General features: G+C 63.2%; 33 protein-coding genes and 2 pseudogenes. 20 read left to right on the top strand and 15 right to left on the bottom strand.

Features of this window, described 5'->3' with window-relative positions; translation table 11 throughout:
* From JOZ76_RS31005 to JOZ76_RS31015, 3 genes are all read left to right on the top strand, one after another.
* Positions 1 to 182 (top strand): dTDP-4-dehydrorhamnose 3,5-epimerase family protein (locus JOZ76_RS31005; protein WP_291705205.1); only part of this gene is annotated, 182 nt, incomplete at its 5' end.
* 59 nt (positions 183 to 241) lie between these two features.
* Complete coding sequence (locus JOZ76_RS31010) at positions 242 to 1,612, top strand: NAD(P)H-dependent oxidoreductase (protein WP_291705206.1); 1,371 nt, start codon at positions 242 to 244, stop codon at positions 1,610 to 1,612.
* A gap of 486 nt (positions 1,613 to 2,098) precedes the next feature.
* On the top strand, positions 2,099 to 2,293 hold the full coding sequence (locus JOZ76_RS31015) for a hypothetical protein (protein ID WP_291705207.1): 195 nt from the start codon (positions 2,099 to 2,101) through the stop codon (positions 2,291 to 2,293).
* 162 nt (positions 2,294 to 2,455) lie between these two features.
* Here the strand turns inward: JOZ76_RS31015 and JOZ76_RS31020 are convergent, their stop codons facing one another.
* Entirely contained in the window at positions 2,456 to 3,148 is a 693-nt protein-coding gene (locus tag JOZ76_RS31020; RefSeq protein WP_291705208.1) for a GntR family transcriptional regulator, read from the bottom strand.
* A 278-nt stretch (positions 3,149 to 3,426) separates the two neighbouring features.
* Between JOZ76_RS31020 and JOZ76_RS31025 the strand changes: the two genes are divergently transcribed.
* The 6 genes from JOZ76_RS31025 to JOZ76_RS31050 all read left to right on the top strand — a co-directional run bounded on the left by JOZ76_RS31025 (position 3,427) and on the right by JOZ76_RS31050 (position 8,890).
* Positions 3,427 to 4,629: an ABC transporter substrate-binding protein gene (locus tag JOZ76_RS31025; RefSeq protein WP_291705209.1), complete on the top strand. Its 1,203-nt coding sequence runs from the start codon at positions 3,427 to 3,429 to the stop codon at positions 4,627 to 4,629.
* A 162-nt stretch (positions 4,630 to 4,791) separates the two neighbouring features.
* On the top strand, positions 4,792 to 5,658 hold the full coding sequence (locus JOZ76_RS31030) for a branched-chain amino acid ABC transporter permease (protein ID WP_291705210.1): 867 nt from the start codon (positions 4,792 to 4,794) through the stop codon (positions 5,656 to 5,658).
* Positions 5,659 to 5,662: 4 nt separating this feature from the next.
* Positions 5,663 to 6,643: a branched-chain amino acid ABC transporter permease gene (locus tag JOZ76_RS31035; RefSeq protein ID WP_291705211.1), complete on the top strand. Its 981-nt coding sequence runs from the start codon at positions 5,663 to 5,665 to the stop codon at positions 6,641 to 6,643.
* A complete protein-coding gene (locus tag JOZ76_RS31040) occupies positions 6,640 to 7,419 on the top strand; it encodes an ABC transporter ATP-binding protein (protein ID WP_291705212.1) in 780 nt (259 codons plus the stop codon). Before JOZ76_RS31035 ends, JOZ76_RS31040 begins: the two co-directional genes overlap by 4 nt.
* Positions 7,420 to 7,421: 2 nt before the next feature.
* A complete protein-coding gene (locus JOZ76_RS31045) occupies positions 7,422 to 8,144 on the top strand; it encodes an ABC transporter ATP-binding protein (RefSeq protein ID WP_291705213.1) in 723 nt (240 codons plus the stop codon).
* Between the two features lie 14 nt (positions 8,145 to 8,158).
* A complete protein-coding gene (locus JOZ76_RS31050) occupies positions 8,159 to 8,890 on the top strand; it encodes an aspartate/glutamate racemase family protein (RefSeq protein WP_291705214.1) in 732 nt (243 codons plus the stop codon).
* Positions 8,891 to 8,944: 54 nt separating this feature from the next.
* On the opposite strand, the gene JOZ76_RS31055 is transcribed toward JOZ76_RS31050, so the two are convergent.
* On the bottom strand, positions 8,945 to 10,624 hold the full coding sequence (locus JOZ76_RS31055; RefSeq protein WP_291705215.1) for an acyl-CoA dehydrogenase family protein: 1,680 nt from the start codon (positions 10,622 to 10,624) through the stop codon (positions 8,945 to 8,947).
* A 96-nt stretch (positions 10,625 to 10,720) separates the two neighbouring features.
* Complete coding sequence (locus tag JOZ76_RS31060; RefSeq protein WP_291705216.1) at positions 10,721 to 11,797, bottom strand: tartrate dehydrogenase; 1,077 nt, start codon at positions 11,795 to 11,797, stop codon at positions 10,721 to 10,723.
* A 272-nt stretch (positions 11,798 to 12,069) separates the two neighbouring features.
* Between JOZ76_RS31060 and JOZ76_RS31065 the strand changes: the two genes are divergently transcribed.
* The 7 genes and pseudogenes from JOZ76_RS31065 to JOZ76_RS31095 form a co-directional block, all read left to right on the top strand.
* The gene (locus JOZ76_RS31065) at positions 12,070 to 13,410 is read left to right on the top strand and encodes an MFS transporter (protein WP_291705217.1); all 1,341 of its coding nucleotides are present in this window, start codon (positions 12,070 to 12,072) and stop codon (positions 13,408 to 13,410) included.
* 12 nt (positions 13,411 to 13,422) lie between these two features.
* Positions 13,423 to 14,946 (top strand): carboxylesterase family protein, encoded by a 1,524-nt coding sequence (locus JOZ76_RS31070; RefSeq protein WP_291705218.1) that lies wholly within the window; start codon positions 13,423 to 13,425, stop codon positions 14,944 to 14,946.
* A 421-nt stretch (positions 14,947 to 15,367) separates the two neighbouring features.
* Positions 15,368 to 18,058: a pyruvate dehydrogenase (acetyl-transferring), homodimeric type gene (gene aceE, locus JOZ76_RS31075; RefSeq protein WP_291705219.1), complete on the top strand. Its 2,691-nt coding sequence runs from the start codon at positions 15,368 to 15,370 to the stop codon at positions 18,056 to 18,058.
* 24 nt (positions 18,059 to 18,082) lie between these two features.
* Positions 18,083 to 19,636: a dihydrolipoyllysine-residue acetyltransferase gene (locus JOZ76_RS31080; RefSeq protein ID WP_291705220.1), complete on the top strand. Its 1,554-nt coding sequence runs from the start codon at positions 18,083 to 18,085 to the stop codon at positions 19,634 to 19,636.
* 17 nt (positions 19,637 to 19,653) lie between these two features.
* Positions 19,654 to 21,399 (top strand): dihydrolipoyl dehydrogenase, encoded by a 1,746-nt coding sequence (gene lpdA / locus JOZ76_RS31085; RefSeq protein WP_291705221.1) that lies wholly within the window; start codon positions 19,654 to 19,656, stop codon positions 21,397 to 21,399.
* A gap of 46 nt (positions 21,400 to 21,445) precedes the next feature.
* Entirely contained in the window at positions 21,446 to 22,765 is a 1,320-nt protein-coding gene (locus JOZ76_RS31090) for a dicarboxylate/amino acid:cation symporter (protein ID WP_291705222.1), read from the top strand.
* Between the two features lie 187 nt (positions 22,766 to 22,952).
* Positions 22,953 to 23,153 (top strand): annotated as a pseudogene (locus JOZ76_RS31095) (sigma 54-interacting transcriptional regulator); the annotation flags it as partial.
* A gap of 68 nt (positions 23,154 to 23,221) precedes the next feature.
* On the opposite strand, the gene JOZ76_RS31100 reads toward JOZ76_RS31095, so the two are convergent.
* The 3 genes from JOZ76_RS31100 to JOZ76_RS31110 form a co-directional block, all read right to left on the bottom strand.
* Positions 23,222 to 24,385, bottom strand: a complete 1,164-nt coding sequence (locus tag JOZ76_RS31100) for a mandelate racemase/muconate lactonizing enzyme family protein (RefSeq protein ID WP_291705223.1) — start codon at positions 24,383 to 24,385, stop codon at positions 23,222 to 23,224.
* Positions 24,386 to 24,626: 241 nt separating this feature from the next.
* The gene (locus JOZ76_RS31105) at positions 24,627 to 25,013 is read right to left on the bottom strand and encodes an MmcQ/YjbR family DNA-binding protein (RefSeq protein ID WP_291705224.1); all 387 of its coding nucleotides are present in this window, start codon (positions 25,011 to 25,013) and stop codon (positions 24,627 to 24,629) included.
* A 383-nt stretch (positions 25,014 to 25,396) separates the two neighbouring features.
* Entirely contained in the window at positions 25,397 to 26,668 is a 1,272-nt protein-coding gene (locus tag JOZ76_RS31110) for a hypothetical protein (protein ID WP_291705225.1), read from the bottom strand.
* 124 nt (positions 26,669 to 26,792) lie between these two features.
* Here JOZ76_RS31110 and pdxR point away from each other — a divergent pair, with 124 nt between their 5' ends.
* From pdxR to JOZ76_RS31130, 4 genes and pseudogenes are all read left to right on the top strand, one after another.
* Complete coding sequence (gene pdxR / locus JOZ76_RS31115; protein ID WP_291705226.1) at positions 26,793 to 28,256, top strand: MocR-like pyridoxine biosynthesis transcription factor PdxR; 1,464 nt, start codon at positions 26,793 to 26,795, stop codon at positions 28,254 to 28,256.
* Between the two features lie 98 nt (positions 28,257 to 28,354).
* Positions 28,355 to 29,355: pseudogene (locus tag JOZ76_RS31120) on the top strand (4-hydroxyproline epimerase).
* Positions 29,356 to 29,500: 145 nt separating this feature from the next.
* Positions 29,501 to 30,859 carry an MFS transporter gene (locus JOZ76_RS31125; RefSeq protein WP_291705227.1) on the top strand — a complete coding sequence of 453 codons (1,359 nt, stop codon included), beginning with the start codon at positions 29,501 to 29,503 and terminating at the stop codon, positions 30,857 to 30,859.
* A gap of 54 nt (positions 30,860 to 30,913) precedes the next feature.
* Positions 30,914 to 32,161: a metal-dependent hydrolase family protein gene (locus tag JOZ76_RS31130; RefSeq protein ID WP_291705228.1), complete on the top strand. Its 1,248-nt coding sequence runs from the start codon at positions 30,914 to 30,916 to the stop codon at positions 32,159 to 32,161.
* A 307-nt stretch (positions 32,162 to 32,468) separates the two neighbouring features.
* Here the strand turns inward: JOZ76_RS31130 and JOZ76_RS31135 are convergent, their stop codons facing one another.
* The 9 genes from JOZ76_RS31135 to JOZ76_RS31175 all read right to left on the bottom strand — a co-directional run.
* The gene (locus tag JOZ76_RS31135) at positions 32,469 to 32,654 is read right to left on the bottom strand and encodes a hypothetical protein (RefSeq protein WP_291705229.1); all 186 of its coding nucleotides are present in this window, start codon (positions 32,652 to 32,654) and stop codon (positions 32,469 to 32,471) included.
* Positions 32,655 to 32,866: 212 nt separating this feature from the next.
* Positions 32,867 to 33,946, bottom strand: a complete 1,080-nt coding sequence (locus JOZ76_RS31140; protein ID WP_291705230.1) for a maleylacetate reductase — start codon at positions 33,944 to 33,946, stop codon at positions 32,867 to 32,869.
* A gap of 233 nt (positions 33,947 to 34,179) precedes the next feature.
* A complete protein-coding gene (locus JOZ76_RS31145) occupies positions 34,180 to 34,665 on the bottom strand; it encodes a hypothetical protein (RefSeq protein ID WP_291705231.1) in 486 nt (161 codons plus the stop codon).
* A gap of 198 nt (positions 34,666 to 34,863) precedes the next feature.
* Complete coding sequence (locus JOZ76_RS31150; RefSeq protein WP_291705232.1) at positions 34,864 to 37,122, bottom strand: cation:proton antiporter domain-containing protein; 2,259 nt, start codon at positions 37,120 to 37,122, stop codon at positions 34,864 to 34,866.
* Positions 37,123 to 37,302: 180 nt separating this feature from the next.
* Complete coding sequence (locus JOZ76_RS31155; RefSeq protein ID WP_291705233.1) at positions 37,303 to 38,913, bottom strand: GMC family oxidoreductase; 1,611 nt, start codon at positions 38,911 to 38,913, stop codon at positions 37,303 to 37,305.
* A gap of 1 nt (position 38,914) precedes the next feature.
* Positions 38,915 to 40,432, bottom strand: a complete 1,518-nt coding sequence (locus tag JOZ76_RS31160) for a GMC oxidoreductase (protein WP_291705234.1) — start codon at positions 40,430 to 40,432, stop codon at positions 38,915 to 38,917.
* Between the two features lie 17 nt (positions 40,433 to 40,449).
* A complete protein-coding gene (locus JOZ76_RS31165; protein ID WP_291705235.1) occupies positions 40,450 to 41,562 on the bottom strand; it encodes an ABC transporter ATP-binding protein in 1,113 nt (370 codons plus the stop codon).
* A gap of 4 nt (positions 41,563 to 41,566) precedes the next feature.
* On the bottom strand, positions 41,567 to 42,457 hold the full coding sequence (locus tag JOZ76_RS31170) for a carbohydrate ABC transporter permease (protein ID WP_291705237.1): 891 nt from the start codon (positions 42,455 to 42,457) through the stop codon (positions 41,567 to 41,569).
* A gap of 53 nt (positions 42,458 to 42,510) precedes the next feature.
* The coding region (locus tag JOZ76_RS31175) for a carbohydrate ABC transporter permease (RefSeq protein ID WP_291705236.1) at positions 42,511 to 42,817 on the bottom strand (307 nt) is incomplete at its 5' end.

Raw genomic sequence — 42,817 nt, forward strand, 5'->3', positions numbered from 1 at the left:
AGGTAGGCGAATTCTACACCCCGCAAGCCGAAGGCGGGCTCCGCCACGACGACCCCCGGTTGGGGTTGAACTGGCCGCTCCCGGTCTCGGTGATCTCATCGAAGGATCGGGCGTTCCACTTGTTGCATGAGGTCGAAGACGAAGTGAAGCGCAAGATGTCGCTCACCGCGCTGGCTGCATGACAAGCGGCGCGAAGAACCTCGCGGCGTTGCGGGCAGTTGAGCGGCGACGGAGAATGCTTATGTGGATCGTCGACACGGCATTGAAGGCGCGGGCCGATCAGAATCGGCCCATTGGGGTCGGCATCGTCGGTGCCGGCTTCATGTGCCAAGGTCTGACCAACCAGATTGTCAATAGCACGCCGGGAATGCGCGTCGTGGCGATATCCAACCGCCGCCCGGAGAGAGCCGTCGCCGTTTTTAAATATTCCGGCCGCGAGGACGTTGTCATCGCCGATTCGCAGATCAAGTTCGACAATACCGCCGCACGGACCCGGCCTGTGGCAACGGCAGATCCGATGCTGCTCGCGCGCTCGCCGCACGTCGACGTCATCGTCGACGTCACGGGCGCGGTCGAATACGGCGCCCATGTCGTGCTCGAGGCGTTCAAGCACCGGAAGGACATCGTGCTGATGAATGCCGAGCTCGACAGCACCATCGGTCCGATTCTTCAGACCTATGCCGACCAGCATGACGTGATCCTGACCGGCTGTGAGGGCGATGAGCCGGGCGTGCAGATGAACCTGTATCGCTGGGTCAGGGGTCTGGGGCTCACTCCGCGTCTGATGGGTAACGTGAAGGGGCTTCAGGATCCTTATCGTAATCCGACCACGCAACAGGGCTTTGCGCAGCGCTGGGGACAGAACGCCGCAATGGTGACCAGTTTTGCCGATGGCTCCAAGATCAGCTTCGAGCAGAGCATCGTAGCCAATGCGACGGGCTTCAAGGTACGCTCGCGAGGCATGTCGCGCGGGCTGCAATACACGGGCGATGTACTCAAGATCGGCGACCTCTATGATATTGAGGAGCTCCGCAGGCTTGGCGGCGCGGTTGATTACGTCGTGGGCACGCCGTTAACAAAGGTCTATTGCCTAGCCGAGCACCCCGATCCCAAGCAGCAGCACTATCTGAACCTGTACAAAATGGGACCGGGGCCGCTCTATTCGTTCTTCATCCCCTATCATCTGGTGCATTTTGAGGCACCCAACGCGATTGCGCGGGCTGTGCTGTTTCGCGACGCGACCACCAAGCCGCTCAATGGTCCGATCGTCGAGGTCTGCGCCGTCGCCAAGCAGGATCTCAGGGCTGGTGAGCTGCTCGACGACTATGGCATGTACATGACATATGGGGAGGCGGTGAACGCCGGCGAGATGAGTGCCGGTCGATATCTTCCGGAAGGCCTGGTGCAGGGCTGCCGGTTGAAGCGGCGTATCGCCAAGGACACGGTGATTACGTATGATGATGTCGTGCTGCCGCCGGGGCGGCTGGCGGATCGACTGCGGGCGGAGCAATATTTGAAATTCCGCGGCGAGACATGGCTGAAGGACATGCTTGACGTGCAAGCTGTCGAACAGCCTCGGCGAGAGTTCGCAGCGTCAAGCGCAGGCGACTGATGTCGCGCGACTGCCGTTCAGATCTCTGCATAGCCGTCAACGCGCGTCGGTTTGGTGGAAGCGCTGCAGCTATGTTTTCACCAAGGCGCTGGGCAAATGGGAAGGTCATGAGGCGGACGTGGGTCGAGATCGCAAGAAGAAGGTTCGGCCGAGTCAAGTTGCGCAGTTGTACGGCTGACGCGCTGCAGAGCCCGGAAGTCCAGGTGTGACGCAAGGGACCGGCTGGTAACGCTCGCCTTGCGTGATGTCCTCGGGGTGTTCCAATGCCGTGCTCGGTGGCGCCATCTTGGGCATCGCATTGGGATTACCTCGCCTGCGCTGCGTCTCATGCTGCCCTAGCCATCACTATTGCGATAACCTTGCTCTCCGCCGCGAACAACGGTCACCCTGATCGAAAGGCGTTGATTCGCATCGGCCGACGTGTGGCAGAGCACGCAACCTTTTCACAGTGACGTCCCGACTCCTGCTGGCTCGAAGAGCGACGCCATGATCGACGACGAGATCGAAGAACTCCGCCGGGATTTACTCGATGCGCACGATAACCGGTCACCGGGGGTGAACCCCGTCCGGCCAGCACGCCGCCCTTGTTACGAGCGGCAACGGCTACAGATCGCGGCACGAGACGAACTGGTCGGCGAAGCCGTGCGGACCATCAGGCTGCTGGCCCCGCCCGCTCCTTGAGTGCTGACGCGCCCGCCTTTCACCCTCCCCAGCAAAGCCGGGCCGCCTGAAGCCGCGCAGCCGGCGCGCAAGGGCGCACGCTGGAGTCGATCCGCTCGCTCGGCGATCTGCACGGCATTGCACCCCCCGGTATCAGTTGGATTCATGCTGACGCGGGGCCGGTCAGGCCTGCAGGATTTGCCTTATATCGACCGGTTCCGCGGGGGTGTCACGCACGTCGAGCGCCTCTTCGATGTGGTGCAGGTGCTCTTCCATCAGGTCGGCGGCGCGCTGCTTGTCGCCGGCAGCGAGCGCATCGAGCAACGTGTCGTGTTCGGCTTCCGAGCAGGTGCGCGCGCGGGTCGATCCATAAAGCCCGATAATGAGCGAGGTGCGTGCCACCAGCTCCTCGAGGTATCTGGTCAATACCGAGTTGCCGGCGATTTCTGCGAGCCGAATATGAAATTGCCCCGATAGCCGGATGGACTCGCTGCGCTCGCCGCGGGCTTCTGCTGCAGCACCGGCGCGGGAATTCGCCCTCAATTCCGCGAGTGTGCGCTCGTCGATTGCGGTCGCCGCGGACAGCACCACCGACCGCTCGATCGCGCGGCGCGCCTCGAAAACCTCGCGCGCTTCGCTGGCGCTGGGGCTGCTGACATAGGCGCCGCGATTGGGATGCAGCGTCACAACGCTCCGACCGGCCAGCACCACGAGGACACGCCGGATCTGGGCACGGCTGGCTTCGAACGCCTCGCAAAGTGCATTTTCGGCAAGCTTCGCACCCGGGGGAAGCTTGTGCTCCATGACAGCAGCGAAGACGCGCTCGACGATGACGTTGTCGGCGAGGGGCCGGGGAAGATCAGCGAGCAGGGCCATCTCTCGTTTCGCTATGCCTCCCCTTGCTCGGCCAACTCGTTCGACGCCCCGTCCCGGAAAGAGGCAGCGCGCTGATACCGGCGCCCGCTATCGGGAGCAAGACACGAAATGTGTTGGTTCTTGTCCCTTTGTGTCTACGAAGGAGACAGGATTGTCAACAATCTAGCTTTTTCGTGTTGATAATCCCTTGGCCTTCATGCATCGTCGCGGCCAAGCAAAGCTCCGCTCGCGCGCCCGGCACCCCGGGCGCCAGACGGTTCTGGAGGGAGGGAAAGATCATGAAGCGTCACATGTTTTCGTCTCGCGCCGCTCTGCTCGGTCTGGTATCCGCGCTCAGCCTTGCAGGGGCGCTGATGCCTGCCGAGGCTGCGAACAAGGTTCTCAAGATCGGCTTCGTCGGCGTGACCAGTGGTCCTGCCGCCGCATGGGGCACCTCGAATGTTCGTTCGATGCAGACGCTTGCCGCCTGGTGGAACGGGCAGGGCGGGGTCAAGATCGGTGACCAGACCTACGACATCGACGTCGTGACCTTCGACGACCAGAAGGATCCCAAGCGCGCCATCGCCGGCATGGAAAAGATGGCGCAGGAGGGCATCCATTATGTGGTCGGGCCGAATGTCGACGACGGCGCCGCGGCGGTCCGGCCGGTGGCCGAAAAGGCCGGCATCATTTATTTTCCCTACGCCTTCCCCAAGGCGCTCTACACCAAGCCCGCCTCGAACGCGGTCCTCGGCATGGTGGCGAACTACCAGTCGGCGCCCTCGATCTACAAGTATCTGAAAGAGAACAAAGGCGTGAAGACGGTCGCCTTTGTCTGCGCGAACGAATCCGATCCGATCAGTCAGCGCGACGGCGGCGTGGTCGCGGCCAAGGCGCTGGGTTTGAACGTGGTCGCAGACAAGGATACCTATGAGAACGACACGCGCGACTTCACGCCGGTGCTGACGCCGATCGTGAAATTGAAGCCGGATCTTTTGGTGTTGTCGGGTGTGGCACCGGCGAATGCGCCGCTGTTGATCCGCTCGGCGCGTGAACTCGGCTTCGAGGGGATCATCTCGACCGAGACCGCGCAGGACGCCAAGGTGCTCGAGGAAGGCGCCGGTGAACTGGCCAACGGCTTCATCTCGGTCGGCGGCGCCTCGACGCCGGAAATCCGCTCGAAGACGATGGAAGAGTTCATCGACCGCTACACCAAGAAGTTCGGCGAGTACAACGACGAGTCGAACACCAAGGTCTACGCGCTGCAATATATCGTCGACACGCTGAAGGCAGATCCGAAAGCAATCGACAGCGTGGAGGAGTTCAAGAAGGCGATGGACACGTTCTCAGCGCCTAATCCGTATCTGAAGGACTCATCGGCGACCCTGCACTATGTCGGAACGACGTCGTTCGGGCAGAAGCGCCAGCTCGCGGTACCGCTGGTCGTGAACCAGTACAAGGACGGAAAGTTCGAGACCCTGTTTGTTGCGAATGTCGACTGAGCGCATCGCCTGCCTGCGGGCGTCATCATCCGATCCGTCGGCGCTCGAGGTATGCGCCTGAACAAGTGACGGAGGCAAGCTGCATTCCATCTGAGCGCAGCTTGCCCCGGGCTCGGCGACGGCACGGGCGCCTGAACGAAGTCCGTCCAGCGGAGAGCGGTCGTGGAGCAAGTCGTCGCCAACGGGCTCTATCTCGGCGCGCAATATGCGCTCATTGCGCTTGGTCTTACGCTCATCTTTGCGCTGATGAACGTGCTCAACTTCGCGCACGGGCAGATGTATGTGCTTGGGGGCTTCGTCACCTATGAAATCTACGGCCAGCTGCGCTGGCCGTTCGTCGTCGCGCTGTTTGCCTCCGCCATTACGCTCGCGGTTCTCGGTGGGCTGATCGAGCGCTTGCTGTTCCGAACCGTCATCAGGCGCAGCGTCCGCGAGGAAAGTACGATGCTGCTCGCGGCCGGCATCGCCTATTTCCTCGACGCGGTCATCCTGCTGCTGTTCGGCGAGAAGCAGCGCGGCGTCCCGAAGATCGTTCCTGGCGTGCTGCGGGCCGGCGATATCATCATGCCCTATGACCGCATCGTCGTCGGGGGCCTCGCCGTCCTCTTCATCGTCGGATTCATTCTGATGATGCAATACACCAGGCCGGGACGGGCGATGCGCGCGCTGGCCCAGGATCGCATCGCTGCGCAGCTCATGGGGGTGCCGGTCGAGTTCTACTCATTGCTTGGTTTTGCGCTCGGAGCCATGCTTGCTGGTCTGGTCGGCGGCCTTCTGGTGACGATCACCGGCGTCAATTCGGGCATCGGAGGGCCGATATCGCTCAAAGCCTTCCTGATGGTGATGATCGGCGGCGCCGGCGTCGTGGGCGGGGCCATTGCCGGTGGCTTTATCCTCGGCATGCTGGAATCCGTCGGCTTGACCGTCTTGCACGCCTATGGCGACATCACCTATCTCGTCATCTTCGCGGCTCTGCTAATCTTCCTCGCCATCCGGCCGAATGGCCTGATGGGCAAGCCCTGGGGCTGAGTCGATGTTTCGCCCGTTGCGCCTGGCCGCGCTCGCGGTCTTCGTCCTGGTGGTGTTCCTCGCCGTTCCCCTAGCGATCAAGGCCGCAGGCCGCACGGACTTCTATTATACGCTGAGCTCCGTCGCCCTTCTTGCCATCGCCAGCAGCGGCGTGTGGCTGATGTTCCATATCGGCCGCATCAACATCGGGCAGGGCGCCTTCGCACTGATGGGCGGTTATGTTTCCGCCATTCTGGTAACCTCGGCGGGTTTCTCATTCTGGCTCAGCCTGCCGCTGGCCGGCCTGTTCTGCGCCGCCGTCAGCATCCTCATCGGCCTGCCGATCCTGCGCCTGCGGGGGGTCTATTTCGCCATGGTGACGCTTGTGCTCACCGAGGTCGCGCGGCTCCTCGCTTTGGCGCTGCCGATCACCAACGGCGCCAAGGGCATCACCAGCATTCCCGCTCCCGGCGCGATCGGCGCCTTCGGTGTTACGCTCGTTCCGGCCTTCGATACCTTTGCCGAGCGCAATCTCGCGTTCTACTATTTGTCGACGATCATGATGACGCTGTGCTTTGCCGCGCTCTATCGGCTCGTCCATTCGCGCATCGGCAAGCTCTTCGTCGCCATGCAGCAGAACGAGGAATTGGCCTCGTCGATGGGCATCAACGTGCCGGCGATGCGCATCCTCGCCTACGCCATCTCGTCGTTTCTCGGCGGCCTGGCTGGTGCGATCTTCATCGCCATTGCGCAATCGATCTATCCCTCGAGCTTCACCGTCAATGACAGTGTCAACTTCATGCTCAACTGCTTCGTCGGCGGCCTCGGTCATGTCTTTGGGCCGATGCTCGGCACGCTGGTTCTCTATTTCGGATGGGATCTTCTGTTCGCGATTGGCCAGTACCAGCTTCTGATCTATTCGGGCGTGATGGTTCTCCTGATGCTGGTACTGCCGAACGGCCTGCTCAGCATCCGTCTTCCCTCGCGGCGTGGAGCCAGGAAGTGACGTCAATCCTAAAGGTCAATGGCCTGACCAAGCAGTTCGGCGGCCTCGTCGCCGTCAACGATGTCAGCTTTGATGTCCAGCCGAACGAGATCCTCTCCGTCATCGGCCCGAACGGTGCCGGCAAGTCGACCATCTTCAAACTGATCTCCTCCTTTCTGAGGCCGACACGCGGTGAAGTCCTGTTCCAGGGCGAGCGCATTTCCGGCCTTGCCCCGCACATCGTGGCGCGCAAGGGCGTGGTCCGCACGTTCCAGGAGACGACGATCTTCAAGGGGTTGACGGCCCGCGATAGCGTCATCGTCGCCCACCATCTGCGGTCGCGCGCCAGCCTCATCGGCTATTATTTCGAGACCGGCCTCGCGCGTCGCGACGAGGAAGCGTTCGGCAGCTCCAGCGACGAAATCCTCGAATTCCTCGGCCTCGGCGAGGTGAAGAATGAGATCGCCAGCAATCTGCCACACGGGCATCTGCGCGCGCTCGGCATCGCCATCGGCCTTGCCGCCAATCCCCAGGTGCTGCTGCTCGACGAGCCCTTCGCCGGCATGAACCATGAGGAGACGCGCCGCGCCGTCGAGCTCGTGCGCGCCGTGCGCGAGCGCGGCGTCACCGTGCTGCTGGTCGAGCACGACATGGCAGCGGTCATGAAGATCTCCGACCGCATCGTCGTGATCAATTTCGGCTCGAAGATCGCCGAAGGCGCTCCTGCGCAGATCCAGAAGAACGACAGGGTGATCGAGGCCTATCTCGGCGTCGAAGACCAAAGCATAGGGCTTTGAGCATGCGCGCGCTGCTGTCCTTAAGCGATGTCGAGCTCTATTACGACCACGTCTATGCTCTCAAGGGCGTGTCGGTGGAGGTGCAGGAGGGCGAAACCGTCGCGCTGATCGGTGCCAACGGCGCCGGCAAGTCCTCGATCCTGCGTGCCATCACCGGCCTGCGCAGGATAAAGAAAGGCAAGATCGAGTTCGAGGGACGGCGCATCGACGGCCTGGGGCCCGAGGCGGTCGTCAAGCTGGGTATCGCCATGGTTCCGGAGGGGCGGCGCGTCTTTCCGCTCATGAGCGTGCGCGACAATCTGATGATGGGCGCGTTTTCGCGCAGCGACCGCGCCGAGGTGCGCAGCTCGCTGGAAAGTGCCCTGGAAAGATTTCCCCGGTTGAAGGAGCGCTTGTCCCAGCCGGCGGGCACGATGAGCGGCGGCGAGCAGCAGATGCTGGTGATCGCCCGCGCTTTGATGGCGAGGCCGAAACTGCTGTTGCTCGACGAGCCTTCGCTGGGCGTCGCACCGAAGATCGTTCAGGACATCGCCCGCTCGATCGTCGCGATCAATCGCCACGAAAAAGTGAGCGTGCTTCTGGTCGAGCAGAACTCGCGCATGGCGCTGCGCATTTCCAATCGCGCCTATGCCTTGACGACCGGCACGGTCGCGCTCTCCGGCGCATCGGCCGACCTCGTCGCAGACGAGCGCATCAAACATCTCTATCTTGGCGGCGACCTCTGAGAAACCAGCCTTCCATGCGCATCCACATCATCAATCCCAACACCACCGCCTCGATGACCCGGAAGATCGAGGAAGCCGCCCGTGCCGCCGCTTCGCCTGGGGTCGAGATCCTGGCCACCAACCCGCCCTCGGGCCCACCCAGTATCGAGGGTTATTTCGACGAGGCGTATTCGCTGCCTGGCCTGCTCGAAGAGATCGGCAACGGCCAGGGCGCCGACGCCTTCATTATTGCCTGTTTCGACGATACCGGCCTCGACGCGGCGCGATGCGTCGCCGAGCTGCCGGTCATCGGCATCGGCGAGGCGGCGTTCCATTTCGCGAGCCTGATCGCACACAAGTTCAGCGTCGTCACCACGCTTGCGCGCTCGCTCGCCCCGATCGAGCACAACCTCGTCAAATATGGTCTGGCGGCGCGCTGCGCGCGGGTACGGGCCTCCAACGTGCCGGTGCTCGCGCTCGAAGAGCCGGGATCGCTGGCGCGCCACACCATCCGGAACGAGATCGAACGTGCGCTCGCCGAGGATGGCGCCGAAGCGATCGTGCTTGGTTGCGCCGGCATGACGGACCTCGCGCGTGATCTGGAGCAGGCGGTCGGTGTTCCGGTTCTCGACGGCGTGGCCTGCGCGGTGGCGCTTGCCGAAGGCGTCGCGCGGCTCGGACTGCGCACCTCCAAGCGCAACACCTATGCCGCGCCGCTTGCAAAATCCTATTCGGGCGCCTTCGCGCCGTTCTCGCCACGCGGGTGAAGCGGGCAAAGGTTTGCACTGGCGAGCGGCAACGCGCGAGCCCGGCGTCGACCGTCAGCTCTCAAGGATCGCCTGAAGCTGGTCATCGTCGCCGTCGTCCCGCCCGAGCGGATCTCTCGGCAGCAGCCGGTGCTTGAGGACCATTCTTGCCATGGCGAGGCGGTGAGGCGCGCGTATCATCGCCGCTTCGTGGGCCAGGCCGATTGCCGATGTGACGTGATAGAGCGCTGAGGAAGCCTGCCGAACGAGATGTTCGTCCTGCTGCGCATGCGTGCTTTCGGCCAGGGCGCAGGTGCGGTCGAGCGTTTCGGCGAACAGGGAATGCAGGTTCGGCTCCAGTGAAGCTGCGTCGAGGCGCTTCATGTTTGCCGCTTGCAGTTCCGGCAATGATCCCTCACGAACGATCGCCCTTCGGACATCCAGCGCAACGATGTTCGACGTGCCCTCCCAGATCGACCCGAGATGGGCGTCACGCAAGATGCGCGCATCCGACCATTCCTCGATATATCCGCAGCCGCCGCGAACCTCCATCGCATCGCCGGTGACTTTTCGGGCATCCCGGCAGGCGCGAAACTTGATCAGCGGCGTCATGATGCGAAGCAGTTTTGCCTGCCGCGTGTCGCCCAGATCCGCCAGGCGCATGGCTTCCGCTGACTGAAACACCATGGTCCGAGCTTGTTCGGACCAAACGATCATCTTGGCAAGTTGTCGGCGCATCAACGGGAACTCGATCAGGCGCTTGTTGAAGGCGTGCCGTCTCCGCGAGATGAAAAGCGCCTCGGTCACCGCGCGCCGCATCAGGGCGGCGGCACGGACTGCGTTCGAAAGACGTGAGCTGTTGACCATATCGGCCATCTGGTTGAAACCGCGGCCGCGCTCGCCGACGAGATACGCCTCCGCGCCGTCGAGACGGATCTCGCCGCTGGCCATGGATCGCGTGCCAAGCTTCTCCTTGAGCCGAAGGATCCGATAGGAGTTCGGAACGCCATCCCGCTTCACCTTGGGGAGCAGGAACAGTGATACGCCCTTGAGGCCATCGATGTCCTCGCTGCGGGCGAGCACCATAGCGAGATCCGCATCGGCATTCGAGCAGAACCACTTGTCGCCGGTCAGCCTCCACGTGCCATCGGGTTGCGGATCAGCCCGCGTCACAATCGTGCCGATGTCCGATCCGCCGGCCTGCTCGGTCATGAACATGGCGCCTTGCATGAGCTGGTCGAGATCTGTGGAGGTCAGGGCGTCGAAATAGCGCTCGACCAGATCCTCGCTGCCGAAGCGCTTCAGCGTCCGCGTCAGCGAGTCCGTCATGTTGACCGGGCACATCAGGCCGAATTCCGATTGGGTGAACAGAAAGGTGAGTGCATATTTTGCGGCCGGCGGCAGCGGCGCCGGCCAGCCGAGGGCGGCGCGGTGTGAAATGGCGGCAAGGCCGAACTCACCAAAGGCAAAATTTTCGAGCTCGCGGTATGCGGGATGCTTTTCGATGTGGTTGCAATCCTCGCCGGTGCGGCGCCGCACCGACAAGACGGGAGGATGCTTGTCGGCAATCCAGGCCAGCCGGTCCAGATGATCGCCGGCGAGGCTGCCGAGGCGGTCGAATACGGGCTCCAGACGAGCGAACAGGTCGGTGGGGAGATAATGCGCGAACAGGGCCGCCGCATCGCGGTCGGCCCGGTAAAGATTGAGACCACGGGAATCCGGAATGGATCCTGTCTCGGCAGGGTCTACGCGCATGGAAACCTCCTCCTCAGATTTTGAGCCGATGATCCGAGATTGACATTTTCCAGATCGATGTCGAGCAGATATCAATTCCAGGATGGATGCGCTAACTTAGGTGTTGTCGGCGCGGATCGCGCTGATGACGGCGTCGGTCACCTTGCGTGTATTGGCTGAGCCGCCCAAATCCGGCGTATGCAGCGCGGGATCGACTGTCACGCGTTCGATCGCCTTCATCAGGCGCCGCCCGGCAGCATTCTCGCCGAGATGCTCCAACATCATGACTCCCGACCAGAACGTACCTACGGGATTGGCAATGCCCTTGCCCATGATGTCAAAGGCGGAGCCGTGGATCGGCTCGAACATCGAGGGAAAATTGCGCTCGGGATTGAGATTCGCGGTCGGCGCGATGCCAAGCGAGCCGGCAAGCGCGGCCGCGAGGTCCGAGAGAATGTCCGCATGCAGATTGGTGGCAACGATGGTATCGAGGCTTTGCGGACGTATCACCATGCGCATGGTCATGGCGTCGACGAGCATCTTATCGGAGGTCACGTCGGGGAATTCCCGTGCGATTTCGGCGGCGATTTCATCCCACATGACCATTGCGTGGCGCTGGGCGTTCGATTTGGTGACGACGGTGAGGAGCTTGCGCGGACGGGATCGGGCAAGTCCGAACGCGAAGCGCATGACACGCTCGACGCCGGCGCGGGTGAAAATCGCGACGTCAGTGGCCGCCTCGAGCGGGGAGCCCTGATGGACGCGCCCGCCGACCCCGGCATATTCTCCCTCGGAGTTCTCGCGGACGATGACCCAATCGAGCTCGGTATCCTTCACGGCGCGGAGCGGAGAGGTGATCCCTGGCAGGATGCGCGTCGGGCGCACGTTCGCGTACTGGTCGAATGGCTGACAGATCGCCAGCCGCAATCCCCAAAGGGTGATGTGATCCGGGATTTCCGGATGGCCCGCCGAGCCGAACAGAATGGCATCGTGATGACGGATGAGGTCGCGGCCATTCTCCGGCATCATGCGACCGTGCTTCTTGTAGTACTCGCCGCCCCAGGCGAAATGATCGAAATGGAAGGCGAAGGTTCCTTCGCGCTTCGCCAGTGCGTCGAGAACCTCGACACCGGCGTCGACGACCTCCGTCCCAATCCCGTCGCCGGGGATCGCTGCGATCTTGTAGGTCCTCATGAACAATGTCCTCGATTGACGGGAGACGGACCATTGTGCGCCGGCAGCGGCTGTTTGTGCATCCCTGCGGTCGCCCGCAATCCGTCTAGATCACATTGAACGGGAACGAAATTCCGTCTCCGGTGAGTCCAATTTACGGCTTGCATAAACGAACTAGTTCGTACATCATTGACAAAAACGAAACGACGGCAGTCAGAACCGCGAGTTCGCCGCAAGAGCGTCAGCCAGCGCGCGGACCGGTCGTGCCGGGCACCACAACAGGGAGGGATTTTATGAGCTTGACGTCAATTGCATCGTTGCAAGCGACGGCCACCGCGGAGGCCGCGCGGAGCAAGCTGCCGAAGCGCGCCGCGGTGGTCAGCTTCGTCGGCAGCATGCTCGAGTATTACGACTTCTTCATCTACGGCACGGCCGCGGCACTGATCTTTCCAAAAGTGTTCTTCGTCAATGTCGATCCGTCGACAGCGACACTGCTGGCCCTGCTCAGCTTTGGCATCGGCTATATCGCGCGCCCAGTCGGCGCGGTCATTCTCGGCCATTTCGGCGACCGCATCGGCCGCAAGACCGTGCTGCTGGTGACACTCGTGCTGATGGGCGGCGCGACGCTGGCGATCGCGTTCCTGCCCGACGCAAAGGCCATCGGCAGCGCCGCGCCGATCATCCTCACGCTGCTCCGCCTGTTGCAGGGGCTGTCGGCGGCCGGCGAGCAGAGCGGGGCCAATTCGCTCACGCTCGAACATTCGGCCAACAGCAATCGCGCCTTCTTCACGAGCTGGACCTTGAGCGGCACGCAGGCTGGCGCCATCCTCGCCACGGTGGTATTCATTCCCGTTTCCAACCTGCCCGAGGATCAGCTCATGAGCTGGGGCTGGCGCATCCCGTTCCTGCTCTCCGCGCTCGTGCTGTTGGTTGCCTATCTCGTGCGGCGGACCATGCCGGAGACGCCCGTGTTCACCGAGATCAAGGACAAGGCGCAGGTCGCGCGCTTCCCCGTGCTCGCGCTCTTGCGCGACTACTGGCCGGACGTGCTGCGCGTCATCGTCTGCGCGCTGATCGCAACCGTCAGCACGATGACCGCGGTTTTCGCGCTCGGCTATGCCACCAGCAAATTCGGCGTGGCGCGTCCGACCATGCTGTGGGCGGGCGTGCTCGGCAACGTCACGGCGCTGGTGACCCAGCCGCTCTGGGCGATTCTCGCGGACCGGATCGGCCGCAAACCTGTGTTCATCGGCGGCGTGCTTGGCTGCGCGGTGCTGGTCTTCCCGTATTTCATGGCGGTGACGACGGGAAATACGCTGGCGATCCTTGCCGCCGCCATGATCCTTTCGGGTATCATCTACGCTGCGCCCAATGCGATCTGGCCGTCGTTCTACGCGGAGATGTTCGAGGCACGAGTGCGCTATTCCGGCACGGCGATCGGAACACAGCTCGGATTTCTCGCCGCCGGCTTCACCCCGGTGATCAGTCAGAGCCTGGTCCGCGAGGGCCCGACCGGGTGGATTCCGGTCGCGATCTTCGTCGCCTGCTGCTGCGTGATATCGGCTGCCGCCGCGGCGACCGCGCGCGAAACGCACACGGTCGACATGGCCGATCTCGGCAAGCGGCGTAGCTGAGGGAGCGGTGACATGCTGACGAATGCGGTCTCGACCACGAGCGGGCCGGTCATCGGTGCCGAGCAGCACGGCGTGCGCGCCTTCAAGGGCGTGCCGTTCGCGGCCAGCCGGCGGTTTGCGAAGGCGGTGCCGCCGCGGCCGTGGACCGAGCCGCGGCGCTGCACCGATTATGGCGCCTACGCGCCGCAGCCTGGCCACCTCGATCATGCGGATGAGGAGAGCTGCCTCAGCCTGAACATCTGGACACCCTCCGCCGTCGATCGCCCTCTACCAGTGCTGTTCTGGATCCACGGCGGCGCCTTCGTGACCGGCGGAGGGGCGGACTACGACGGGACTTTCCTCGCCGCACAAGGTCCCGCCATTATCGTCACGATCAATTATCGGCTCGGTCCGCTCGGCTTCCTGCAGTTGCACCGCCATGGCGGCGACCTGAACGAGGCCAACAATCTTGCGGCCATGGATGTGCTGGCAGCCCTGGATTGGGCTCACGCGAACATCGCGAATTTCGGCGGCAATCCGGATGCGCTGACACTGTTCGGCCAGTCGGCGGGCGCCTCTATGGTGATCGCGCTTGCGACACAGCCGCAGGCGCGCGGAAAATTCTGCCGCGCCATCGCCTTCAGTGCGCCGGGGCGCGGCATCACGACCAGCGATCATGCGGACGAGGTTGCCGATCGGGTGATCGCCGAGCTCCAACTTGAGAGCCAGCCCGGCGCAGTCGCGGCAATGCCAGTGCCGCAGCTTTTTGCGGCTGTGCAGACTGTCGGTCGCCAATTGGCGGACGGAACGGAGGCCGGCAGCTTGTTTGGCCCGGTCCTCGATGGCGCCGTGATTTCGCGCGATCCGGCGGAGGCAATTGCGGCCGGGGTATTGCGCGACATTCCATTCTGGCTCGGCTCCTGTCGCGACGAGATGGCGATGTTCCTGAACAGCACTCCGCCGGCTGCGATGATCCGTGCCACGGAGCGGCGGATTCGCACCTCGTTCGGCGATGCCGGCTGGGAGCAGCTTTTGGCATGTTATCGCGCGACAACGCGAGCGGGTGAGGACCCGCTCGAAGCACTGTTGTCGGACGCGTTCTGGCATCGCCCCGTGGCCGATCTCGCGCGCCGCCAGGCCGCGGCGGGCGGGGCGGTCTGGCTGAGCCGGTTCGACCACAAGCCGGCGCTTGAGCCGTTTCTGTCGCAAGGACCAACCCATGGCGCCGACAACGCCTGCCTCTGGGCGCATGTACCGAATTTTGTCGATCGCCCGATCCTTCGGCGCATGGGCGGCCCGATGACTTTAGGCGACATCGAGGTCGCTGCCCGATTGCAAGCGAGCGTCCTACGCTTCATCATCGACGGTATTCCGGACGAGGCGAGCCTTTGGCCCAAATTCGAGAGGAACGCCGAGCGCATCGCGATTTTCGAGCGGCCGTTCCGCCTTGGACGCGTCGATGAGGGCGAGCGCTTCCGCGTTTGGTCGGATCTCTCCTGGAGGGTTGGCCGGACCGGCCAGGACAATAAAGAGAAAAACGCGGCGGTGGCCGGATAAGAACGCCCCAGGTCTGCAAGATCTGCCTTGATGGAGTGTGGCACTTCAAAGGGCCGAGGCGGTCGCCGTGACCGTCCGATTTTTCGGATGCCCCTCTGGCCGGTTTTCCGGTGCTTCAGACGGATCCAGGTCGCTCGGATCGGCGCCCTCGGCGGTATGTCTGGCAATCTCAGGAAAAATAACGACATTCGCCGGTATGAGGCGACCCACAACGTCTGGCACGAATGCTGCTAGAGTATCTGCCAATCGAGCCTCGGCTCCAGAATAAGCAACGCGAGGGGACGTTCAGATGCCGGCCAGCATTCAATCCTTTACGTAGAGCGACAGGCGACATCGCCTATCTTACATTGCGCGGTTCCGCCTGAACGCGGGGCGCCGTGAACATTGACGCTTGCTTTCGGCCTGGCATGGAATGGAGAGGATGATGACGGTCGCGGATGTGCACGACCTGGATCCGCAGGAAACCCGGGAATGGCTGGACGCCCTATCGGCAGTCCGCGGTCATCGCGGCAATGAACGAGCCGAGTTCGTCGTCAATGCAGTTGTTGACGCCGCGCGCCGCGAAGGCCTCCGGATAGAGCAGTCGCTGACGACGCCCTACTGCAACACGATCCCGAGGGGCCAGCAACCGGCGCTGCCGGGCGATCGTGCGATCGAGCACAAGCTTCGCTCGATCATCCGCTGGAACGCCCTTGCGATCGTTCTGCGCGCCAACAAGGAAAGCTCAGAGCTTGGCGGTCACATCGCGAGCTTCCAGTCCGCTGCCACGCTCTACGACATCGGCTTTGGCCATTTCTGGCATGCGCCCACAGATGGCCACGGCGGCGATCTGATTTTCGTCCAGGGGCACAGCTCGCCGGGCATTTACGCGCGCGCCTTTCTTGAGGGGCGGCTGAGCGAGGAGCAGCTCCTCAGCTTCAGGCAGGAGACCGGCGGCAAGGGTTTGTCGAGCTACCCGCATCCCTGGCTGATGCCGGATTTCTGGCAATTCCCGACTGTGTCGATGGGGCTTGGGCCGTTGATGGCGATCTATCAGGCGCGGTTCCTGAAATATCTGCAGAACCACAAGCTGGCCGAAACCTCCAATCGCAAGGTCTGGGCCTTCATGGGCGACGGCGAAACGGATGAGCCGGAGTCCCTTGGCGCGATCTCGCTCGCCGGTCGCGAAAAACTCGACAACCTGATCTTCGTCATCAATTGCAATCTCCAGCGTCTCGACGGGCCGGTTCGTGGTAACGGCAAGATCGTCCAGGAGCTTGAGAGCGTCTTCCGGGGCGCCGGCTGGAACGTCATCAAGGTGCTGTGGGGTTCGGGCTGGGACCGCCTGCTCGAAAGGGACAACAGCGGATTGCTGCTGAAGCGCATGGAGGAATGTGTCGACGGCGAGTACCAGGATTTCAAGAGCAAGAGCGGCGCCTATATCCGCGAACGCTTCTTCGGCAAGTACGATGAATTGAAACAGCTCGTCGCCGACATGAGCGACGACGAGATCTGGAACCTCGCGCGCGGCGGCCACGATCCGGAAAAGGTTTTTGCGGCCTACGCAGCGGCGGTAAACCACAAGGGCCAGCCGACGGTCATCCTGCCGAAGACGGTCAAGGGCTACGGCATGGGCGAATCCGGCGAAGGCCAGATGATCGCGCATCAGGCCAAGAAGATGACGCAGGACGCGCTGCGCGGCTTTCGCGACCGCTTCCAGGTGCCGGTCGCCGATGAGGACCTCGCAAAAGTCCCTTTCATCCGCCTTCCCGAAGACAGCCCGGAGATGAAGTATTTCCGAGCGCAGCGCGAACGGCTCGGCGGCAGCCTGCCGCAGCGCCGGCGGAAGTCCGCGTCCTTGCAAATTCCGCCGCTGTCGACGTTCCAGCGGCTGCTCGACAGCACGGGCGAGCGAGAAATATCGACCACGATGGCGTTCGTGCAGATGCTGGGCAGCCTCGTGCGCGACAAGGCGATCGGCAAGCATATCGTGCCGATCGTGCCGGACGAATCCCGGACCTTCGGCATGGAAGGCATGTTCCGCCAGCTCGGCATCTATTCGTCCGTCGGTCAGCTCTACAGGCCGCAGGATGCCGACCAGCTGATGTACTACCGCGAGGACAAGAGCGGGCAGGTTTTACAGGAGGGCATCAACGAAGGCGGGGCCATGTCGAGCTGGATCGTCGCCGCGACGTCGTACAGTACGAACAACGTGCCGATGATTCCGTTCTACATTTATTATTCGATGTTCGGCCTGCAGCGCGTCGGTGATCTGGCGTGGCTCGCCGGCGACATGCGCGCGCGAGGTTTTCTGCTCGGCGGCACCGCTGGCCGCACCACACTGAACGGCGAGGGATTGCAGCACGAGGACGGCCACAGCCACGTTCTCGCCGCGACCATTCCGAACTGCGTCTCCTATGATCCGGCCTTCGCCTATGAAGTCGTGACGATCGTCCGCGAGGGCATGCGCCGCATGTACGAGGCGCAGGAAGACGTCTACTATTACATCACGCTGATGAACGAGAACTATCCGCATCCCGCGCTCGCCGATGCAGGCGAGGGTGCGGAGGAAGGAATTCTCAAGGGGCTCTATCTCCTGAAGAATGGTGGCGAGACCGCGAAGAAGGAGCTTCGCGTTCAGCTGGTCGGCTCGGGTACGATCCTGCGCGAGGTGATCGCGGCGGCCGATCTGCTCAAGGCGGACTACGGCGTCACCGCGGATGTGTGGAGCGCGACAAGCTTCAACGAGCTGCGTCGCGATGGCATGACGGCGGAGCGCTGGAACCTGCTGCATCCGATCGAGCCGCGTCGCAAGAGCTGGGTGGAAGCGCAGCTCGAAGGCCATCCGGGGCCGGTCGTGGCATCCACCGACTACATGCGCAACTACCCCGACCAGATCCGGGAATACGTGCAGGCCGCCGGACGGCGCTATGTCGTGCTCGGCACCGACGGCTTTGGCCGCAGCGATTATCGCGTAAAACTCCGGAATTTCTTCGAGGTCGACCGCCATTACGTCGCGATCGCTGCGCTCAAGGCGCTCGCCGACGAGGGAACGATCAAGCCGGCCGTCGTGGCCGAGGCCATCGCCAAATATCAAATCGACACCAGGCGCGCTGCGCCCTGGACCATGTGAGGCAGCGGAGCCGAGGACTTTGCGATGAGTGGTCTGATCGACATCAAGGTTCCAGATATCGGTGACTTCAAGGACGTCCCGGTCATCGAGATTTTCGTCAAGCCGGGCGACAGGGTGAAGTCCGAGGATCCGCTGGTCGCGCTGGAGTCCGACAAGGCGACGATGGAAGTGCCCTCGCCGCGGGATGGCGTCGTGAAATCGATAGTCGTCAAGATTGGCGACAAGGTGAGCGAAGGCGCCGTCATCGTGCAGTTCGAGGGCGCGAGCGCGGAGCAGGCCGAAACTCGCCCGGTCGTCAGCGCGCCGCCGGCGCCGGTCAGCGCACCGGCCGGTATCGCCGAGGTGCGCGTTCCCGACATCGGCGACTTCAAGGACGTCCCGGTCATCGAAATCTTCGTCAAACCCGGCGACAGCGTGAAAGCGGAGGATCCCCTGATCGCGCTAGAGTCGGACAAGGCGACCATGGAGGTGCCGGCGCCGCTGTCCGGTACCGTCCGCGAGATCAAGCTGAAGAGCGGAGACAAGGTCAGCGAAGGCTCGCTCATCCTCGTGCTCGCGACCGGCGAGGTGCCTGCGGCGGCTCCTTCGTCGGCGCCCACATCGCCTGTTGTCGCGGCCGTTCCCGTGGCGCAAGCCAACGCGATCGACGAGAACGCCTTTGCGCTTGCCTATGCCGGTCCGGCGGTCCGCAAGCTGGCGCGCGAACTGGGTGTCGATCTCGGCAAGGTCAAGGGCTCCGGCAATCATGGCCGCATTCTGCGCGAAGACGTCGAGACGTCAGCGAAAGGCGGTGCCGTATCTGCCAAGCCGGAAGCGGCGAAAACTGCAAGCGGCGTCGGGGGCATCGATCTTCTGCCCTGGCCCAAGGTCGACTTCGCGAAGTTCGGCCCGGTCGAGCGCAAGGACCTCGGCCGCATCAAGAAGATCTCGGCCGCAAACCTTCACCGCAACTGGGTCGTCATTCCGCATGTCACGACTCATGACGAGGCCGATATCACCGACCTCGAGCAGTTCCGGGTGAAAATGAACAAAGAGCTCGAGAAGAGCGGCGTAAAACTCTCGCTCCTGCCATTCATGGTGAAGGCCGCAGTCGCAACGCTGCAGAAGTTTCCGGAGTTCAATGCCAGCCTCGACGGCGACACGCTCGTCTACAAGAACTACTGGCATATCGGTTTTGCCGCGGACACGCCGAATGGGTTGATGGTGCCGGTGATCCGCGATGCCGACAAGAAATCGGTGCCGGACATTGCCAAGGAGATGAACGAACTCGCAAAACTCGCGCGCGAGGGCAAGATCAAGCCCGACCAGATGCAGGGCGGGACTTTTTCGATCTCTTCGCTCGGCGGCATCGGCAGCATCTACTTCACGCCGATCATCAACGCGCCGGAGGTCGCGATCATGGGTGTCTGCAAGGGCTACTGGAAGCAGCATTCGGCGGACGGCAAGACCTGGACGTCGCGCCTGACCTTGCCATTGTCGCTGTCCTGGGATCACCGCGTCATCGACGGCGCGGCGGCGGCGCGCTTCAACGTCTATTTCGCTAGCGTACTCGCCGATCTCAGGCGCGTGCTGTTCTGAGGAACGGGAGGAGCGGCGTGGCTCAGCAGATCGAAGTGAAGGTCCCGGATATCGGCGACTTCAAGGACGTCGCCGTGATTGAAGTTTTGGTGAAGCCGGGCGAGACCGTCGCGGTCGAGACCAGTCTCATCATCGTCGAGTCTGACAAGGCGTCGATGGAGATCCCGTCCTCGCACGCAGGTGTGGTCAAGGACGTCAAGATCAAGACCGGCAACAAGGTGAGCGAAGGATCGACCATCCTGGTGCTGGAGGCGGCTGATGTGGCAGCCGCGACACCCGCAGCGGCATCGCAGCCGGTTGCCGCCAGTCCGCCGCCTGCTGCGCCGTCCGCGGTATCCTACCGCGGCAAAGCCGACGTTGAATGCGACATGCTGGTGCTCGGCGCCGGCCCCGGCGGCTACTCGGCGGCGTTCCGCGCTGCCGATCTCGGCATGAAGACCGTGCTGGTCGAACGTTACGATACGCTCGGGGGCGTGTGCCTCAATGTCGGCTGTATTCCGAGCAAGGCGCTGCTGCATACGGCGTCCGTGATCGACGAGGTGAAAAATCTCCCTGATCATGGCATTTCGTTCGGAGCACCGCAGATCGACCTCGACAAGCTGCGCGCGTTCAAGGACGGCGTGATCAAGAAGCTGACGGGCGGCCTTGCCGGCATGGCCAAGGCCCGCAAGGTCGAGGTCATGACCGGCGTCGGAAGCTTCCTCGACGCGCATCATCTCGAGGTTGTTTCGTCCGAAGGCAAAAAGACGGTCAAGTTCGCCAAGGCCATCGTCGCCGCCGGCGGCCAGGCCGTAAAACTGCCGTTTCTGCCCGACGACCCGAGGATTGTCGATTCGACCGGCGCACTACAGCTCAAATCGATCCCCAAGCGCATGCTGGTGATCGGCGGCGGCATCATCGGCCTCGAAATGGCGACAGTCTATTCGACGCTTGGCACACGCATCGATGTCGTCGAGATGCTCGATGGCCTGATGCAGGGGGCCGACCGTGACCTGGTGAAGGTGTGGGAGAAGATGAACGCGCAGCGCTTCGGCAAGGTCATGCTGAAGACCAAGACCGTCGGCGCGAAGGCGACCGAGGCTGGCATCGAGGTGAGCTTCGAGGGCGAACAGGCGCCTGCCGGGCCGCAGGTCTACGACCTCGTCCTCGTGGCGGTCGGTCGAAGCCCGAACGGCGGGAACATCGGCGCCGAAAAGGCCGGGATCGCCCTGACCCGGCGAGGTTTCATCGAAGTCGACAGGCAGATGCGCACCAACGTGGCGCACATCTTTGCAATCGGCGACATCGTGGGCCAGCCGATGCTGGCCCATAAGGCAGTGCATGAAGGCCATGTGGCCGCCGAAGTCGCGCATGGCGAGCAATCATATTTCGACGCGCGGCAGATCCCGTCCGTGGCCTACACCGATCCGGAAGTTGCCTGGGCCGGTAAAACCGAGGATCAATGCAAAGCCGAGGGCACCAAGTTCGGCAAAGCCGTGTTCCCGTGGGCCGCATCCGGCCGCGCCATCGCCAATGGCCGCGACGAAGGTTTTACCAAGCTGCTGTTCGATGCGGCGACCCATCGCATCATCGGCGGCGGGATCGTTGGGACCCATGCAGGCGACCTGATCAGTGAAATCTGCCTCGCGGTCGAGATGGGCTGCGAGCCGGCGGACATCGGCAAGACCATTCATCCGCATCCGACTCTCGGGGAGTCGATCGGCATGGCGGCGGAGGTGTTCGAAGGCCATTGCACCGATCTTCCGCCGCAGAAGAAGAAATAGCAGCGGACGTCGATTGCCGCGAATAGCTCGGGACTGAAGGGAGTAGATGATGTCGGTTACACAGGCAGCCGCGCCGCAGAGAAAGCCATTTTACAAGATCCTGTACATCCAGGTTCTCGCGGCGATCGTGGTCGGCGCAATCGTCGGCTGGCTGTTTCCGGATTTCGCCAAGAACGATTGGATCAAGGCGATGGGCGACGGCTTCGTCAAGCTGATCAAGATGCTGATCGCGCCCGTCATCTTCTGCACGGTCGTATCGGGCATCGCCCACATCTCCGAGGTCAAGAAAGTCGGGCGTGTCGCCGTCAAGGCGCTGCTCTATTTCGAGGTCATTTCCACATTTGCCCTGGCGCTGGGCCTGATCGTCGCCAACCTGCTGCGCCCGGGAGCAGGCTTCCAGGGGCAATCGAACGCTAGCGCCGTTGCCGGCTACGCCAAGCAGGCGAGTGAGATGAAGTCGGTCGACTTCGTCCTCCACATCATTCCCGACACGGTGGTCGGCGCTTTCGCTCAGGGCGACATACTGCAGGTGTTGCTGTTTTCGATCCTGTTCGGGTTCGCGTTGATGACGCTCGGCGAGCGCGGCCACACGATCCGCGGATTCATCGATGACGCGGCTCACGCGATCTTCGGTGTCATCGCGATTGTCGTGAAGGCTGCCCCGATCGGCGCATTCGGCGCAATGGCCTACACGATCGGTCGATACGGCCCGCAGGCACTCGGCAATCTTGCCGGGCTCATCGCGACGTTCTACCTGACGTCGATCACCTTTGTCGTGGTCGTGCTCGGTATCGTGGCACGTGTCGCGGGCTTCTCGATCTTTCGGTTCCTCAAATACATCAAGGACGAGCTTCTGATCGTGCTCGGCACCTCGTCATCCGAGAGCGTGCTGCCGCAATTGATGGAGAAGCTGGAGCGTCTCGGCTGCTCCAAGCCGGTCGTCGGCCTGGTCGTGCCGACCGGCTATTCCTTCAACCTGGACGGCACCAATATCTACATGACCCTGGCGACGCTGTTCATCGCACAGGCGATGAACATCGACCTCAGCTTCGGCGAGCAGTTGACGATCCTGATCGTCGCCATGCTGACATCGAAGGGTGCGTCCGGCATCACGGGCGCGGGATTCATTACGCTCGCCGGTACGCTCGCTGCCGTCAGGCCCGAGCTCGTGCCCGGTATGGCGATCGTGCTCGGCATCGACAAGTTCATGAGCGAATGCCGTGCGCTGACGAACCTGTGCGGCAACGGCGTTGCCTGCGTCGTCGTTGCCTGGTGGGAGGGCGAGCTTGATCGCGAGAAGCTGAAGGTTGCGCTCGATAGCAACATCGATCCGACCGAGGTCGAGGTCGCGGTAACGACAGGCTAAAGGCACGCGAACGACGGTCGTCACAGGTCGTCGGCCGATCTTCACAGGCTCAAGAGGACCAATGCGGGCACGATCGTGTGCAGGACACGAGCGCTCGCCATGACTGCAGGTGCGAAGTCGTGGCGGAAGCGCACGGTCGGCTCGATGATGGGCGCGCTCGTCGGTGGCAACCTGGTGTTCGAAGGCCTCGCTGGTCGAGAGCGAACTGTTTGGGCACGAGGTCGGCGCATTCACCAGTGCCACCCGCCAGCGCATCGGCAAGATCGAGTACGCGAAGGGCGGGACGGTGTTTCTCGACCAAATCGAAAGCATGCCGATGAGCGTGCAGGTGAAGCTCTTGAGATCGCTGCAGGAGAGATCGATCGAGCGCGTCGATTCCAACAAGCCGCGAACCGACATGAAGCACGACGTTCGCATGCCGACCGGCATTTCCGCCGCTCGAGCGCGTGAGCGCGCCTACGCGGCCAGTTCGCGCATGACCTTGATCAGGTCCGACTTGCCCTCGAACCCGATGCCGGGAAGTTCCGGCATGATGATGTGGCCGTTCTCGACCTTCACACCATCCGGGAAGCCGCCGTAGGGCTGGAAGAGATCCGGATAGCTCTCGTTGCCGCCCAGTCCCAGTCCGGCTGCGATGTTGAGCGACATCTGATGACCTCCGTGCGGTATGCAACGGGAAGGCGACCAGCCGAACTGATCCAGCACGTCGAGTGTGCGCAGATATTCGACGAGGCCGTACGACAGGGCGCAATCGAACTGCAGCCAATCGCGGTCCGGGCGCATTCCGCCATAGCGCAGGAGGTTGCGTGCGTCCTGATGCGAGAACAGGTTTTCGCCGGTCGCCATCGGGCCGGGATAGAACTCCGAGAGCGCGGCCTGCAGGGCATAGTCGAGCGGATCGCCGACCTCCTCATACCAGAAGAGCGGATACTGGCGCAGCATTTTGGCGTAGGCGATGCCTGTCTCCAGGTCAAAGCGGCCGTTCGCGTCGACGGCGAGTTGCGCTTCGGAGCCGAGCTCTGCCAGAACCGCCTCGATGCGGCGCTGATCCTCGTCGATGGGCGCGCCGCCAATCTTCATCTTGACGACAGTGTAGCCACGATTGAGGTAGCCGCGCATCTCGGTCCGGAGCGCCGTATCGTCCTTGCCGGGATAGTAGTATCCGCCGGCCGCGTAGACGAAGACGCGTGGATTGGCCTCACGCCCCTTTTGCTCGGCAAGCATCCGGAACAACGGCTTGCCGGCAATTTTGGCCACGGCATCCCAGATCGCCATGTCGAGCGTTCCCACAGCAACCGAGCGCTCGCCGTGACCGCCAGGCTTCTCGTTGCTCATCATCGCCGCCCAGAGCTTGTGCGGATCGAAATTATCGCCGGACTCGTTCAGGACGCTGCTGGGATCGGCTTCCAGAATCCGGTTGCGGAAGCGCTCGCGGATGAGACCTCCCTGGCCATATCGACCGTTCGAGTTGAAGCCGTAGCCGACCACCCGGCGACCATCGCGTTCGACATCGGTCACGACTGCTACCAGGCTCGCGGTCATCCTGGTGAAGTCGATATAGGCGTTTCGAATGGGAGATGCGATCGGCTGGGTGACCTCGCGGACGTCGACGATGCGCATGATGCTCTCCTTGATCTCGTCTACGCTCTGAACGAGATCCGTGGGTTCCTCAAGAGGAAGTTCGACGGAGCGGTTCCTTCCGGACAGCCGCAACACGAGTTAGATCGCACAGGCGACCATCTGATTACCAGAAACGTGCGATCTGCAAAATTACAATTGTCGGGCGCGGCTCCTCCGCGTGTGGTATCCGACACATCCAGGTGCCTCCTTCGTCAACGTCGTGTCGGCCGTTCGCCTGCCCTCATTCGAACGGATCGAGCCGGGCCTGCGCCGTTTTCGTCAGCCCGGAACGGACCAGCCGGTAGGATGCTGCGAGCCTGTAGCGAAGCTCATCCTTCGACGTGCTCCAAGGCAGATTTACCCATGAGCGGTGGAAATAGGGTGCTCGCACGCCAACTCCGGCATCGATGAGCATTTGTGCCGTCTCGACGCTGTCGGTCTTGACCGAGACGCCCGGCATCGTGGAACCAATGCAAGCAAACATCTTGCCGCCGACTTTCCAGGCGTCGTGACCTCCACCCCAGGGGTCGGACACCTCGGCGCCGGGGAACGTACGGCAGATGGCATTGACGATCTGACGACTCATGGCAGCACTATAGCTGGGATGATCCTGTTGGCGGAGCCACATGCGAACCAGAACTCATGTATGCGCGGATGAGCGGGTTTTCCACGCCACACCGGCCACAACTCTGCTCATCCGATAACACGACTGGCGCCATCCGGGCGACTCACGCTAAGCATTCCGCCTCCGTCAAATCGAATGTGAGAAGAACGAGATGGTTGCTGCTGCCCGTGGACTGCCAGCGTCAGGCTATGCACTCGAAGTGGATGGTCGATTGAAAGCCGAGTTTTCGACCCGGGACGGAGCCAAGGCAGGGGCACAAGAGCTGAAGAAGCGCTTTCCCATGCTTCGGGTCAGGATCTACGATGCACAGACGAAGACACGAGAAGAGATTTAGCCCGACGCCTGCGCATCGATGTCCGGCCTGAAACGATGGACGGCCAAAGGGGCTAGGGTTCGCCTGCCTCCGACCGGTGCCAGTTCGACAGATGCGCCGCGTGCGTTGATCCGTAGGCGTCCGTCCCAAAGAAGCGGTCGTAGTACTCGGTATCGACGTGGTGCACCTGCATCACCCACATCAGATGCATTGCATCGGTGCCGCCGGGAAAGCGGCCGTGAGTCTCGTAAATATAGTTGCAGACTGCCTTGGTGCAGGCGAGCCCTTCGGCGCTGAGGCGAACCGTGCCGGCGCGATGTTCGGCCTCCGACATGCGATGCGGCACCGGCGCCGCCTCCGCGCGCGCCGTGCGCGCAAATACGGCATCAACCGCCGCGTCCATGGTCGCGTGATAGGGCGGGCAGCTTGCCTGGGTCACGCCATCGAGCCCGATCGGATTGCCAAACATCCCGCCGCTCGCCGGAGCTACGATGCGAAATCCCATGCGCTCGAGAATCTCGAGCGACAGAAACCCGCAATGCTTCCACCCGCCGAGCCCGATCGCCTCCGTCGCCAAAAACATGTTCTGGCAGATCGCAGCGGGCTCGCTGAAAACATAGTAGCAGGCCTGTCGCTCGAGGATCGATAGCGGCAAGACCTGCTCGGCGTCGATCAATCCGTCCCTGATCCAGCGTTCCGTGCCGGCCGGGCGAAAGCCGTGGCGGTCGTCGACGATATTCATGCCGCCGCTCGCGGTCGCATAGCGGCGCAGCGCGGGGTCAACGAATTGCGCAATCAATGAGATCAGCGCTGCGCTGACATCGCAGACCGGCATGAACAGCGTGGAGCCCGGCCGATTCGAATCCCAGTGATCGTGAGCGCTCACGACCGGTGCTCGGCGGGGAATCTCGAGCCGGCCGGGCTTCAGCGTCCGGCGTTGCGCACGGAAAATTTCCAGCAGCTTGCCGCGCTGTTCCCTGGTTTCGATCTCGCGCAGCTTGCTGGCTGAAACATCGTGGTCGAGAACATGAAAGCCGTCGTCATTGGTGAAGAACAGTGCGGTGTGGCCGCCGGGCCGCGTCGTCGGGAACGCGCGGCCGCTCACACGACCGTAAGGGGCCGGCGTCGGCAGGTCCCAGAATGCGAGCCCGGTGAAGCCGGCGCCCGCGCCGACCAACAGCGCCTCCTCGAGCTCGGTCAGCGGCACTGGCGCGTGGGCGGAGGTGTAGCGGAAAGGCCCCGTGGGCATCTCGAAGCCGAGCCCGAAGCGCCGGGAACGCCGGCCATAGATCGCTTCGAACAAGGGGTAGCTCCAGGCCTGGTCGAGCGGTTCGGAGGCGGTCATCCTTTGATCCTCACAGGGGTCGCAAGCGGCGGGGATGGCATGGCCTGAAAGCTAGCCTTTACTGGCCCGTCCAGATGGTCCAATTTCTTTCATCCTGGCAGACCACTTTTTCGGGGAGGCGTCATTGCACGGCTGGGCCGACCTCTATGTCTGGCAACTCGACCGCACGAGCCGCACGCCGCTGTCGCGCCAGATCTACATGCAGGTTCGCTCCGCTGTGCTGTCGGGCGCGCTTGCCGCGGGGACGCGCGTGCCGTCGTCACGCGTCATGGCATCGCGGCTTGGCGTGGCGCGGGCGTCGGTGGTCTCGGCCTACGAGCAGTTGCTGGCCGAGGGCTATGTCGAGAGCCGCCATGGCTCGGGTACCTTCATTTCGCAGGAGGTCGCGGGACTCGCGACGCGACGCCGCACAGCGCGAGCAATCAGGCGCACCGTGCCGATTCCGGCCAAGGCCTTCCCCGATTTCGAACGCTCGGCGATGCAGGGCGAGGCGCGGCCGTTCAACACCGGACGCACGCTGATCGATGCGCGCACCGCGGAGACGTGGCGCACCCTGACGCATCGCGCCGTGCGCCAGCTCGGGCCGTACGACCTCGGCTACGCCGATCCGGCGGGCCTCGTCGAACTGCGCGCCAACATATGCGACTACCTGCGGGCCGCCCGCGCGGTGCGGTGCGAGCCGGAGCAGATCGTCATCACCGCGGGCACTCAGCAGGCGGTCGACATCGCAATCCGCGTGCTGCTCTCGGCGGGCGACGAGGTCTGGGTCGAGGAGCCCGGCTATCCGCTGACTTACGCACAACTCATGCTCGCCAGGGTACGACCGCACGCGATTGCAGTGGACGAGCAGGGCCTTGTGGTCGATGCCGGTCGCCGCAAGGCGCCGCGGGCGCGCGCGGTTTTCGTGACCCCGTCGCACCAGTTTCCGAGCGGGGTTGCGATGTCGATGGCGCGCCGTCTCGAACTATTGGCATGGGCGCGTCAGAGCGGCGCGTTCATTGTCGAGGACGACTACACCAGCGAGTTCCGCTATTCGGGTCCGCCCCTCGCATCGCTGCAGGGCCTCGATGAGTCAGAGCAGGTGATCTATGTCGGCACCTTCAACAAGGCGCTGTTTCCGGGACTGCGCCTCGGCTACGCCGTGGTGCCGCGGGCCTTGCTGCAGGCCTTCGTTGGCGCACGCTATCTGATCGACCGCCAGCCCGCGACACTGCAGCAGGCCGTCGTTTCGCAGTTCATGCAGCAGGGCCATTTTGCCGCGCATATCCGCCGCATGCGCCAGCTTTACCGCGAGCAGCGCGATGCGCTGGCCGAGACGCTCGTCCGCCGCGGGGCGGGCAGCCTCGAGGTGGCGCTGCCCGACCAGGGCATGCATCTCGTCGCCTACCTGCGCGATGGAACATCCGACATCGAAATCGAGGCGGCGGCGCGTCGCGCTGGCATTGTCGTCCGGGCGATCAGTCGTTTCTACCGTTCGGCGCGCCCACGTCCAGGCCTGATGCTGGGCTTTTCCGGGTTTCCGCGGCAATTGATCGTGCCCGCCGCCGCACGGCTTGCGATGCTGGTCGCAAATCGCGATCGCAGGTAGAACGAACCGCGATCGCCTCGCACCTTTGCGGCGGACGGTTGTTGAGCTTAATCTGCGGGAAGCGGCCTCGCATTTCCGGATCATGTCAGGGGGACGTCATGGCACGTCACACCTTCTTCTGTGTCGACGCCCACACCTGCGGCAACCCGGTTCGCGTGGTCGCCGGCGGCGGTCCGCTCCTGCCGCATGTCGCGATGGCGGAGAAGCGTCAGATCTTCATGCGGGATTACGATTGGGTCCGGCAGGCCCTGATGTTCGAGCCGCGCGGACACGACATCATGTCAGGAGCAATCCTCTATCCATCATCGCGCGAGGACTGCGACATCGGAGTCCTGTTCATCGAGGTCAGCGGCTGCCTCCCAATGTGCGGCCACGGCACGATCGGAACGGTGACCGTGGCGCTCGAAGAGGGCTCGTCGTTCCGAGGCAGGAAGGACGACTGGCCATCGAAGCGCCGGCCGGCCGGGTCGCGATCGAGTATCAGAAAAACGGGCCGTATGTTGAAGAAGTCAGGCTATTCAATGTCGCGAGCTATTTGCATGCGCGCGACGTTACGCTCGATGTACCGGGGGTCGGCGCGCTCGTCGTCGATCTGGCCTATGGCGGCAACTACTACGTCATCGTCGAACCGCAGGCAAATTGGTCCGGTCTCGATGGCATGTCCGCTGATGAGATCAGGCGGCTCGGCCCGCTGGTGCGCGCGGCCGCTCAGCGGGCGTTGAAGCCCGTGCACCCCCTGGACGAGCGGATTGCCGGCGCGAGCCACGTGATGTGGTGCGACGAACCGAAATCGCCGGCAGCCGATGCCCGCAATGCCGTTTTCTATGGCGACAAGGCCATCGACCGCTCGCCATGCGGAACGGGCTCGTCCGCGCGCATGGCTCAACTGGTGACGCGCGGGCGTCTCAAGGTCGGGGACAGTTTTGTCCATGAGAGCATCATCGGCACGATGTTCAACTGCCGCGTCGAAGGCGAGGCAAGGGTCGGCGCGTATTCTGCAATCCTGCCGAGCGTGGCAGGATGGGCGCGCGTGATCGGCCACAACACGATTTTCGTGGACGACCGCGACCCGCTCGCGCACGGCTTTCAGTTGGGCTGAGGCCGCCTCATCGAGAACCCCGGCACGACATGCTCGATATTCACTGTGATCATGACTATTGATTTTGAAGGATAACGTCCCGTTGTCTATGCTTCCTCCAAGCAGCACGGCGCGCCGGGGCGTCAAAGGCAAAAGAGAAGCTTTCATGTCGATGATCTCGGCGCGCATCGAGCGTCTTCCGTTCGCCCCCTTCCACAAGCGGTTGCTGTTGATGGGCGGGCTCGGCTACACGTTCGACGCGATGGACGCCGCGGTGCTGGCTTTCATCTTCCCGGTGCTCCGCACCGCCTGGGGGCTTTCCAGCGTCCAGATCGGCCTGCTCGGCAGCAGCACCTATATCGGCTTCCTGTTCGGCGCCTTGCTGGCCGGAACGCTCGGCGACCTGATCGGCCGCCGCGCGGTTATGATGTGGGCCTTGGCGCTCTACAGCGCGGCCTCGCTGGTCAGCGCGGCCGTTGACACCTGGCCGTCTTTCTTCGCCGCGCGCATCGTCGCGGGCATGGGCACCGGTGCCGAAAGCGCGATCATTGCGCCATATCTTGCGGAATTCGTTGCCCGGCGTTTCCGGGGCAGTTTTACGGGCGCATTGGCGGGCTTCTTCTCTTTCGGCTTCGTGGCTGCGGCGCTGCTCGGCTATTTCATCGTTCCTGCGCAGGAGAATGGCTGGCGCATCGTGCTGGTGATCACCGCGCTGCCCGTGGTCATGCTGCTGTGGTGGCGCAGGGCGCTGCCCGAATCGCCACGTTGGCTGGAAAGTCGGGGGAGGACGAAGGAAGCTGAAGCCGTCCTGGAGAAGATCGAGGCCGTTTTCGCACGCGAGGGCTACGTGCTGCCGCAGCCGGTTGCCGAGGTGACCGCTCGGTCCGCCAAAGGCGGAACCCTGTTTGCGAATTTCGTGGCGCTGCTCGCCGGTCGGCAGGCGCGCATCACGATCATGACCTGGATCATGTGGCTGTCGATCACCTTCAGCTATTATTCGTTCTTTGTCTGGATTCCGGGACTCCTGGTCCAGAACGGAATGAGCATCACAAAAAGCTTCTCCTATTCCCTGGCGATCTATTGCGCGCAGGTGCCGGGCTATTTCAGCGCCGCCTGGTTCAACGAGCGCATCGGCCGCCAGGCCACCATCGCCTGCTACATGCTGTTCGGCGGCGCTGGCGCGCTCGGGCTTGCCTTCGCGCAGAGCGATCAGGAGATCATGCTTGCCGGCATTTGCCTGTCTTTTTTCATGAACGGCACCTACGCGGGCGTTTACGCCTATACGGCCGAGGTTTTCCCGACGGCGATCCGGACCACGGGCGCCGGGCTCGCCTCGGCGATCGGTCGCATCGGCGCGATCGTCTCGCCGATCCTGGTCGGCTATCTTTATCCGACTTTCGGCTTTGCCGGCGTGTTCGGCACGACGACCAGCGTGCTCTTGATCGGAGCCGTGGCCGTGGTGCTGATGGGTATACCGACGCGCGGACGCTCGCTGGAAGATATTGCGGCGAGCGAGACTGCATGACGCTGCCTCACACCGTTTTCTGACTTCTGCCTCGTCCTGACCGACGGAAACATCATGTCCAGCATACTGTTCAAGAACGCCGCTCTGCTCGATCCGCTCGAACCCGAACTGCGCGAGGGACATCACGTGCTGGTCGAGGACAACCTCATCAAGGAAGTCGCGGACCGGCCGTTGCAGGCGAGCGCTGATCGAACCATCGATCTGAAGGGCAGGACGCTGATGCCCGGCCTGATCGATCTCCACGTGCACGCCATCGCCGTGGAGCTCAATCTGGCGCAGCAGGTGCACATGCCGAACGTGCTGGTGACGCTGCGCTCGACGCTGCTGCTCCGCGGCATGTTGCGGCGGGGCTTTACGACGGTCCGCGATGCCGGCGGCGCCGGCCATGCCTTGAAGCAGGCGATCGACACTGGCCTAACCGATGGTCCGAGGCTGTTCGTATCCGGCCGGGCGCTCAGCCAGACCGGCGGCCACGGCGACATGCGCGCGCGCTCCGACTATCTGATCGATAACCCGCCTTGCGCCTGTTGCGTGCGCGTGGGTGCGCTGGCGCGCGTTGCCGATGGGGTCGATGGCGTGCGCAAGGCGGCGCGCGAGGAACTCTTGATGGGCGCCGATCAGATCAAGATCATGGCATCGGGCGGAGTGGCATCGCCGACCGATCCGGTGGGAGCGTGGGGCTATTCGGAGGATGAGATCCGCGCCATCGTCGAGGAGGCGCGGGCACGCCAGACCTATGTGCTCGCTCACGCCTATACCGCCGAAGCCATCAGCCGCGCAGTGCGTTGCGGCGTGCGCACCATCGAGCACGGCAATCTGGTCGATCTTCCGACCGCACGCCTGATGGCCGAAAGGGGCGTCTATGCGGTCCCGACGCTGGTCACCTATGAGGCCCTGGCCAGCGAGGGGGCCCAATATGGCTTGCCTGCCGAGAGCGTGGCCAAAATTGCCGACGTGCGCGATGCCGGCTTGCGCTCGCTGAAAATCTTTCAGCAGGCCGGCGTGAAGATGGGATTCGGAAGCGATCTGTTAGGTCCCTCGCAGCGGCTGCAGAGCGAGGAGTTCCGAATCCGCGCCAACATCCTGGGCGCCCGTGAGGTCATCGCCAGCGCGACCATGATCGGCGCCGAGGTGCTGGGCATGCAAGGCAGGCTCGGCCGGATCGTGCCCGGGGCCTGGGCGGATCTGCTCGTGGTCGAGGGCAACCCGCTCCGCGATATCTCGTGCTTGCTCGGCCAGGGCGAACATATTCCGCTGGTCATGAAGGCGGGCAGGATGCAGGTGGACAGGCTGAACCCCTAGCAGCCGGCAACGGGCGTCCAGCGGGAGGACAAGGACGGCCAGTCAGTTCGAGCGCTCACTCTCCCGGTGTTGCGATACCCGCTGCAGTTTCGCAGCGGATTAGAGCCTTTCCGTTCCAATTGAATCGGAACGGAGGCTCTAGATTCTTGTTTTGACGCGTTTTCTTCATGCGAACCGGTGCCCACTTCGCTCGAAAATGCTCCCGCTAATTGTTGGACCAGGTCACACCAGACAAATTACCAGCGTCCCTCGAATCCGAAGTTCGCCTGAGAAATGCGGAACGGGACGAACTTCGGGTTTCGGGACACTAGCGCTGATGGCCGAGGCCGATGCCGAGCGTCCCGGCCTTTTGCCTCAACGATCCTTCCGATCTCTTCATCAACTTCGCGAGCTTCGAAACCGGCGTCTTTGCCTTCGAATGCTGCTTGAGCAATTTGATGTCGGCTGCGGTGTATGGTTTGCGGGTCGGTCTCTTCTTTGTCGCTTTGGCCAATTTACTCTCCTCGAATTGGATGGCACGTCATATCATCTTTGGTCTTGTCAGCAAGCGGAACGATTTTCCGACCTTCTCGGTCAGGAGCCGGTCGGTCCTGATTTTCATGGCCATGGGCTACGATTTTCCCGCCACTGTTGAAAATTTCTCGGTGGTATCGCCTGTAAGGATCAAGGCGAGAGCTCTGACACGAGAGCAGATACGTCACACGCTCAGGACGCGACCTTCGTCGCAACCGGCGCCGCGCCCGACCAGGCGTGTGCGATGAGATCACGGATGGCGTTGCGTTCGAGGGGGCGCGGATTCCAGTAGGCATTGGTCACGGCAAGCTCGGCCGCCTTGTCGATACCGCTCTCGGGCATTCCGATATCGCGCAGCGCCAGCTTTGCATTGAGCCGGCGCGCGAGGTCGTAGAGTCCTTGCGCGGCATCACTGGCGCCAATCGCGCGGGCGATCCGCGCCACGGCCTCGGGCACGAGCGGCGCGTTATAGGCCACCGCATGGGGAAGGACGATGGTGTGCGTTTCGGCGTGGGGCAGGTCAAAGGTGCCGCCGAGCGTATGACAAAGCTTGTGATGCAGGGCCATCCCGACCGTGCCCAGGCAGACGCCACAGAGCCACGCGCCGTAGAGCGCCTGGCTGCGGGCTTCGCGATCGCCGGGCGTTGCTATGATGGAAGGCAACGCATCGGCCAGTGCGCGGATGCCTTCCTCGGCCATCAGCGAGATCACGGGATTGCGGTCGCGCGCATAGAGCGCTTCCACTGCGTGTGCGATCGCGTTGATGCCCGAGGTCGCGGCCAGGCTTGCGGGCAACGACAGGGTCAGGTCGACATCGTAGATCACGGTTTCGGGCAGGACGTCGTTGGTGCGAACGGTGGTCTTCAGGCCGTCCTTGGTCTCGCCGAGAATGGGTGTCATCTCGGAGCCGGCATAGGTGGTGGGAATGCAGAGCTGGTTGACGCCGGTGCGCAAGGCGAGGGCCTTGCCCAGTCCCGTGGTCGATCCACCGCCGAGCGAGACGACGCAGTCGGCATCCAGCTCCTTCATGGCGATGAGTGCCTGGTCGGTTATTTCAACCGGCGTATGCATCGTGGCGCCCGCAAAAATCCCGGTGAAAAGCGAGCCCAATGATGCGCCGAGCCTGCGACCCTCAGCTTCCTGCTGCGGTGTGGTCAGGACCAGCGAGCGCTTGCCGCCAAACCGCTTGATCTCGTCGGCCGCAGCGCCCAGCGTGCCGCTGCCGAAGATGACGCGGCAAGGCAGACTTTCGAAGGTGAACGAGCCGATCATGCGCTGGCCTCCAGAACCGGGAGACATCGTAGCGCGATCCGGGTCGATACAAAAGAGACAGTGCGCGCACCTGCTGATCCCTGATGCACCGGGATGACCGATGTCGCCCGATGTGAAGCTCCGGCACGAGCTGTGAGAACAGCCTTGCAGTGTGTTAGAACGGCACGTCTCTGAACTGATCGACTGGGATGTGAGTCTTTTGAGAACGAAGAGACAGGAACGGATGTGCGTGATCAACGTGGAGGGACTGAAAATTGAAACGGACTGACCGAGACGGACACATTTCCATCCGGCGCCTGTTCGACCTTGAAGTCCACCTGCTTTTCCGCAGTCGCATCCTCTACCGTCGCATACAATAAGGCGCTGCAAGTCGCTGCTCGCTTGCTTCTTGAATTCATGATGATCGTATTATCCAACCTGTATGAGGCACTTTGTCTTGCCTTTTCCCAAATGACCGATTTTTCGGCCTCTCTGCTCGCATTGTTTACTCTGGCCTCAACCGCGCTCGAATTCCTCGCGGCGTAGTCGACGAGCGCGTTGTTGCTGTCGCCGGAAACGATCTTGAGCACTGAATTGCGCGTATCCGGGCTATCGCACTCTGGTCCGGCCTGGCCACAACCAGTCAGCAGAAGCAGGGCAGGAAGACTCCACAAGGCCGTCCGTCGATCCGGAAAATACGTCGTCGCATGCTCACGATGATCTATCGGTGTGTTCGACATCGGCTTCCGTCACCGGAGCGGACTCCAAAATACTGAGAGGCTCCTTCAATCATGTTACGACAAGGTCGGCAGTTTTGGTGGGGTTCTTGCGCGCGGGACAAGCGAATTTGACACAGAAATGTTGCACGAGCCGTGCATCGTAACCAGAGCGACCTATCTTCAAAATGCTTCCACTATTCCCGCTCTCGGTCAAAACCCTCAACTTTTGCGGGCCGCAGCTCCGTCAGCAATCAAAAGGACCGACGCGTCGGACTTGGATAAGACAGCGTGCGCCACGCTGCCGAAGTCGAGCTTTTTGCCAGCGATGCGGTCGACGCCGAGCACCACGAGATCGGCTTTGCTCGAGCGGATTTCCTGCAGGATAGCCTGCTCCGGCGCGGTGTGGGCGCGGAGCACGGTCCTGACGTCGACATCGTACCGCGCCGCGGCTGCTGTCGTATCCTTGAGGATCGCTTCCTCTCTGCCGAGCGAAATGCTGGCGCTGCTTCGCCGCGAGCCCTTGTCCCGCGTGGTCGACACATAGACCACCCTCAGCGGGTCGGGGCTCAGATGGGCCAGAGCGATGGCGACTTCGGCGCCGCGTCGCGAGACGGCGCTGCCGGAGACCGGTACGAGGATTTTGAAACCCGGCGCCGCGGGTCGTTCGAGGTGAGGACCCCTCGCAACGACGATGGCCATCGGGCTCCGAAAGCCGGCGCCGATGTCTTCGATCCTGCGATTGAATCCGCCCTTGGCATCGAGGGTCTGGTCCATGCCCACGACGAGGAGATCGAAACCCTTCTTTGCCTCGTCCTCTATGGCTTGCCCTGGTGTTTCCTTGGGTACGCGCGTCGTGATCTCGATATTGCGAGGGCTGTCCTCGTCGGCTTCGGCGATCGATTTCGCCGCGTTCTCGACGACCATTTCGAGGCTGTCTGCGTCGCCGTGCTCGTCCCGGCCCTGCGCCTTCGGATCGACGTGCAGTACGGTGATCGGCAGTCCGCGCCAGCCGGCCAGCAGCCCGGCAATATGGGACGCGAATCTGGCGTTGAGGCTCTCGTCGGCCGCGAGCAGGAGCCGCTCCAGATTGGCGACAAAGCCGCTCTGTTCGAATTCCTCCCTTTCTAGCCTTTCCTTCTCGTCCTCGTCGAGCGGAAGCCGCGCCAGCGCGGCACGCAGCATCGGCGGCATCGCCATCGTCGTCAGGATCGCCATGGTGATGATCATCGAAAACAGGTTTTGGCTGAGCACGCCCATGGACAGGCCGATCGTGGCGACGATCACCTCGGTCGACCCCCGCGCATTCATGCCGCTGGCGAGCGCGTAGGACTCCCGTCGTGTCAGGCCGCCCATCGTGCCGCCGGCGAAGGCGCCGCCGAATTTGCCGATGCTGGCGATCAGCACCAGAACCGCCGTCAGCATCAGCAGCGTGGGATCCTTGAGCACCGTCAGATCGGCGCTGAGTCCGGCGAGGCCAAAGAATACCGGCATGAACAGGCTGCTGATCAGCCCGCGCAGCCGTTCGTCGATCTGCCGCGTCAGGATCGGCGACTGTCCAACCAGCACGCCGGCGACGAAAGCGCCGAGAACCGTGTGTACGCCGATCAGATGCGTGATCATGGCCATGACGCTCATCAGCAGCAGGATCACCGTAATGACGGCGGCCGAACTGACGAGGTGGTCGTTTGCCCAGCGGATCAGGCGAAAGACCAGCCGCTGGCCTATGGTAAAGCTGATGGCAAGGAAGGCAAAGGTCCCGAGCAGCGCCTGGCCGACGGCGTACATTTCCAGCGAGCCGTGCGCGGCGAGACTGAAGATCATGGCGATGATGATCCAGCCGATCGTGTCATCGATGATGGCGCTGGCGACGATGATCTGGCCGACATTGCGCCGCATGAAGTTCATCTCGCGCACGATGACGGCCACGATCTTCACCGAGGAGATCGACAGTGCCGTGCCGAGAAACAGCGATGCGACGAGGCGCGCTTCCGGATGCGGCAGCAGGGCTTGTGGCAGCAACTCGCCGAGCGCGAAACCGCAACCGAAGGGCACGACGATCCCCGCGACCGAGATCGCTATCGCTGCCTTGCCGACCTTGCGGACCAGTCGCAGATCGGTCTCCATGCCCGTCAGCAGCAACAGCAACAAAATGCCGAACTGGGCGATGCCGTCGAGCAGGGCCTTTTGCTCAGTTGACGGCGGGAAAATCGCGTGCTGCGCCGCGGGCCATACCCAGCCGAGCAGAGAAGGGCCGAGCAGCAGGCCGCAGAGGAGTTCGCCCATCACTGAGGGCTGGCCGATGCGTTGCATCACCTCGCCAAGCCCGCGGCCGACGGCAATCAGAAGGGCGATCTGGACCAGCAGCAGGAATTCGGACGGACGGTTGGCCTGCTCGCCCGCAGCGGCGTCCGCTACAATGGTCATCAATAGGAGTGCGATTCCTGCCCACAACAGCGACTGGAGGCGGCTCCATCGCATTCGCACGTCCCCTGTGAGAAGGAACAACGGCTGCTAGAGCAGAGGGTTCCGTGGTCACATCGAGGCCCGACGGCGGGGCGACCACGAGGGTCGCCCCTACACCCTCAATGTAGGCGCGACCCTTGTGGTCGCCCCAATGTCATCGACATCCGCTCGCGCAGCGCGGCTATTGCGCGCCGCTCAGACGGCCGCCGCGGGCAGCGGTGGCTTGCCGAGAATCATGTCGGAGGCCTTTTCCGCCACCATGATCGTCGGTGCGTTGGTGTTGCAGGAGGGAACGAACGGCATCACCGAGGCGTCGACGACACGCAGCCCCTCGATCCCGCGCAGTTTGAGATCGGGGGTGACGACGGCGTTCGGACCGGCGCCCATCGCGCAGGTGCCGACGGGATGGTGGTCGGTCTTGCACGAGCGGTACGCGTAGTCGATGAGCTCCTCGTCGGAATTCAGATGATCGCCGGGCAGCCGCTCGGCGAGCACAAAGGGTTTTAGCGCCCTCTGTCGCAAAATCTCGCGCGCCAGCCGCAGTCCCTTGATTGCGCAGGCGCGATCATACGGGTCGTCCCAGTAGTTCGGATCGATCAGCGGCGCGGCGACGGGATCGGCGCTGGCGAGGCGCACCGTTCCGCGCGAGCGCGGACGCAGGAAGGCGGAATTGAGCGTGACGCCCGGATTTTTCATCTGCGCGACGCCGGCCTCGATTCCCGAGCCGAGCCCGAGATGAAACTGGATGTCGGGCGAACGCGCCGCCTTGTCGGCGTACCAGAAGCCGCCGGTCTCGAACAGCGTCGACGTGACAGGGCCGGTATTGAACAGCAGATACTGCAACCCCGCCCAGGCCGTGCGATGCGGCTGCGCGACGCGGTCATAGGTGTGGTCGCCGGTGCATTCAGAGATCGCGTAGAGATCGAGATGGTCCTGAAAATTGCCGCCGACGCCGGCAAGGTCGTGCACGACGCCAACGCCTGCGCCTTTCAACGCGTCGGCCGGTCCGATGCCGGAGAGTTGCAGCAGGCGGGGCGAGCCGATGGCGCCGCTGCTCAAGATCACCTCGCGTTCGCAGCGGATCGTCTCGGTCGCGCTGCCGCTCGTAACGGTGACGCCGACCGCGCGGCCTTTTTCGATCTCGATCCTGAGCGTCTGCGTGTTCAGGCGGACGGTCAGATTCGCGCGACCGCGGACCGGTGCGAGAAAGGCGCGCGAGGCCGACGAGCGCCGCGCGTTGCGCGTCGAGAGCTGGTAATGGCCGATGCCATCCTGCACGGCGCCGTTGAAATCGAAGTTGAAAGGAATGCCGATCTCCTGCGCCGCGCGCAGAAAGGCGTGGCTGATCGGCGGCGGGTTGATTGGATAGGAAACACCAAGGGGTCCGCCATAGCCGTGATAGGCGTTGACCAGGCGCTGATTGTCCTCGCTGCGAATGAAGTAGGGCAGCACCTGGCGATAGCTCCAGCCGTCGCAACCGGCGTCTTCAGCCCACGAATCGTAGTCTTTGCGGTTGCCGCGGGTGTAGAGCTGGGCGTTGATCGAGGAGCCGCCGCCGATCACCTTGGCCTGGGTGTACCAGATCACGCGGCCCTTGAGATGACGCTGCGGAACGGTGCTCCAGCCCCAGCTCGCGACGCCCTTGGTCATCTTGGCAAAGCCGGCCGGCATCGCAAACAGCGGATTTTTGTCGCCGCCGCCGGCCTCCAGCAGCAGCACCCTGACGTGGAGATCGGCGCTCAGACGGTTGGCAAGGACGCAACCCGCGGAGCCGCCGCCGACGATGATGTAGTCGTAAGCCGCCATCTCACGCCTCGTGAGCGCGAAGATCGGTCTTCGCGACATGGTCGGCGACACGCAGCGCCTGCGCCGCGATCGTCAGCGACGGATTGACCGCGGCCGAGGTCGGCAGGAACGACGCATCGACGACGAACAGATTCTCGTGATCATGGGCGCGGCAGAACGGATCGAGCGGCGAGGTCGCGCCGTCGCGACCGATGCGCACGGTGCCGCATTGATGCGACGGCGTGCGGCGGTCGAACGCTCTTGCCAGCACGATCGGATAGCCCGCCGCGCGCAGCCGCTCCTTGAGCGCCGCGACCAGCGCCAGATGCGTCGCCCAGTTCGAGCGCTTCCAGTCGAGCCGGACTCTTGGCCCATCGACGGTCACCCGGCTGTCGGGGTTCGGCAGGTCCTCGCTCATGGCGTACCAGTCGACGGCATGGCGGCTCATGAAGCCGAGCGCCCATTCGGGTGCAAGCCGCATGCTGGATTTCAGGATCGGCGCGGTGACGCGGCCGAGCAGCTGGATGTTGCCGAGCGGCGGCCCGCCGCGGCCGTCGTCGAGATAGAAATCGTTGATGCCGATGGTCTTCTGATAGATCGAATCGTTCACCACGCGCGGATCGATCGCCAGCACCGCCGAGGCGTTGTGATTCATGAAATGCCGGCCGACCGCATCGGAGCGGTTGGCGAGCCCGCGTTCTGACGAGCGCAGCAGCAGGGCGGCCGAGTTGACCGCGCCCGCCGCGAGCACGACGATCTTTGCGCCGATCACGCTGGGCTCGCCGCCATGCACGACCTCGACGCCGGCAATGCGCTTGCCGTCCGATCCGGTGATCAGCCGCTCGACCTGCGTGCCCGTGCGCAGCTCGACATTGTCATAAGCGAGCGCGCAGGCAATCCCGCAGGACTCCGCATCCATCTTGCCGTGGCCGATGTCCGGAAAAGCATCCCATGGCGTCTTGGCGCGCTTGAGCCAGGTGTCGATGTCGATCCCGAGCGGCAGTGAAAACGGGTTGAGGCCGACCTTTGTAAGGCGCTGCCGGACCGCTGCGATCGCCGGCTCGTCCGGAACCGGCGGAAAAGGATAGGGCGCCGAATGGTGCGGCTCGGTGCGGTCGGCGCCCAGCGCGCCGCGCACCTTGTAGAGCTGTTCGGCGCGGGTGTACCACGGCTCCAGTTCGTCGTAGGCGAACGGCCAGCCCGGCGTCGTGCCGCCCCGATGGGCAACGGGCGCAAAATCCTCGGCGCGATAACGGATCAGCACCGCGCCATAGAGTTTTGTGTTGCCACCGACATAATAGTAGTTGCCGGGATTGAACGCCTGTCCGGCACCGTCGATCCAGGATTCCTGTGGCCGGAACACGCCGCGCTGGAAAATCGCGCGCGCATCGCGGGCCGCATCGCTGTCTGTGAGGCGCTCGCCACGTTCCAGGATCAGGATTTTTGCGCCCGCGGGCGCGAGCCCCGCCGCAAAGGTCGCGCCGCCCATGCCCGATCCGATGACGAGGACGTCGACTGTCTCCTGTTGTGACAAACGCATCTCCTCAGGCCGATCGGTCAGATGCGCGCGGTCGTCTGCGGGTCGAACAGCACCGCCTTGTCGAGGTTGAAGGCGAAGGTGTGGTTCTGTCCGCGCCGGAGATCGGCGTCGGCGCGCATCCGCGCGGTCAGCTCCTTGCCGGCGGCGTGGATGACGACAAAGGTGTCCGAGCCGGCGGGCTCGACGATCTCGACGGTCGCATCGAACTTGACCACCGACCTTGCATTGCGGTCGATGCTCTCGCTGTCGTTCACGGCCTCGGGGCGAATGCCGAAAATCACCCTGGCGCCGTCCTGCAGCTTGCCCGCATCGGCGCTGGCGGGGATCGGCAGCACGATGGGCTCGCCCTCCTTGCGTGCGATCACGACTCGCGGCGCGCCGTTGGCAGCCGTGACCGTGCCTTCGAGCAGGTTCATCGCCGGTGAGCCCATGAAATCCGCGACGAACGTGTTGGCCGGCCGATCATAGATCTCGCTGGGGCTGCCGACCTGCTGCAACTCGCCGTTCTTGAGCACCGCGATCTTGGTCGCGAGCGTCATCGCCTCGATCTGGTCGTGGGTGACATAGACGATCGTCGACCCGGTGGTCTGGTGCAGGCGCTTGATCTCGATCCGCATGTCGACGCGCAGTTTGGCATCGAGGTTCGACAGCGGCTCGTCGAACAGGAAAATGCTGGGCCGCCGCACCAGCGCGCGTCCCATTGCGACGCGCTGCCGCTGCCCGCCGGAGAGCTGGCTCGGCCGCCGCGACAGCAGGTGTTCGATCTGCAGGGTTTTTGCCACCGCCGCGACCGCCTTGTCGCGCTCGGCCCTCGGCACGCCGCGCATCTCCATGCCAAAGCCGATGTTTTCGGCGACCGACATGTTCGGATACAGCGCGTAGGACTGGAACACCATGGCGATGTCGCGCTTGGACGGATGCAGATGGCTCACGTCATTGCCTGCGATGCGGATCTCGCCGGAGGAGATCTGCTCGAGACCGGCGATGGTGTTCAAGAGGGTCGACTTGCCACAGCCGGACGGACCGACAAGCACGAGAAAGCCGCCTTTCTCCAGCGTGATGTCGATCCCCTTCAGGACCTCGATGGTCCCAAAACGCTTGCGGAGCGCGGCAATTTCCAGCGTGGCCATGTCCTCATCCCTTGACGGCGCCGGCCATCAGGCCGCGCACGAAATAGCGCCCGGCAACGACGTAGACCAGCAATGTCGGTGCGGCAGCGATGATCGCGGCCGCCATGTTGACGTTGTATTCGACGACGCCGGTCGAGGTGTTGACGAGGTTGTTGAGCGCGACCGTCATCGGAGCGGAATCGCCGGCCGCGAAGGTCGAGCCGAACAGAAAGTCGTTCCAGATGTTGGTGAACTGGTAGATCACGGTGACGATGAAGATCGGCGTCGAGTTCGGCAACAGGACGCGGCGGAAGATCTGGAAAAAGCTCGCGCCGTCGATCATCGCCGCCTTGACCAGCTCGTTCGGAAAGTTCTCGTAGTAATTGCGGAAGAACAAGGTGGTGAAGCCGAGGCCGTAGATCACGTGGACGATCACCAGGTTGACCGTCGCATTGCCGAGGCCGAACGACCAGCCGGTGAGGTCGTAGAGGTCGACGCCGATCCGGCCGAGCGCGCCGAGAATCACGGCCATCGGGATGATGACCGACTGGAACGGGATGAAACAGGCGAACAGCATCATGCCGAACACGAGCTTGTGGCCGGGAAAGCGCCACTTGGTCAGCACATAGCCGTTCAGCGCGCCGAGCAGGGTCGAGATCAAGACGGCGGGGATGACCATCTTCACCGAGTTGAGGAAGTAGCCATGGATGCCGCGGGTCTCGGACACGCCGATGCGCGCTTCGCCCCAGGCGTCGACCCAGGGCCTGAGCGTCAGATGTTCCGGAACCGCGAACATGTTGCCGCCGGTGACCTCGCCGAGCGGTTTCAGCGAGGTCATCACCATGACCAGGAGCGGCACGAGATAGACGAGCGCGAACAGGGTGAGCAGGCCATAAATGACGATGCGGGTCGTCAGCGAGTGGCCGTTATGACGTCGCGGCGACGCTGAGGTGACGAGATCGGCTGATGTCACCGGCTCTTCTCCCGGGTCTCGGAGTAGATGTAAGGCACCATGATCGCTGCGATGGTCATCAGCATGATCACGGCGCTGGTCGATCCCACCGCCATCTGGTTGCGCGTGAACGTGTAGGAATACATGAAGGTCGAGGGCAGCTCGGCGGCTCCGCCGGGATTCTTGCCGGTGACCGAGAGCACGAGGTCGTAGGACTTGATCGCCATGTGGGCGAGCACGATCACGGCGGAGAGGAAGATCGGCCGCAGCAGCGGAATAACGATGCGCCGGTAGGTGGCGAAGGTGCTGGCGCCGTCGATCTGC

The organism is Bradyrhizobium sp., from assembly GCF_019244115.1.
Lineage (GTDB): Bacteria > Pseudomonadota > Alphaproteobacteria > Rhizobiales > Xanthobacteraceae > Bradyrhizobium.

Coding starts and splice junctions, on each gene's coding strand:
- JOZ76_RS31010 (WP_291705206.1), top strand. CDS start 242: ATGTGGATCGTCGACACGGCATTGAAGGCGCGGGCCGATCAGAATCGG.
- JOZ76_RS31015 (WP_291705207.1), top strand. CDS start 2,099: ATGATCGACGACGAGATCGAAGAACTCCGCCGGGATTTACTCGATGCG.
- JOZ76_RS31020 (WP_291705208.1), bottom strand. CDS start 3,148: ATGGCCCTGCTCGCTGATCTTCCCCGGCCCCTCGCCGACAACGTCATC.
- JOZ76_RS31025 (WP_291705209.1), top strand. CDS start 3,427: ATGAAGCGTCACATGTTTTCGTCTCGCGCCGCTCTGCTCGGTCTGGTA.
- JOZ76_RS31035 (WP_291705211.1), top strand. CDS start 5,663: ATGTTTCGCCCGTTGCGCCTGGCCGCGCTCGCGGTCTTCGTCCTGGTG.
- JOZ76_RS31045 (WP_291705213.1), top strand. CDS start 7,422: ATGCGCGCGCTGCTGTCCTTAAGCGATGTCGAGCTCTATTACGACCAC.
- JOZ76_RS31050 (WP_291705214.1), top strand. CDS start 8,159: ATGCGCATCCACATCATCAATCCCAACACCACCGCCTCGATGACCCGG.
- JOZ76_RS31055 (WP_291705215.1), bottom strand. CDS start 10,624: ATGCGCGTAGACCCTGCCGAGACAGGATCCATTCCGGATTCCCGTGGT.
- JOZ76_RS31060 (WP_291705216.1), bottom strand. CDS start 11,797: ATGAGGACCTACAAGATCGCAGCGATCCCCGGCGACGGGATTGGGACG.
- JOZ76_RS31065 (WP_291705217.1), top strand. CDS start 12,070: ATGAGCTTGACGTCAATTGCATCGTTGCAAGCGACGGCCACCGCGGAG.
- JOZ76_RS31070 (WP_291705218.1), top strand. CDS start 13,423: ATGCTGACGAATGCGGTCTCGACCACGAGCGGGCCGGTCATCGGTGCC.
- aceE (WP_291705219.1), top strand. CDS start 15,368: ATGATGACGGTCGCGGATGTGCACGACCTGGATCCGCAGGAAACCCGG.
- JOZ76_RS31080 (WP_291705220.1), top strand. CDS start 18,083: ATGAGTGGTCTGATCGACATCAAGGTTCCAGATATCGGTGACTTCAAG.
- JOZ76_RS31090 (WP_291705222.1), top strand. CDS start 21,446: ATGATGTCGGTTACACAGGCAGCCGCGCCGCAGAGAAAGCCATTTTAC.
- JOZ76_RS31100 (WP_291705223.1), bottom strand. CDS start 24,385: ATGCGCATCGTCGACGTCCGCGAGGTCACCCAGCCGATCGCATCTCCC.
- JOZ76_RS31105 (WP_291705224.1), bottom strand. CDS start 25,013: ATGTGGCTCCGCCAACAGGATCATCCCAGCTATAGTGCTGCCATGAGT.
- JOZ76_RS31110 (WP_291705225.1), bottom strand. CDS start 26,668: ATGACCGCCTCCGAACCGCTCGACCAGGCCTGGAGCTACCCCTTGTTC.
- JOZ76_RS31125 (WP_291705227.1), top strand. CDS start 29,501: ATGTCGATGATCTCGGCGCGCATCGAGCGTCTTCCGTTCGCCCCCTTC.
- JOZ76_RS31130 (WP_291705228.1), top strand. CDS start 30,914: ATGTCCAGCATACTGTTCAAGAACGCCGCTCTGCTCGATCCGCTCGAA.
- JOZ76_RS31140 (WP_291705230.1), bottom strand. CDS start 33,946: ATGATCGGCTCGTTCACCTTCGAAAGTCTGCCTTGCCGCGTCATCTTC.
- JOZ76_RS31145 (WP_291705231.1), bottom strand. CDS start 34,665: ATGTCGAACACACCGATAGATCATCGTGAGCATGCGACGACGTATTTT.
- JOZ76_RS31150 (WP_291705232.1), bottom strand. CDS start 37,122: ATGCGATGGAGCCGCCTCCAGTCGCTGTTGTGGGCAGGAATCGCACTC.
- JOZ76_RS31155 (WP_291705233.1), bottom strand. CDS start 38,913: ATGGCGGCTTACGACTACATCATCGTCGGCGGCGGCTCCGCGGGTTGC.
- JOZ76_RS31160 (WP_291705234.1), bottom strand. CDS start 40,432: ATGCGTTTGTCACAACAGGAGACAGTCGACGTCCTCGTCATCGGATCG.
- JOZ76_RS31165 (WP_291705235.1), bottom strand. CDS start 41,562: ATGGCCACGCTGGAAATTGCCGCGCTCCGCAAGCGTTTTGGGACCATC.